Origin of the sequence: Paenibacillus sp. VCA1 (assembly GCF_031583795.1) — a bacterium.
Classification (GTDB): Bacteria; Bacillota; Bacilli; order Paenibacillales; family Paenibacillaceae; genus Paenibacillus_AQ; species Paenibacillus_AQ albilobatus.
Map to the genome: position 1 here is coordinate 1 of NZ_JAVLSX010000020.1, position 57,671 is coordinate 57,671.

Annotated in this window: 51 protein-coding genes and 3 pseudogenes (1 of these 54 running past the window's edge); 39 read left to right on the forward strand and 15 right to left on the reverse strand. The window is 49.2% G+C overall.

Annotated elements, in window-relative coordinates; translation table 11 throughout:
- A partial coding sequence (gene tnpA, locus RJP21_RS28505) for an IS200/IS605 family transposase (RefSeq protein WP_310862228.1) occupies positions 1-283 on the reverse strand: 283 nt, incomplete at its 3' end.
- Positions 284-506: 223 nt separating this feature from the next.
- Here tnpA and RJP21_RS28510 point away from each other — a divergent pair.
- The gene (locus RJP21_RS28510; RefSeq protein WP_310862229.1) at positions 507-728 is read left to right on the forward strand and encodes a hypothetical protein; all 222 of its coding nucleotides are present in this window, start codon (positions 507-509) and stop codon (positions 726-728) included.
- A gap of 204 nt (positions 729-932) precedes the next feature.
- Here the strand turns inward: RJP21_RS28510 and RJP21_RS28515 are convergent, their stop codons facing one another.
- Entirely contained in the window at positions 933-1,856 is a 924-nt protein-coding gene (locus tag RJP21_RS28515) for an aminoglycoside phosphotransferase family protein (protein WP_310862282.1), read from the reverse strand.
- 271 nt (positions 1,857-2,127) lie between these two features.
- Here RJP21_RS28515 and RJP21_RS28520 point away from each other — a divergent pair, with 271 nt between their 5' ends.
- From RJP21_RS28520 to RJP21_RS28550, 7 genes are all read left to right on the forward strand, one after another.
- Complete coding sequence (locus RJP21_RS28520) at positions 2,128-2,643, forward strand: ribonuclease (RefSeq protein ID WP_310862230.1); 516 nt, start codon at positions 2,128-2,130, stop codon at positions 2,641-2,643.
- A gap of 20 nt (positions 2,644-2,663) precedes the next feature.
- On the forward strand, positions 2,664-2,936 hold the full coding sequence (locus RJP21_RS28525) for a barstar family protein (protein WP_310862231.1): 273 nt from the start codon (positions 2,664-2,666) through the stop codon (positions 2,934-2,936).
- A gap of 282 nt (positions 2,937-3,218) precedes the next feature.
- Positions 3,219-3,572 (forward strand): hypothetical protein, encoded by a 354-nt coding sequence (locus tag RJP21_RS28530; protein WP_310862232.1) that lies wholly within the window; start codon positions 3,219-3,221, stop codon positions 3,570-3,572.
- Between the two features lie 92 nt (positions 3,573-3,664).
- Positions 3,665-5,401 carry an ABC transporter ATP-binding protein gene (locus RJP21_RS28535; RefSeq protein WP_310862233.1) on the forward strand — a complete coding sequence of 579 codons (1,737 nt, stop codon included), beginning with the start codon at positions 3,665-3,667 and terminating at the stop codon, positions 5,399-5,401.
- A complete protein-coding gene (locus RJP21_RS28540) occupies positions 5,394-7,244 on the forward strand; it encodes an ABC transporter ATP-binding protein (RefSeq protein WP_310862234.1) in 1,851 nt (616 codons plus the stop codon). Before RJP21_RS28535 ends, RJP21_RS28540 begins: the two co-directional genes overlap by 8 nt.
- 337 nt (positions 7,245-7,581) lie before the next feature.
- A complete protein-coding gene (locus tag RJP21_RS28545) occupies positions 7,582-8,058 on the forward strand; it encodes a DinB family protein (protein ID WP_310862235.1) in 477 nt (158 codons plus the stop codon).
- Positions 8,059-8,278: 220 nt separating this feature from the next.
- Positions 8,279-8,893 (forward strand): nucleotidyltransferase family protein, encoded by a 615-nt coding sequence (locus tag RJP21_RS28550; RefSeq protein WP_310862236.1) that lies wholly within the window; start codon positions 8,279-8,281, stop codon positions 8,891-8,893.
- Positions 8,894-9,233: 340 nt separating this feature from the next.
- Here RJP21_RS28550 and RJP21_RS28555 read toward each other — a convergent pair whose 3' ends face one another.
- Positions 9,234-9,647 carry a hypothetical protein gene (locus RJP21_RS28555; RefSeq protein WP_310862237.1) on the reverse strand — a complete coding sequence of 138 codons (414 nt, stop codon included), beginning with the start codon at positions 9,645-9,647 and terminating at the stop codon, positions 9,234-9,236.
- Positions 9,631-10,104 carry a MerR family transcriptional regulator gene (locus RJP21_RS28560; protein WP_310862238.1) on the reverse strand — a complete coding sequence of 158 codons (474 nt, stop codon included), beginning with the start codon at positions 10,102-10,104 and terminating at the stop codon, positions 9,631-9,633. Before RJP21_RS28560 ends, RJP21_RS28555 begins: the two co-directional genes overlap by 17 nt.
- 460 nt (positions 10,105-10,564) lie before the next feature.
- Between RJP21_RS28560 and RJP21_RS28565 the strand changes: the two genes are divergently transcribed.
- The 14 genes and pseudogenes from RJP21_RS28565 to RJP21_RS28630 form a co-directional block, all read left to right on the forward strand.
- Positions 10,565-12,127: a PucR family transcriptional regulator gene (locus RJP21_RS28565; RefSeq protein ID WP_310862239.1), complete on the forward strand. Its 1,563-nt coding sequence runs from the start codon at positions 10,565-10,567 to the stop codon at positions 12,125-12,127.
- A 217-nt stretch (positions 12,128-12,344) separates the two neighbouring features.
- Positions 12,345-13,610 (forward strand): cytosine permease, encoded by a 1,266-nt coding sequence (locus RJP21_RS28570; protein ID WP_310862240.1) that lies wholly within the window; start codon positions 12,345-12,347, stop codon positions 13,608-13,610.
- Positions 13,611-14,714 (forward strand): S-methyl thiohydantoin desulfurase family protein, encoded by a 1,104-nt coding sequence (locus RJP21_RS28575; RefSeq protein WP_310862241.1) that lies wholly within the window; start codon positions 13,611-13,613, stop codon positions 14,712-14,714.
- Positions 14,707-16,257 carry a hydantoinase/oxoprolinase family protein gene (locus tag RJP21_RS28580; protein WP_310862242.1) on the forward strand — a complete coding sequence of 517 codons (1,551 nt, stop codon included), beginning with the start codon at positions 14,707-14,709 and terminating at the stop codon, positions 16,255-16,257. Before RJP21_RS28575 ends, RJP21_RS28580 begins: the two co-directional genes overlap by 8 nt.
- A 352-nt stretch (positions 16,258-16,609) precedes the next feature.
- Positions 16,610-17,362: a GNAT family N-acetyltransferase gene (locus RJP21_RS28585; protein WP_310862243.1), complete on the forward strand. Its 753-nt coding sequence runs from the start codon at positions 16,610-16,612 to the stop codon at positions 17,360-17,362.
- A gap of 267 nt (positions 17,363-17,629) precedes the next feature.
- Positions 17,630-18,184 carry an AAA family ATPase gene (locus tag RJP21_RS28590; RefSeq protein WP_310862244.1) on the forward strand — a complete coding sequence of 185 codons (555 nt, stop codon included), beginning with the start codon at positions 17,630-17,632 and terminating at the stop codon, positions 18,182-18,184.
- A 531-nt stretch (positions 18,185-18,715) separates the two neighbouring features.
- Positions 18,716-18,943 (forward strand): GNAT family N-acetyltransferase, encoded by a 228-nt coding sequence (locus tag RJP21_RS28595; protein WP_310862245.1) that lies wholly within the window; start codon positions 18,716-18,718, stop codon positions 18,941-18,943.
- A gap of 6 nt (positions 18,944-18,949) precedes the next feature.
- Entirely contained in the window at positions 18,950-19,456 is a 507-nt protein-coding gene (locus tag RJP21_RS28600) for a P-loop nucleotide/nucleoside kinase family protein (RefSeq protein ID WP_310862246.1), read from the forward strand.
- A gap of 237 nt (positions 19,457-19,693) precedes the next feature.
- Entirely contained in the window at positions 19,694-20,266 is a 573-nt protein-coding gene (locus tag RJP21_RS28605) for a CPBP family glutamic-type intramembrane protease (protein WP_310862247.1), read from the forward strand.
- 475 nt (positions 20,267-20,741) lie between these two features.
- Positions 20,742-21,731 carry a hypothetical protein gene (locus tag RJP21_RS28610; RefSeq protein ID WP_310862248.1) on the forward strand — a complete coding sequence of 330 codons (990 nt, stop codon included), beginning with the start codon at positions 20,742-20,744 and terminating at the stop codon, positions 21,729-21,731.
- Between the two features lie 103 nt (positions 21,732-21,834).
- A complete protein-coding gene (locus RJP21_RS28615; RefSeq protein ID WP_310862249.1) occupies positions 21,835-22,497 on the forward strand; it encodes an HAD family hydrolase in 663 nt (220 codons plus the stop codon).
- 80 nt (positions 22,498-22,577) lie between these two features.
- Entirely contained in the window at positions 22,578-23,009 is a 432-nt protein-coding gene (locus RJP21_RS28620; RefSeq protein ID WP_310862250.1) for a DUF1801 domain-containing protein, read from the forward strand.
- A gap of 13 nt (positions 23,010-23,022) precedes the next feature.
- Positions 23,023-23,139: pseudogene (locus RJP21_RS28625) on the forward strand (VOC family protein); the annotation flags it as partial.
- A gap of 221 nt (positions 23,140-23,360) precedes the next feature.
- Positions 23,361-23,540: pseudogene (locus tag RJP21_RS28630) on the forward strand (DNA-directed RNA polymerase subunit alpha C-terminal domain-containing protein); the annotation flags it as partial.
- 36 nt (positions 23,541-23,576) lie between these two features.
- Here RJP21_RS28630 and comA read toward each other — a convergent pair.
- Together comA and RJP21_RS28640 are read right to left on the reverse strand one after the other, a co-directional pair.
- On the reverse strand, positions 23,577-24,449 hold the full coding sequence (gene comA, locus RJP21_RS28635; RefSeq protein ID WP_310862251.1) for a phosphosulfolactate synthase: 873 nt from the start codon (positions 24,447-24,449) through the stop codon (positions 23,577-23,579).
- Positions 24,450-24,560: 111 nt separating this feature from the next.
- Positions 24,561-25,868 carry an MFS transporter gene (locus RJP21_RS28640; RefSeq protein WP_310862252.1) on the reverse strand — a complete coding sequence of 436 codons (1,308 nt, stop codon included), beginning with the start codon at positions 25,866-25,868 and terminating at the stop codon, positions 24,561-24,563.
- Positions 25,869-26,048: 180 nt separating this feature from the next.
- Here RJP21_RS28640 and RJP21_RS28645 point away from each other — a divergent pair, with 180 nt between their 5' ends.
- Complete coding sequence (locus RJP21_RS28645; protein ID WP_310862253.1) at positions 26,049-26,756, forward strand: 2-phosphosulfolactate phosphatase; 708 nt, start codon at positions 26,049-26,051, stop codon at positions 26,754-26,756.
- A gap of 113 nt (positions 26,757-26,869) precedes the next feature.
- On the opposite strand, the gene RJP21_RS28650 is transcribed toward RJP21_RS28645, so the two are convergent.
- Complete coding sequence (locus tag RJP21_RS28650; protein ID WP_310862254.1) at positions 26,870-27,652, reverse strand: TioE family transcriptional regulator; 783 nt, start codon at positions 27,650-27,652, stop codon at positions 26,870-26,872.
- 231 nt (positions 27,653-27,883) lie between these two features.
- Between RJP21_RS28650 and RJP21_RS28655 the strand changes: the two genes are divergently transcribed.
- Both RJP21_RS28655 and RJP21_RS28660 read left to right on the forward strand, forming a co-directional pair.
- Positions 27,884-28,858: an ATP-binding cassette domain-containing protein gene (locus RJP21_RS28655; protein ID WP_310862255.1), complete on the forward strand. Its 975-nt coding sequence runs from the start codon at positions 27,884-27,886 to the stop codon at positions 28,856-28,858.
- A complete protein-coding gene (locus RJP21_RS28660; RefSeq protein ID WP_310862256.1) occupies positions 28,855-29,679 on the forward strand; it encodes an ABC transporter permease in 825 nt (274 codons plus the stop codon). Before RJP21_RS28655 ends, RJP21_RS28660 begins: the two co-directional genes overlap by 4 nt.
- A 156-nt stretch (positions 29,680-29,835) precedes the next feature.
- Here RJP21_RS28660 and RJP21_RS28665 read toward each other — a convergent pair whose 3' ends face one another.
- Positions 29,836-31,041 carry an MFS transporter gene (locus tag RJP21_RS28665; RefSeq protein ID WP_310862257.1) on the reverse strand — a complete coding sequence of 402 codons (1,206 nt, stop codon included), beginning with the start codon at positions 31,039-31,041 and terminating at the stop codon, positions 29,836-29,838.
- A 412-nt stretch (positions 31,042-31,453) separates the two neighbouring features.
- On the opposite strand from RJP21_RS28665, the gene RJP21_RS28670 reads away from it, so the two are divergent.
- Genes RJP21_RS28670 through RJP21_RS28690 form a run of 5 tightly spaced genes read left to right on the forward strand, consistent with a single transcriptional unit; the run spans position 31,454 to position 36,094 of the window.
- Positions 31,454-32,002, forward strand: a complete 549-nt coding sequence (locus RJP21_RS28670; RefSeq protein ID WP_310862258.1) for a MarR family winged helix-turn-helix transcriptional regulator — start codon at positions 31,454-31,456, stop codon at positions 32,000-32,002.
- 49 nt (positions 32,003-32,051) lie between these two features.
- The gene (locus tag RJP21_RS28675; protein ID WP_310862259.1) at positions 32,052-33,506 is read left to right on the forward strand and encodes an aryl-sulfate sulfotransferase; all 1,455 of its coding nucleotides are present in this window, start codon (positions 32,052-32,054) and stop codon (positions 33,504-33,506) included.
- Entirely contained in the window at positions 33,499-34,509 is a 1,011-nt protein-coding gene (locus tag RJP21_RS28680; protein ID WP_310862260.1) for an ABC transporter substrate-binding protein, read from the forward strand. Before RJP21_RS28675 ends, RJP21_RS28680 begins: the two co-directional genes overlap by 8 nt.
- Positions 34,510-34,520: 11 nt before the next feature.
- A complete protein-coding gene (locus RJP21_RS28685; RefSeq protein WP_310862261.1) occupies positions 34,521-35,297 on the forward strand; it encodes an ABC transporter ATP-binding protein in 777 nt (258 codons plus the stop codon).
- A 20-nt stretch (positions 35,298-35,317) separates the two neighbouring features.
- A complete protein-coding gene (locus RJP21_RS28690) occupies positions 35,318-36,094 on the forward strand; it encodes an ABC transporter permease (protein WP_310862262.1) in 777 nt (258 codons plus the stop codon).
- A 107-nt stretch (positions 36,095-36,201) separates the two neighbouring features.
- On the opposite strand, the gene RJP21_RS28695 is transcribed toward RJP21_RS28690, so the two are convergent.
- Positions 36,202-37,185: a CPBP family intramembrane glutamic endopeptidase gene (locus RJP21_RS28695; RefSeq protein WP_310862263.1), complete on the reverse strand. Its 984-nt coding sequence runs from the start codon at positions 37,183-37,185 to the stop codon at positions 36,202-36,204.
- Positions 37,186-37,717: 532 nt separating this feature from the next.
- Between RJP21_RS28695 and RJP21_RS28700 the strand changes: the two genes are divergently transcribed.
- The 3 genes from RJP21_RS28700 to RJP21_RS28710 all read left to right on the forward strand — a co-directional run bounded on the left by RJP21_RS28700 (position 37,718) and on the right by RJP21_RS28710 (position 39,976).
- The gene (locus RJP21_RS28700) at positions 37,718-38,428 is read left to right on the forward strand and encodes an AzlC family ABC transporter permease (RefSeq protein WP_310862283.1); all 711 of its coding nucleotides are present in this window, start codon (positions 37,718-37,720) and stop codon (positions 38,426-38,428) included.
- Positions 38,419-38,745, forward strand: coding sequence for an AzlD domain-containing protein (locus RJP21_RS28705; RefSeq protein WP_310862264.1), 327 nt, complete (start codon positions 38,419-38,421; stop codon positions 38,743-38,745). Before RJP21_RS28700 ends, RJP21_RS28705 begins: the two co-directional genes overlap by 10 nt.
- A 103-nt stretch (positions 38,746-38,848) precedes the next feature.
- On the forward strand, positions 38,849-39,976 hold the full coding sequence (locus RJP21_RS28710; RefSeq protein ID WP_310862265.1) for an NAD(P)/FAD-dependent oxidoreductase: 1,128 nt from the start codon (positions 38,849-38,851) through the stop codon (positions 39,974-39,976).
- 129 nt (positions 39,977-40,105) lie between these two features.
- Here the strand turns inward: RJP21_RS28710 and RJP21_RS28715 are convergent, their stop codons facing one another.
- The 4 genes from RJP21_RS28715 to RJP21_RS28730 form a co-directional block, all read right to left on the reverse strand.
- A complete protein-coding gene (locus RJP21_RS28715) occupies positions 40,106-41,341 on the reverse strand; it encodes a cytochrome P450 (protein WP_310862266.1) in 1,236 nt (411 codons plus the stop codon).
- Positions 41,342-41,609: 268 nt separating this feature from the next.
- Positions 41,610-45,509 (reverse strand): fibronectin type III domain-containing protein, encoded by a 3,900-nt coding sequence (locus tag RJP21_RS28720; RefSeq protein WP_310862267.1) that lies wholly within the window; start codon positions 45,507-45,509, stop codon positions 41,610-41,612.
- Positions 45,510-45,640: 131 nt separating this feature from the next.
- On the reverse strand, positions 45,641-46,750 hold the full coding sequence (locus RJP21_RS28725; protein ID WP_310862268.1) for a BTAD domain-containing putative transcriptional regulator: 1,110 nt from the start codon (positions 46,748-46,750) through the stop codon (positions 45,641-45,643).
- Between the two features lie 3 nt (positions 46,751-46,753).
- Entirely contained in the window at positions 46,754-49,735 is a 2,982-nt protein-coding gene (locus RJP21_RS28730; protein ID WP_310862269.1) for an ATP-binding protein, read from the reverse strand.
- Positions 49,736-50,144: 409 nt separating this feature from the next.
- On the opposite strand from RJP21_RS28730, the gene RJP21_RS28735 reads away from it, so the two are divergent.
- The 3 genes and pseudogenes from RJP21_RS28735 to RJP21_RS28745 form a co-directional block, all read left to right on the forward strand.
- A complete protein-coding gene (locus tag RJP21_RS28735) occupies positions 50,145-50,852 on the forward strand; it encodes a Crp/Fnr family transcriptional regulator (protein ID WP_310862270.1) in 708 nt (235 codons plus the stop codon).
- A gap of 137 nt (positions 50,853-50,989) precedes the next feature.
- Complete coding sequence (locus tag RJP21_RS28740) at positions 50,990-51,319, forward strand: antibiotic biosynthesis monooxygenase family protein (RefSeq protein ID WP_310862271.1); 330 nt, start codon at positions 50,990-50,992, stop codon at positions 51,317-51,319.
- A pseudogene (locus RJP21_RS28745) lies at positions 51,313-51,754 on the forward strand (SDR family oxidoreductase); the annotation flags it as partial. The gene RJP21_RS28740 and the pseudogene RJP21_RS28745, both read left to right, overlap by 7 nt.
- 156 nt (positions 51,755-51,910) lie before the next feature.
- Here RJP21_RS28745 and RJP21_RS28750 read toward each other — a convergent pair.
- Both RJP21_RS28750 and RJP21_RS28755 read right to left on the reverse strand, forming a co-directional pair.
- Positions 51,911-52,771, reverse strand: a complete 861-nt coding sequence (locus RJP21_RS28750) for a hypothetical protein (protein ID WP_310862284.1) — start codon at positions 52,769-52,771, stop codon at positions 51,911-51,913.
- A 105-nt stretch (positions 52,772-52,876) separates the two neighbouring features.
- Positions 52,877-53,803, reverse strand: coding sequence for a LysR substrate-binding domain-containing protein (locus tag RJP21_RS28755; protein WP_310862285.1), 927 nt, complete (start codon positions 53,801-53,803; stop codon positions 52,877-52,879).
- A gap of 318 nt (positions 53,804-54,121) precedes the next feature.
- Between RJP21_RS28755 and RJP21_RS28760 the strand changes: the two genes are divergently transcribed.
- The 3 genes in view from RJP21_RS28760 to RJP21_RS28770 are tightly spaced (at most 40 nt apart) and all read left to right on the forward strand, a layout consistent with a single transcriptional unit that may run on beyond the window.
- Positions 54,122-55,090 carry an ABC transporter ATP-binding protein gene (locus tag RJP21_RS28760; protein ID WP_310862272.1) on the forward strand — a complete coding sequence of 323 codons (969 nt, stop codon included), beginning with the start codon at positions 54,122-54,124 and terminating at the stop codon, positions 55,088-55,090.
- A 40-nt stretch (positions 55,091-55,130) separates the two neighbouring features.
- Positions 55,131-56,189, forward strand: a complete 1,059-nt coding sequence (locus RJP21_RS28765) for an ABC transporter substrate-binding protein (RefSeq protein ID WP_310862273.1) — start codon at positions 55,131-55,133, stop codon at positions 56,187-56,189.
- Position 56,190: 1 nt separating this feature from the next.
- Positions 56,191-57,671: the 5' portion of an ABC transporter permease gene (locus RJP21_RS28770; protein ID WP_310862274.1), read on the forward strand. The gene runs 199 nt beyond the window's last position; the window shows 1,481 of its 1,680 coding nt (coding positions 1-1,481); the start codon lies at positions 56,191-56,193; its stop codon lies beyond the right edge, outside the window.

Sequence of the window (57,671 nt, forward strand, 5' to 3'; positions counted from 1 at the left end):
CAAACTCCTGCCTTAATATTCGAGAGGTCACTCCTTTCACTTTTGCCATAACATCTGATGGAGAATCGGTGGGAAGACCGTTCAGGAACAGATGGACATGATCGGGCATCACTTCCATCGCCACAATCATCCAGTTATTCTGATGGCATATTTCAGCTAATAGCTCCTTGAATCGAATTTCCACTTGTTTTACTAACACTTTTCTTCGGTAACGAGGGCAGAAAACAAAATGATAATTAATGAGAGATACTGTTGTAGCTGTACGTCTATATTCTTGTCCCATAAAACAATGGTATCAGTTTAATCATACAGCTACAACAATTAAACAAAAAGAAAAGCACACACGCACACGTGCTATGTGTTTGCCCTTCCCATCTCATGAAGGGATGTTCTGGCAAAGCCGTCTTTCATCCCACGATTAAAACCGTGGGCTTTCAGTTGGCAATTACTGTAATGACGGAAATAGCGCCACAAGCGAAAGTTCTGCCTGGAGGTCGCTTGATAAAGTGAACGCAACGACATTTGCGCCGGGCGACAAAATTTTGTTTAAAGCCGGGGGAAGCTGGAACGGCAGGCTGTGGCCAAAAGGTTCAGGCGAAAACGGTAATCCGATCGTCATCGACATGTACGGTTCAGGCGGCAAGCCGTTAATCGCCGGCGTGACGTCGGAGCTGGAAGCCGCCTTTTTGAAGAACAGCAGTATTGGGAAATCAACAATCTCGAAGTGACGAACCGTTCGCCGCTGCCTTTCGACAGGGATTGGCAGAATCCGCGGGGCCAGCGGAGAGGCGTCTATATTTTGAATGAGGAAGCAGGCATATTAAATCATATTTATATCAAAAATTTGACGCTGCTTAACCAATAGAAGCTATTTCTCTGAGATTAAATGAAGCGATAGCGCCGGTTTCTGCGGATACTGGCGCTATTCGCATTTAAACAAAATTCAACGCGCATTTGGAATGATACTCGGCCAACTCTTTGGCGAATGTCTGATCCGGAAAACCTCTGTGCAGCAGCTTCAATCCACCTGAGGTTAGCGAGATATGATGGAGGAAGCGGTAGAACCGCATTCGGTCTTCATCGAGCGAATCATTTTTCAAATACCGGTAGAACTCCCCGAACCTGAACGCCATAAAACTATGCTCATGTTCAATATCAAAAAACATCGCCCCCTCGATATCGATCAAGTAGGGTTCCAGTCGGTCATTTACCAAAACATGATCAGGCCCCAGTTCCCCGTGAATAAAACCGTATTCCGTCCGGGGCGTCAGTTTGGATTCGAGCTCATGCATCGTATCGAGCAGTTTGTCATGGTTCGCTCTAATGCTCTCAATATGGCGTGAAGCATAGGATAGTTGTTCTTTGGCATTTTCCATTTGAATTTGCTGACATGCTGCCGTGCTGGCGCCGAAATGATTCAGTTTCCCAAAGGTTTGCCTTTTGTCGGCATGCATGGCGGCAATCATTTCACCCAACCTTTGAAACACTTGATCTTGAACCCGTGAATCTGCATTGCGGAAATAGTCTTCCGCCTTTTTTCCTTCAATATATTCAACCAGTGCATAATCAAAAGGATAACGGTTCCTTTCTTTATTCAAATCATAGAGAGAGGGCGTACGAATGCCTTTTTGCGTCAAATATCGGTTGTTGATTTTAAAAAGATCGCTGCCATAGGATTGTACGCTTGAATTTTTACGTACCGTTTCTTCTTGAAAATAACTCATGGCAAGATCCCACACGTACAAAACGCAGGAAAATCCATTGCTGCAGTCGATTTTGTAGACGACCTTTTGCGCGCCGCCATGCATCCGCGACACGTTGGCAACGACATAGCCGGTACCAAAAACATCGCGTATATAACTCTGTAAATCCGTCTGATTAAGGTGACAAGTCCCATCCATTGAACAACACTCCTAAACAAAAGTTTTTGCCGGCTACCCCATCGTAGATAAAATCCGGCCGAAAATATAGACTTTTTCTTTCCGGGTTGGTATGATGTTGAATAAGGTGTCGATAAAATCAGCCGTTCAAAGCCTCTGGATTTCATTCCTTAGGCTTTTTGTTTGTGCACCTTCCATGGGCGGCGGCCATCATAAGACCATTTCACAAAGAAACGAGGATGAATCATTGAAAGCTTTGAAGTCCGTATTATTTGTTTTGTTCAGTTGTCTGCTGCTTTTGACCGGTTGCGGAGTGAGCGAGATCCAGCAGAGCCAACAACCGGGCCAGCAATCGAACCGCCAATCGAGCCAACAGCCGGCTCAAAAGCCGGCTCAAAAGCCGTCCCAACAGCAAAAGCATCAGCAGCAGTCGGAACGTTTAACGACGTTTGAAGGCGTTGCGGATTACATCAAGGAACACCATAAACTTCCCGATAATTTCATTACGAAAAAAGAAGCGGAAAAGCTCGGCTGGGACGCGCAAGCGGGAAATTTGCAAAAAGTTGCGCCGGGGAAAAGCATTGGCGGCGATATTTTCCGGAACCGAGAAAAGAAATTGCCCGATAAAAAGGGGAGAATCTGGTATGAAGCGGATATCAATTATAAATCCGGGCATCGGGGAAAAGACCGCATTCTATTCTCCAACGACGGTTTAATATACAAGACGGAAGATCACTACAACACGTTTGAACAAATCAAGTAGTCATTGGAGGATCATAAAAAATGCGTACGTTCATTTTAGATGGCGGGAACATCGATAATATCGGTCAACTGCATGCCGTCCTCAAGGAAGGATTGGCATTGCCCGATCTTTACGGCGGCAATTTGGACGCGTTATGGGATTGTCTTACGGGTTGGGTCGACATGCCGCTTACCGTTCGCTGGGTCCGTTTTGAGGAAAGCGAAAAGAAGCTGGGGGAATACGGCCGGTCCCTGCTGCAGTTGTTCCGGGATGCGGAAGAAGAAATCGAAGGTTTTCGACTGGAACTCGAGTAATCTTCGGCAATCCTGTTTAGTTACATACATTTGAAAAGCCTGATCGGTCAGGCTTTTTTATTTCGGCGGAAAGGGCATTTCCGAACCGAATGTTTTTCCCGAACCGCGGTCTCCGCGGTTTTTTTATTTTGGAGACTCGAGCTGTTGTTCGTGGTCGCGTACCGCACTTACAGTCAATGCGGGGATTGATAATGATCTTGACAATGATTATTTTGTCGTATACATTTGTATACAATGAACATGATGTATGCAAAAGTATACAAGTTGAAGGAGGAAACGAAGATGCGTGAAGGCAGACATGAGCATAAAGGACGTCACGGGCATATGGAGCATCGGGAAGGCAGAGGTCACGGACATGAGGACAAAAAGACGCGTTTTCATAGTGCACAGACCTTCCGCCGGGGGAGAGCGGTTGCATTTCTTGAGAGGCTGAACGTGAAACGCTCGACTTTGGCGAGCCAGCTCGAACAGCCGGAATACGAGTCCATCAAGCAGGTAATCAGCGGGGAGCTCAAAGCGACCGATGCGATCATTCAGGAGTTTATCCATACGTTCGAGCTTTTTGAAGTTTTTACTGAAAGCGAAGAAAAAGAGGAGAAACCGGATGGCGAGGAAAAGAAAGATGACAAAAACTGAAGCGGAAAGAAACGTTTGTCCGGGTCCAGACCGAGCAGTTTTTAAGACGGTCTTGACATATCCTGACGCTGCTGAAAGCAGGGGGGAATGGAATGTGGAAGCTTAAAACCTTTTTGAAGCCGTATGGGCTGTGGTGCATTCTCGCGCCGCTGTTGATGGTGGTCGAGGTATTCATGGATTTGCTGCAGCCGACGCTGATGGCGAGCATAGTGGATGAAGGCCTCATGAAAAACGATTTACATCATATCGTTTCGACCGGCCTGATCATGGTTGGCGTGGCGTTGACCGGGGTAATCGGAGGCGTGGGCTGTACCGTGTTTTCAAGCATCGCCTCGCAAAATTTCGGCAACGATTTGCGGATTCGGCTCTTCGAGCATATTCAATCGTTCTCGAATCGGAATTTGGACCGGCTCAAGACGGGATCGCTCATTACCCGGTTAACGAATGATGTCGTGCAGCTTCAGACGTTTGTGCAAATGATTTTACGGTCATTCGTGCGTTCCCCACTGCTCTTGATCGGCAGCTTGATCATGGCGATCCGGATCAGTCCATCGCTCACGTTGATCCTGCTGGTCGCCGTTCCGCTCCTTTTTATCCTTTTGTATGTACTCATCCGGCTCTCTTTTCCTTTGTTCGCGAAAATGCAGTCAAAACTGGATGCCGTCAACGTGGTTCTTCAGGAAAATTTGGCGGGAATCCGCGTGATCAAGGCATTCGTTCGGGCGAGGCAGGAACAGCAGCGTTTTCATGACGCGAACACCGATTATACCCGGACGGCGATCAGGGCGAACCGGCTTATGGCGCTGAATCTACCGCTTATGATGTTGATTCTGAATGCGAGCATCGTTGCCGTCCTTTGGTTTGGGGGAGCGCAGACCTGGAACAACGGGTTTCCCGTCGGGAATTTGGCGGCGTTTATCAATTACGCTACCCAGCTGTTGATGTCGATGATGATGATGAGCAATATGCTTACCTTTGTGTCCCGGGCTAAAGTGTCGGCGGATCGGGTCAACGAAGTGTTCGCTGCGACAAGCGATATTACCGAAGATTCAGACGCCCTACATGACGGCATTCATGCAGGGAGAGTCGAATTCCACAACGTAGCGTTCGCCTATGACAAGGACGACGAAAATCTGGTTTTGGAAAATATCAGCTTTGTTGCCGAACCGGGAAAAACGACGGCCATTCTTGGCGCCACCGGCACGGGCAAGTCCACGCTCGTTAGTCTTATACCGCGGCTGTATGACGTTTCAAGCGGCGCGATTACGATCGACGGCACTGATATTCGCCGGATGAGCCTGGAACATCTTCGCAGCCGGATCGGGTTCGTCATGCAGCACACCATCCTGTTCAGCGGCACCATACGGGACAATATCCGCTTCGGCTGTCCGGACGCCAGCGACGAGGAAGTGGAGAAAGCGGCTATGATCGCAGAGGCTCACGGTTTTATTTCGGAGCTTCCGCAAGGGTATGACACCGTGCTCGGCCAGCGCGGGATCAATCTCTCCGGCGGGCAGAAGCAGCGGCTTGCGATCGCGAGGGCACTGCTCATCCGGCCAACAATTCTTATCATGGACGACAGCACCAGCGCACTGGATGCAGCGACCGAATCCCGGGTCAGGCAGCTGTTGAAAACGGAGATGCGGAGCAGCACCAACCTTTTGATTGCTCAACGCGTGTCATCCGTTATTGACGCCGACCTCATCCTGATTTTGGAAAACGGTCGAATCGTGGCCCAGGGCACCCATGAAGAGCTCATACGGAACAGCGAAATATACCAAGACATTTTGCACTCGCAGCTGAACGGAGAGGAGGCGCCTTATGTCTAGTCTACATAACCGAACGCCGATGCCGATCCCTGGCCGACCAGGCGGTATTGGGGGCGGACCGCCGGGCACAGGGCCTGGACGGGGACAAGTGCCGAAGGTTCGAGCCAAAAACCGCGGCGCTACAATTCGGCGCATCTGGTCGTATTTGAATCGCCAGCGGGCAGGACTTATTACGGTATACGTGTTTACCGTATTAAACGCGGTTGTATCACTAATCGGGCCGTACTTGATCGGAAAAGCGATCGATAAGGCGGTGATTCCCGGCGATTTTAGCGGGCTTGTCCGGTTTTGTCTGCTTCTTCTGGGAATTTATGTGCTTGGAAGCGTGATCGCTTGGGTGCAGGCGTACGTCATGACGGCCGTTTCGCAAAAAACCGTGTTTGAGCTGCGGCGCGACCTGTTCGCCAAATACCATCAGCTGCCCGTGCAGTTTTTTGACACGCATGCAAACGGGGAACTGATGAGCCGGGCAACAAACGACATCGATAATGTCGCAAACACGCTGAATCAAAGCGTAACGCAGCTGATAAACAGCTTGATCACGCTCAGCGGTTCGCTCGTTATTATGCTGATGCTGAACATCCCCCTGACGGTTGTCGCAATGGTGACCGTCCCGCTCGTACTGCTGGCAAGCCGGAAAATTTCCGGATTCAGCCGGGTTTATTTTAAAAACCAGCAGCGGCATTTGGGCGAGCTTAACGGCTTTATCGAAGAGACGGTAAGCGGCTTGAAGGTGGTCAAACAATACCGGAGGGAAAAGACCGAAGCCAAACGGTTCCGCAAACTCAGCGGCGAGCTGAACAAATACGGCATCAAGGCGCAGATCGTTTCCGGGCTTGTCGGCCCGGTCATGAACATGATCAACAACCTCAACTTTGCGCTGATCGCCGGCGTCGGCGGTTGGATGGCATTTCATGGCATGGCCACGGTCGGGGTCATCGTCAGCTTCCTGAACTATTCGAGGCAATTCGGCCGCCCGATTTCCGAGCTTGCCAACCAGTACAATTTGATCCAGTCGGCGATCGCCGGAGCGGAGCGCGTTTTTGAAGTCATGGATATGGGGTCCGAATATGATGATGCACAGAAGCATGTCAAACTTTCGCGGCTACGTGGAGAGGTCGTTTTTCAGGAAGTATCCTTCGGTTATAAGCAGGATTCGCCTATACTTAGGGGTGTGAGCTTCCAAGCGAATCCGGGCGAGAAAATCGCCCTTGTCGGACCAACTGGCGCGGGAAAAACGACGATCGTCAACCTGCTGACCCGGTTTTATGAAATCAGTGAAGGCACGGTGCTAATAGACGGTGTGGACATCCGTGAAATGGACAAAAACGAACTTCGCGGCCAGCTTGGCATGGTGCTTCAAGACGCGCATGTATTTTCCGGGACCATCCGGGAAAATATCCGGTTTGGCCGCCTCGATGCGACCGACCAAGAAGTCGAAGAGGCGGCAAAGCTTGCCAATGCCGACGGGTTCATCGCCAGGCTTTCGCATGGCTATGACACGATGCTCGGCGCGGAAGGCGGCAGTTTAAGCCATGGACAGCGCCAACTGCTAACCATCGCGCGGGCGATCCTCGCCGATCCGGCGATCTTGATCCTGGACGAAGCAACCAGCAGCGTGGACACGCGTACCGAAATGCATATCCAGCAGGCCATGAAAACGCTGATGAAAGGACGCACCAGCTTCGTCATCGCCCATAGGCTCAGCACGATTCAGGACGCGGACCGTATTCTCGTAATCCAAAATGGGCGGATTGCCGAGCAGGGCAGTCATGATGATCTGCTGAAACTGCAGGGCGTATACTATGAGCTGTATAACAGCCAGTTCAAACGGGCGATTTGATGTTACGAGCTGTTTCATTATTAGTTCGACCTGGTTCTCAGTTGAGGTTCTATATAAGCTTTGTAAATTGTCTATACTCTGTACAGCACTAATGATCTAGTATTGGCCGTCCGCTTTAGCGGGCGGTTTTTTGTTGGTTTATGTAATCGTTGATAGTAGTGTGGTTGAAGTTCAAAACGTTGAAAGCGGGTTTTTTAAGTTTGGTCTTTAATAACAATGTTATATATCACGAATATCGCAAAGCTCTTTCATGGAGGAAGTATAGTGAAATTCGTAGAATAAGAGTTATCAGAAATTGGGGAAACGATATAAAAAACAACTTAAAGGAGTAATGTACATGGCGAAGACCTCTTTGGAAATGGTAGAAGAATTCAAATCCTTTATTGATTTTGTACAAGAGTTAAAAACTATAGATGAGGAACATTGGAATAGTCCCATTTCAGAAGGGAAATGGTCATTGAAAGATGTTATAAGTCACATCATGCTTTGGGACAAATATTTTTATGAGGAAGGCATAGAGAAGATCAAGCTTGGTCAATCCGTGACTGTAAGGCATTTGAACTTTGATGAATTCAACGCCAATGCAAGGGAGTATGCAAAGAGTCAAACAAGAGATTCTATCATTAACCAATTCTTTGAATGCAGAAACAAGATCATTGATGATATCACCGGATTACCAGAGGAAGATTATATAAAGGAATATAAAGACGGAGACAGGAAAAAGTTTTCGATTAGGGGATATTTAAGAGGATTTATTTCCCACGATAAACACCATAAAAAACAAATTGAAAAGTACGTAAAGTCAATACAATAAAGTGTAAGCGAATTCAGGGATAGCCCCAACATCTTATAACACTGTGTCCCAGCTTCGCGTCTGTCGCCGTTTGGTCTGCTTGAAGGATTTCAAGGAAGCAGATTCAGGCAGACACATCAATTCAAAGATATAAGAGCTATCTAAGGAGAATCGACGTCAGGAACACAACAACGTTATCAGAAATTCCTTGAAGAGCGATAAAAAAGGAGGATTTGTTTTTATGTCTTGGAAACAAGCTTTAAAGACATTTTATGAACTCTACTCAGAATCTAATCTAACAAATGAATGGATTATTGTCGGATCAGTTGGATCTGTACTGCAGAAAGCGATAATGAACCCAAATGATTTAGATATATATGTTCAGAACATGGATGATGTTAAAGAATTAGCTCAACTACTGAATGAATTCAACTTAAAGACTAAATTTAATCTTTCTTATTTTGATGTAGACTGGCTTTCCTCTAATGAGGAACCATACTTTACCCAAACTTTTCCTTCTGGATTTACTTGGACTAAAGGTAAATGGAAGATTCATGATTTTACTGTGGAAGTGGTTCAAATATCAAATTCAGCTGGAATACCCGATTCGGTTGAAGGTGAAGGGATATGGGAAGGTGGTAAATATATTTGGGAGTTAAAGAAGTACGTTGAATTTGAGAACTATGAAATACCAGTCGTTCCACTTGAGATACAATTGGAATCAAATATTAGAAGAAATAGACAAGATCGAACCGATGCAATTTTGAATGCATTAATATCAAATGGTTATGACAAAGAATTATTGGGAAAAGCATTGTCAAATGCAAATAGAGAAAAGTTTAAAGAATTGTTTTAGCATTTCGAGGAATCTGAATCAGTCTGACAACCCAGCGAAGCTAACCGCGTCGCGGCCACTCCCGTTGGTCGCTTAAGTCGGCGAGGGTTCGTGAATACCGGTACGGTATGTGAAATTCTATCAAGTGCTAATAAAAAACCAAAATAAGATACAATTAAATCAAATTCAATACGTTTGGGGGAATCAAACGTGAAGTGGGATGAAGCAAGAGAAATCTACCCAACGCCACATTAGCGGTTTATCATGAACTAATTTCCCGTTAGCGTATTGAAAATCACTGGCAATGAAACGCAGTTTAGTGCTTCAAACTTTCCTACTGGTTTTGAGATGTTAGATCCCCTTACTTTTCTTTTTTCTTTATTCTTGCGCCCACTATAATGAAGGCGGAATAGATTAAGATGGCAATCGAATCGATTAATGTATTCGTAAGTGCCGAAGCATCATAATTTGCCGTTACACCGAGAATGACCATCAGACGAATGAGTAGAAGCGACACGAAAATCCACGCAGCAAACCGGATCTTCGATTTTTCGCTTTGAAATGACAGGATAATGAATACTATGCCGAAAGCCAGATTCTCAGCGGTGATAATGTGCCAGATATACGTAAATGTTATCCGTGTATTCAAGGCTATATCATTAACCAAGAGCGTCGGCAGTACAACGGATTGCCCGTTCCAAGCGTGCGTAACAGCAAAAAGTATTGCCAGGACGCCAGCAATCAAACAATAATAATTCTTAATTTTGATGTCCATCACAATCCCCCTTAGTTATTTCAGGTTCCTTCTTCTGAAGATCTCGGTAAATCTCCCGAACGAACACTGCCAGCTGCTGGTCGCTTTCATGGTTAAAGTCCCTTAGCGTTTCAATTGCTACGTCGAGTAACCGGCTGACCTTTTCAAGATGTTCGATTTTCTTGAGTGTTTCTGCCTTTTTGGTACCAAGGAATTCAGCGACCTCCTCACAATAAGCAGGATCTACACTCTGCATTCTGTGGAACCGAAACTTCCCCTTGATTTCTTCTAGAGAAAAATCCGCATACTGCATGATTTGAATATTCATCAAATCGACGATGTCGTCCCTAGAATACTTGCGATAAGAATTGTGTCCCCGAGACGGCGTTACGATTCCAATACGGTCATAATACCGCAGTGTATCCTTCGGGATACCAAGCATTCGTGAAACCTCTTTTATAGAATATAGTTTTTCCATATATTCAGATTAGCATTGGAGTCAACTCCAATGTCAATCGTTTTTTGTGTCATTTTTGCATACCGTATTCATGCAACTATAGGCGAAATTATCATCGGAGAAGGGAGGGCACATAAAACAAAAAAACAATATCAATCGTTGAAGATCTGTGGCACGACTACCAATATGCAAACAAGAGCAGTATATTTTAAAGAAGAGATCAATAAGGAGTTCTTATCAAAAAGATACGAAAGAATGGCATTTATATCCGAATTTTTGACTCAGCATCTTAGGGGACCAGGCCGAGTATGCAAAAAATTTCATAGTTGGCAAAGGAACTTACTTGGTTGCTTATCATAGGGAAGGTTATACTTAATATTAATGAAGCCTATCTTAGGCTGCTTGGTTATGCCGGGCATTATAACTTACAGCTTGAATCGAACAAAAAAGTGGTGGTTGAATTGGGGTAACCGTTAAAGATTTGCTGCAGCTGCCTTCATTTAGAGGAGCTCAGGTAGTCACTGGAACAAACAGACTTCATCAGACCGTTTCCTCTTTATCTGTTTTAGAGGTGGCGGACGTCAATTTCTTTTCGCAAATTATTCAGACCGTTCAAGAAGAGTGGTATGCCGAAGAGCTGGTCATCAGCTCTTTTTATTCCATTAGGGATAGCGTGGAGCAGCAATGCAAAACGGTTCAATATCTGCATGACCTGGGTGAAGTGGGACTGATTCTGTACTATGTCGGCATTGTGATGCCGGACATCGCAGATGAAGTGCTCGAGCTGGCCGAATCCCTGAATTTTATTATCATCTGCATGCCGAGAAACGACTACTCTCTCCGGTATAACGAGGTCATCTATGAAGTCATGGAGGCAATCGTCAGCAATCAGAATGTGAATGAGCATTTCGTGAATGAATCATTGGAAAAGGTGTCGCTGCTGCCGGAGCATTTGCGGAGCGTGGAAATTACCCTTAAACTGCTGTCGGACCGGATGAAAGCAAACATCGTGCTGACAAACGGCAACCTGGATATCATCAATCGGGTCATGTGGCCGCGCAACTCATCGCTCGATGTGGCGGATTTGATCCGGTCAATAGCGCCTTCCATTTTGAACGGCAGAATGGGGCAAGGCGAGCTGGATTCGTCCTGCTTTGTTGAATACAAACGTGTTCAGCAAAAAAACGGGGAGATCCTTTACCTGTTTCTCATTAAAGAGAATACGAAGCTGCCTCCGAAGACGATGGATCAAATCAGCGAGGTGGTGCAGGTGGCTATCAATTTGTGGGGAGACAAGCATAACGAGGTCAGCGAATACGCTTTGGTCAAAGCGATCGTGAACGACGAAAGCGAAAAAATGCGCAGATTGGCCCATTTGCTTCACATCGACGTATCCGCCATCCAAATGATGTGGCTTGTTTACATTCAGGATTTGTCGGAGGAAAAAAGGATTAGGGAAGACTTGAAATCCTATCTCTCCCAATATTATAAAACGGCCGTCATTCAAACGATCGATCACTGCGTTGTCGTTTTGTTGGGGAATTGTTCCTATAAATACAATGAGTTTGAAATCGCAGCGGACTACATTGAAAACACGGGTCTCATCGCTGAAATATCAAGCATCGTGTATTCCCCGAGAATGAGGAACACGCAGGACGTACGGCGGATGTATCAACTCGTCAACGGCGTAGAAAAAGAAGTTCACCGCATTTATCATCACCGCAAACTGTATACCTCGGCGGAAATCCGAAACATGAAACGGGCCATAGACCTCAGTAAACAAGGGGAAGAGATCACGGAAGAATGCTTGTCCGTCATGGAGCCAATTATGGACGACCCTGACGCATTGAAAACCCTGATGACCTTTCTTCTGGATGCGAAGGGGAATATGGATGAGTGCAGCAAGCTGTTGTTCGTCCACAAAAATACCGTAAAATATCGCATCAAAAAAATATGCGAGCTGATCGGCTACGATGTCACCGTCAATTCGGAATCGTACGATGTGTATACCGCATGCATGGTTTACCGACTTATCCATACCTGAAAAAATCCCGAGGTTTTGTCGAATCAGACAAAAACATCGGGATTTTTTTTGTTTTCTGAAAAAGACGCTGCCCTGCTTCATCTTTTACAATTACATAGAATGAATTAAAGAAACTACATCTTTCACACGGGAATATCCTGTGAATCAGGGAATGAAAGCTTTATTTCATTCTATAAAAGAAAAATGATTCGAACGAACAAACGTGAGGAGGGGTCACATGAAATCCGCTAAAAAATATCAATCCTGGTTCAGTCTAGGGATCATCTGGGCCGGCGCGGTCATCAGCATCCCGAGTCTGTTGGTGGGAAATACGCTGATTACAGGCATGGGCTTATCGAAAGCGCTGCTCGTCACGTTGGTTGGTTACTCCATCATTGTATTGCTTATGATTTTGCAGGGCATTCAAAGCACGGAGCTGGGGAGACCGACGGTTCAGGTCGCGGGTCAGGTGTTCGGCAAAAAAGGATCGCGGACGATTTTATCGATCATTCTGGCCATTGCGTGCCTCGGATGGTTTGGCATCCAGGCGAATGTGTGCGGTGCGGCCTTGGCCAACCTGCTGGTCGTGACCGGAATGGACATGCCGGTGCCGCTGGCATCCCTCATCTGTGGCCTCGTGATGGTGGTTTCGGCCGTCTATGGGATTAAAGTGCTGCGGGTGATCAGCTATATTGCCGTTCCTTTATTGGTCGGGATCAGCATCTATGGTCTGATCAAAGCTTTGACCGGCGATTCACTGCAGCTGATTCAGCATTATAAACCTGCGGGAGCGATGAGCTTTACGGACGGACTGGCGGTAACGCTGGGCTCGTTTGCCTTGGGCGCGGTTGTTGCGGGGGACTACTCGCAATTTTCGAGAAAACGTTCCGATGTCCTGAAAGCAGCGCTTTTTGGAATCATTCCGGCAGGTTTGCTGATGATCGGCGCAGGAGCTGTCCTGACGATCGCTTACCAGACCAGCGATATTACGGCAACCTTTTTGAGCATTACGACCCCGTTTATTGGCGGCGTGGTTCTGATTCTGGCTACCTGGAAGACGAACCTCGTGAACGCCATTTCAGGCGGAATTGCCTTGATTAATGTATTCAACGTATCGAAGCAAAAAGAAAAATGGGCCGTCGGCATCGCGGGAACCATTGGGACCGTATTGGCCGTCGTCGGCATCCTCAACTATTTTACGCCGATCATGTCCATCCTGTCGGCCATGATTCCGCCGGTCGCAGGCGTGATGATCGCTGCTTACTGGGTGCTTGGCAAAGGGGATAAGAGCCGCTGGCAAGAGGTGGAAGGCGTAAATACGCTGGGCGTCATTTCCTGGCTTGTGGGCGCGGTGATTGCTTGTACCCCTGTCGTGTTATCCTTGTTCCCGGGCTTGCCGCAGCTGCCGAATCAGCCGCTGATCGGGATTGTCATTTCTTTTGCCTCATATTATGCCGGCTATCGTTTAACGTCGCAGAAAACTGTCATATTGGAGGAATCGTAAATGAGATATATAGATCAAGCCGCCGTTGAAAACATCGCCGTCGGGGCTGCATTTCTGGGAACCGGCGGAGGGGGAGACCCTTACATCGGCAAATTGATGGCTCTCTCGGCCATTGATAAATATGGTCCTGTAAAACTATACTCGGTCGACGAAGTTCAGGATGAAGACTTTTTCATTCCCGCGGCGATGATGGGAGCACCTTCCGTATTGGTGGAGAAGTTCCCTAAAGGGGACGAGTTTGTGAAGGTGTTTCAAAAATTAGCGAATTACTTGGGTAAAGAACAGATTGCCGGCACGTTTCCGATGGAAGCGGGGGGCGTCAACTCCATGATTCCCATCGTCGTTGCGGCGCAGCTGGGGTTGCCCTTGATCGACTGCGACGGTATGGGACGGGCGTTCCCGGAGCTGCAAATGGTGACGTTCAACCTGGACGGCATTCCGGCGACGCCGATGGCGATCACGGATGAGAAAGGGAACATCGGCATTTTTGAGACCATCGATAATCAATGGACGGAGCGGCTGGCAAGAGTGGCTACGGTAGAAATGGGAGCCAGTGCTCTAGTCAGCCTGTACCCGGCGACGGGGGCCCAAATCAAGGAAAGCGGCGTTCACCATATCGTGACCCTGTCCGAACAGATCGGAGCAATCATTACATCGAAAAACCGGGATGCCAAGGACAAGCTCCAAGAACTGCTGAAGCTCGTGTCCGGTTATGAGCTTTTCCAAGGGAAAATCGTGGACGTTATCCGCGAAACCAAAGGCGGGTTTAACCTTGGCCGGATGCATCTCGAAGGCATTGAAGCGTTTAAAGGCGGGGAGATGAAGGTTCATTTTCAAAACGAAAACCTGGTTGCTGAGTTGAACGGTCAAGTAGCAGCGATCACTCCCGATTTGATCTGTCTGGTCGATTACGAAACCTTGTTGCCCGTAACTACAGAAAGCCTGAAATACGGGAAACGCGTACGGGTGATCGGACTGCCGGCCCACGAAAAGTGGAGAACGGAAAAAGGGATCCAGACGGCAGGCCCTAGGTATTTCGGATATGATTACGATTATGTTCCGATCGAGGAACTGGTAAAAAAGGCGGTGGCTGAGAATGTATAGAATCGGAATCGATGTAGGCGGCACCAATACGGATGCCATCATCCTGGACGAGAATCATCATTTGATTCATGCGGTGAAATCACCAACAAGCTTGGATATTAAAACGGGCATCGAAACTTCTCTCCGCAAGTTGCTGCAGGAAGCGGACATCGATAAAACCCAAATTACGCATGCCATGTTAGGAACGACGCAGTGTACCAATGCGATTGTGGAGCGTAAAAAGCTGGCCCAAGTCGGCGTCATTCGTCTGGGTTACCCGGCAACGGCTTCCGTAGCCCCGTACACGTCATGGCCAAAGGACATGGTGGAGAAGCTGTCGGGTCGATATGCTCTCGTCCACGGCGGATACGAATACGACGGCCAGGTGCTTGGTGAAGTGGATGAAGCCGAGATCAAAGCACTTTTAGAAAAATGGTGCGGCGGCGTGGAGTCCATCGCGGTGATCGGCGTGTTTTCTTCTATTAAAAACGACCAGGAGCTTCAGATTCGCGATCTCATCCATCGCGTGTATGGACCGGAATTCCCTGTATCCTGTTCTTCATTGATCGGTTCGGTCGGTTTGATCGAACGGGAAAATGCGACCATACTCAATGCGGCATTGTGCAAAGTCATTAAAACGACGACCGAGGGCTTTGTACAAGCGTTGGAAGAAGAAGGCATCTCGGACGCAGCCGTGTTTTTATGCCAAAATGACGGAACCTTAATGTCGATAGATTACGCCAAGCAGTTTCCGATTCTGACCATTGCCTGCGGGCCAACGAACAGTATCCGCGGGGCTTCCTATTTAGCGAAGATCAAGGATACGATGGTTCTCGACGTAGGCGGGACGACATCGGACATCGGGGTATTGCAGGACGGCTTCCCGAGAGAATCCTCGGTTGCGGTCGAGGTTGGCGATATCCGCACCAATTTCCGCATGCCGGATATTATCTCCGTCGGGCTGGGCGGCGGAAGCATTGTGCGCTCGGAGAACGGCAAAATTACGGTTGGCCCTGATAGCGTAGGCTACAAGATTGGACAAGAAGCGCTGGTCTTTGGCGGGAATACGCTGACTACGACAGACATTGCCGTTCGGCTGGGGCTCGCGGATGTCGGGGATAAGAACTTGGTGGCGCATCTGGATGAAGACTTCGCTAAAAACGTGCAAGCTGAAATTGCAACCATCATTGAGCAGGCCATTGATAAAATGAAGACATCGTCGGGAGACGTTGAGCTTGTTTTGGTAGGCGGTGGCAGTGTCGTTATACCGGACACGATTCGCGGGGTATCCCGTATGATTAAGCCCGAGAACGGGGGCGTAGCCAACGCCATTGGCGCGTGTATTGCTCAAATCAGTGGACAATATGAGCAGATATACATCTATTCCACAGAGCCCCGCGAGGAATCGTTAAGAGATGCACGTGAAAAAGCCGTAAACCAGGCGGTGCTGGCCGGCGCTGATCCGGCTACGGTGGAGCTCGTGGAAGTGGAAGAAACCCCACTGGCTTATCATCCGGGAAATGCGACGAGACTGAGAGTGAAAGTCGTAGGAAACATGAAGTAGAAGAGAGGCTTCACATGAGTTTATCACAACTTGTGTGAGGCTTTTTTTGTTATCGGTGAGGTGCAAGGTGATGAGGGGAAAGCATGAGCGGCGAAGCGGATGAAGAGGCGATTTGAATGTTTGATCAATGAACTAAGTTGCAGAGAACAAATATGAGAGATTCCGATGAGGTCATTGACATCAGTTAACATAATATTCACGCTGCGGGGCTTACATCCCTTGGTCGTCGATGTATAATAATGGAAGATAACTTGGAAGACACGCGAGCCGACCAAGATAGGAGTTATACAAGCCAGTTTGCGTCGAGAATACGGATGATTAGGCGGAATTTCGCAAAGAACGGAGTGAATGTATGGTCACGGTAGTAGATGTTACCTCGGAAAATATTGAGGAAAAGGGTTTCTTCTGCATGAGAAGTAAATCGAAGACACAAGGCTATAAAAGAAAGCAATCATGGCTGCTCGATAGATTCCAAGAGGGACTCAGATTGAAAATCATTGAAGATGACGGGTACCCGAGAGGTTTTATCGAATATATACCTATTGAATATACCTGGCGTGGGATACAGGGATCTAATTACATGGCTATACATTGTTTGTGGATTGTCGGGAAAGGAAAAGGGAAGGGATATGGATCTCGCCTATTGTCGGAGTGTATTGCAGATGCACGATCAAGTAACATGTCCGGTGTTGCTATGGTAACCAGTTCGAAAACTTGGCTAACGGATACAGATTTTTTTGTCAGACATGGTTTTGAGTTAGTTGATTCTGCTCCACCACACTTTGAGTTAGTCGTAAAACGTTTTGACGATCAGTCTTGCCCTGTTTTTAATCATGGATGGGATGAAAGAGCAGGTAAATTCAAAGATGGAATTACCATTTTGAAATCTGATCAATGCCCTTACATTTACGATGCTATCAATACGATTATTGAAGTAGCTGAAGAGAGAGGTATAAGATCGCAAGTAGTTGAGTTGAGTAATTCAATGGAAGCACAGTTTGCACCATCCCCCTACGGAGTCTTTAATGTCATCTATAACGGCAAATTACTTACATATCATCCAGTTACCAAACGGGAATTAATTAAAATGCTTGAGGAAGCATAGTCAACGAAATGCGAATCATCACCTAACAATGCATTTACGCATTGCAGCCCTTCAGATTCCAGGTCCGCAAGAGAAATTTCGGGGAAGTGAATTCAAGCGGACAACCCTGCACCGGCTAAGTTCAACGGACCCGGCACATTCGCGCCTTAAGCCAGTGATGGTTCGTGAATACAAGAACGTTATAAGAAATAATCATCGCAAAGGAAAATGATAACTTCTTTATGAATCAATTCAATGGATTGATTGGAAACTTATGGAGGAAGATATTTGAAGAAACGAATACATATTTTTGGAGCCTCTGGTTCGGGTGCCACGACCTTGGGGAAAGAACTCTCATTGCATCTTCCACATCATATTTTGGATGGAGATGATTATTTCTGGATAAAGAAATTTACCCATCAACGCGAGCCTCAATTGAGGTTCCAACTGTTAACAAATGATTTAAAACTTTGTGAACAATGGATCCTAACTGGTGCCGTTTGCGGCTGGGGAGATGAATTAAAGCCTTTATTTGATTTGGTTATTTTCCTTTCAGTACCTAGTGATGTTAGATTACAAAGACTAAAGGAAAGAGAATATGTAAGGTACGGTAAAGAGATATTGCCTAATGGAAATCTATACGAACAATCTAAAGCATTTTTGGAATGGGCTTCTCTTTATGATACAGGAGGATTAAATGTAAGAAGTTACGCCTTACATGAACATTGGATGTCTGACTTGGAATGTCCAATATTAAGAATTGAAGGAAACCATACCGTGAAAGAACGTATAGAAATCGTTCTTGAGTATTTAAAGAATTGCGATAATGATGGGAGAATTTGAATGTAGTCCAAAGAAGGCCATAACATCTTATAACAACTTACTCATGTTGCAGGGCTATCGCCCCTTGGTTGTCAGATGTATAATCGTGGAAGAAGCTCAGACAACAAACGCCCCAGCCTAAGATAAGAGCTATCTAAGGCTGGGGCGTTTCGTGAATACAAGAACATTATAAGAAATCCCCGCAAAATATTTAAAAACAGCAATTATGAGGTACTGGAAAGATGAATAATAAGATACAAAGAGGCTATATGGAATTCACGCAAAGAAATATATTAAAGGAATCAGAAGGAGTATACAATCTATAACACCATTGTTCGTGCATCGGGCATTCGCCCTCGGTCTGGCACGAAGTTAGATGTGGTTTCTGAGAGGCATTTCAGCAGCAGGAAAGCGGAATCAGCCGGACACACCCGCACCACCTAACCGAATCGTGATCACCCTTTCGGGGTTTAAATCGGTGGGATGTCGTGAACACAATAACGTTAGATGAAACCGTTACAATGATAATAAAAACTTAAAGGATCTGCTTGTATGCCACGACTTATTGGTAATCGAGTAATTTTAAGAGAGTATCGCAAGGAAGACTTGAAGTTTATGAGACAATGGTGTAATGATCCGGAAATCGTTGATAATTTATCGGATATATTTTTATTTCAGCATACTGTAAATGGAACAGAACAATATCTAAATTCAATTCTTGAAGGGAATACAGAGCAGAAAGGGTTTGTAATTGCACACAAGGATACTTCAAAGGAGTAGGGTTTAATGCTCTATATATTTAGCGGGTTGCCAGGCACCGGTAAAACCACGTTATCATCTGCTTTAGCTAGAGAACTAAAGGCTGCGTATCTCCGAGTCGATGTCGTTGAGCAGGCTATGCGGGATTCCGGAAAGAGCATTAAAGGACCTGAAGGTTACATCGTTTGTTATGCAATTGCATCGCAGAATCTTCACTTGGGCTTAGACGTTATTGCAGATACGGTCAATCCCATCGAAATAACGCGTCAGGCTTGGCGTAACGTTGCCGATTCTAATGATACTCCATATGTGGAAATTGAAGTGGTCTGCTCTGATGATCGTGAACACAGACATCGAGTCGAAACGCGTGCTGCCGATATTCAAGGCTTTGTTTTACCGACGTGGGAGCAGGTCAGGAATCGACAGTACGATGTTTGGGACCGGGATCATATTGTCATCGACACGGCTCATCAAACCGTGGAAGAAAGCTTACTGACATTACGTAAACAGTTGGAACAGTGGCGTAGAAAATAGTCAGTTAAATTAAAAGGAAATGATAAAAGTATGGAAGCATTTAATTACAGGTGCAAGTGAATCAGGAGAAACTACTATTATCCCTGAACTTCTTAAACAATGTGCTGAATGCATGACACTGGATTTGAACGCAATTATGGTCCGTTAAATGAATGGGCGTTAAACTAAAAATGTTTGGATCCATATAGGCGAAATTCCTGAAAGACATAATTCATAGAACCTTCTTGGAGAGCTATTATGATATATCTTTGCTTATCACTACTGTTAACTTTTTCTTACAAGCTAGTAGAAGTAGCCATTAGAACGACTCCTTGCAGGAGGGGTGGTAAATATACTGTATTATTCTGGGCTTTAATCATAGTAACGATCACCCCACTATTTAATAATAACTATACCTTTAAAATGCCGGTTGTTTATGGTAATGCAATACCACTGTTTGTTATGCTTATCATAATTAATGTGATCGCAGCGCGCTTTTCCGGCTATAATCCAATTGGGAAATACAACATTATAAATTTTGCAATAACATTTCCGGTTATAGAAGAGATAATCTTTAGGGGATTGATATTACCGATCACGGAGTCCTTCATTGTTCCATCTAAAATAATGGATGTTTTATATATGCCAATAACAATTCCAGTAATCATTACTGCCGGTCTGTTCGCAATCTGTCATTTGCAATACTACAAATTATCAGCCGAAAGTATTCGATTTATGATTTTTGCATTTTTAGGAGGGATATTTGTTGGGAGCCATGACAGTGATGATAAAATCTATATTGTTTTCGCTTATATTACATATTATATTTAATTCATTTTCAATTCTCTTTTCAAAAAGAATATTAAAGATATAGATTGTGGTTTGCTCGTCGGGAAAGTATACGATTGGCAATGGAGCCGTCCCATTGTCCGCTAGAAGCTATTGGCAGGGGAGCGAGTCTTGGACAAGCATTGAGGATAAGTGGCAGAGCCCCCCGGTGCCTTCGTCGCCATAAGCTTCCGGAGCCGTAGATCCAAGAACGTTACCGGAAATCATTTCGCGTAATAGTTTTGATGAGTTGGTTAGAGTTCTGTATTTCACAAATGATAAGTAAGCTTAGATGAATAACTTTTTAATACATAACGGTTATCAAAAGGCAGCAGAGCACTGTAGAAAGAAAGCCGAAACGGCAGGGGGAGTTGCGAAATGTTTCGAGCCCCGGAATCCTTCCGAGAAGATCAATTACGCTCGCTTTGGGTTTTAGTTAGATTAAACTCTTTGTTCAAGTGAGGTGGATTTGAAAATTATGAAGGCCAATCTAGATCAGCGTATTCCCTATGCCGTTTTCGAGAATGAAATTCAATTACCGATCCTCGATATTACTCATCCTCTTTTCAAAGCAAGCATTGATGAACAGGCTTACCATTTGAGCTGTCTCAAATCAGCCCGGAGCATTGAATCATTAAAGAAGATGCCTGGCTTTATCCGGAACATTTTTGTGAAAATGTCGAACGTTGACAATTCCTATCTAGGCGGCATGCGTACGTTGCTGTACAAACTTGGTCCTGACTTAAGCCGGGGCATAAAATTAGGATTCCGGGACAAGTGGGCGGTGAAGCAAACCTCTTTCATGGGACTTCGGATCAGGTTGAGGGATCTTTGCCGGATCCAGTCGAAAATTTTGCTGGCCCAACTCAAGGATTTCCCCGAACGGAACCTTTGTTTCTACAATATTGCCGGGGGGCCCGCTCCCGACAGTATCAACACTCTAATTCTAATTCAGGAATCGGACCCGGAATTGCTCAAGGGACGGAAGATTGAAATCAACATTTTAGATATCGATACCTACGGCCCCAATTTCGCAAAACGGTGCATCGATGTTTTGAAGCAGCCGGGGGAACGGTTTCATGGCCTGGACATTACCCTCAACATGATTCATTATGACTGGAGCGGGCCGGAGGCACTACTGCAAATGAGTTTGGAACGATCCGGCTGGATTCAACTCTGTTCATCGGAGGGCGGGCTTTTTGAGTACGGTTCGGACTCGGACATCATTGAAAATTTAAACCATTTCTATACCAACTCCCCGGCGGACGCCCGTGTGACAGGCTCCTTAATTTTTGATCGGGCGCATGTCAATCCCGGCTACCTGGGTTTTACGGAGTTTATTGGAGTGCAAATCCGCTATCTTGGGCTGGAGGGGTTGCAGCGAATCTTAACCCAAACCTCGTGGGTTTTAGAAGAATTCCATGAAATTGATACGATCTATATTCTGTTTTCATTGAAGAAAGCGTGATTGAAGTCAAGAATAATATTGACCAACATGGCTGTCATTGTATGAGAAGCATACAAAATCATTCCGGGCCTCGTAAAAATCAAATTTCAGGAGAGTGGCCTCGATGAAAATTAATGCAGTGTTGTTTGATTTTGATGGAACGCTGGCCGACACACTTCCCATTTGTTTTTATTCATTCCAAAAAGTATTTAATAAATATGATCATAGAGACTTATCCGTACAAGAAATCATTTCGATGTTTGGCCCATCAGAGACAGGAATAATTCAACAAAACCTAAAAAGTAAAGATCGAATAAACGAAGCAATGGAGGATTATTACTTTTACTATGAGAATGAACATAAGAACTTTGTAAGCAAGAACCACGAAGTCGATGAATTAATTCATCGATTACATAGTAAAGGGATTAAGACAGGAATCGTTACAGGCAAGGCACGAAGAAGTTATGAAATATCGATAAAGCATCTTTTTTCAAAAGATTTATTTAAGGTCTCAATAACCGGCGATGATGTAGTTGACCCAAAACCGCATCCAGAGGGTATTTTAAAAGCCATGAATGCATTGGGCTGCTCACCAGCGGAAACTTTGTTTGTGGGGGATAGTAACGCAGATATCGAAGCCGGAAAAAGAGCAAACGTACAAACCGTAGGAGTAAACTGGTTGAAGAATTCACATGGAAGCGAATTTTTAATCAAACCGGATTACGTATACGCACACATACATGATTTTGTGAAGAAGTTATTCGTAGATGACGGGGCGATCATATAAGGGGGGCGTCGTGAATACAAGAACGTTAGCTGAAATCTGACGGAACAATTATTTAAATCATTTTTTAGGAGGAGGAAAAAATGAAAGCCAAAAAGGATAACAATATAACTAAAAAACTGACTGGACAAGAACAAGTAGAAAAATTTCTAAGCGAACTTAATCATCCATTAAAGCCTGAAATTGAATATGTAAGAAGCATCATTCGAGAAGCTAATGACCAGCTGTCAGAACACATTAAGTGGAATGCGCCGAGCTATTTTATTCATGGTGACGATCGGATAACTTTTAACTTGCATGGCAAAGAAGGGTTTCGGCTCATTTTTCATTGTGGTTCGAAAGTTACCGAGCATGCTAAAGGAAAACCTCTCTTTGAAGACTCAACAGAGCTCTTGGAATGGTTGGCCGGGGATCGGGCTGCAATTAGATTCAGGTCATTAGATGAAATAGAACTAAAAAAGGAAAGCCTAAAGCAAGTTGTAAATAAGTGGATTGATGTGACGAAAGACATTTAGGATGCAGCACATCAGAGTGCCCAAAGAACAGCCGTATGGAATGGTTGCTGTGTTTAAAAACCTATATGGAAACCTATGGGATTTGTTGCAGTTGAACGAAGACCATCCAGTCCGGCAACGAATGAAATAAAATCGGTTCATTGAAAATAAATACGATTCCGCCGCAACATGTCATCCGCATGAAGAATAGGCTGCCCGTAAAGCAGCCTTTTTTCTATGATCAAGAAAATGAAGCATATCATTTTTTTTGAATCAGATAGGATTTGCCGAAGCATTCAACGAATGTATACAAAATAATAAATCTACCCAAAGGGAAGGGGAAAATGGATCATGTCGACATCAAAAGGAGATTTTCTTTCGGTTCTATCTGCACCGGCAAGAAGGGCGCTCGAAAATAATGGAATCACCTCATTGAAAAAATTGTCTGAATACAGCGAAAAAGAAATTTTGAAGTTTCACGGCATGGGGCCGGCATCGATGCCTAAACTTCGGGCTGCATTGGCGGAAGAGGGGCTTTCATTCAAAAACTGACGTGAACCGCGAAGCCGGTAGGTATGGGGTAGTTAATTAAATCATGTAAAAAAACTCTTCGGCAGTGGCAGCCTTCTCTTTGACCCCTAATTCAAACGTATCCTGGCGAAGGCCGCGGCGCATCGCTTCCAGGGCAAAAACTTCGCCGGGCGGGATATTCCCCAAATGCACGTTGGATCCGAATTTACGGAGGAACATCGCTTGTTGCTGCTTGAGCGGCGCTTCCCAAATCAGCCGGTTTGGTTCCGGCACAAACTCCATGATATCGTCGATCACTTTTTCCTTGCAATCGCCATTATTGTCGAACACGCCGACGCCGACGCCCGATTCGCGGGCTTCCACCGTCAAAAATTCGGCGCCTGCAGCCAAATCGGATTCCATCGTTTCCGCAAGTCTGGCGGCATCGATCAGGGAGCCGGACAACTTTTTCCCATATTCCGTCAATACCCGAAGACCGAGCTGTTTTCCTTCCTTGATCAGCTCCGTACGTTTATTGCGGGGAAGCTCGATCGTCCCGTCGGACACTTCGACGGCGTTGAAGCCGAGGCTGCATATCGTTTTGAAAAAGCCCGAAACCTGATCCTGCTGCACGGCCGTTTCAAGCAGAGTTCCGCCCGGCATGACCATGATTCCGTTTTGCTTGGCCAGATGGATCTTGTGCATCAAAATTTCCGTTTTATAAAGCGGGGCCGTTCCAAAACCGAATTTAATGCAGCTGATGTAATCCGAGGCGGTTTCGATCAGGTCGGAAAACGCGTTTCTGCCCAAACCTTTGTCAATGACCATCGTGATGCCGTGGTTTGCGTCCCCTACATTTTCCCGGCTACTTCTCTCCGTTTCGGAATGTTCGCGCAGCCCGCTCGGGTCGCATAACTCCATGGGCCAAACTGCACGCAGGGAATTGTTCATTCAGGATCTCCTCAATTCTGTTGGAATTGTCGTTTCATCGAAATGACACTGGTATATTATGCGCATGAAGGACGGCAGGTGCCCATCCCAATCCATGAATGAACAGCCGGATCAGCCGACCTTCCGGGGAGGTTTAATCAAGAAGAACACGCATCCCAAAGTAATCAAAGAGAGAGAAGACACCGTAATAAACACCACTTTATCGGATTTGTCCATCATCCACCCGAATAATGGAGGGCCAATGGCTACCCCTAAAAACCGCAAGCTGTTGTAAAGGGACGTGATCATGCCGCGCTCGCTTTTTTCGACTGCGCCGGTAATGATCGTATTCAAGCAAGGAAGGAGTAAGCCTGTCCCAATGCTGCTGATCGTCAGCAAGCCGATGAACACGTAAATGTTTTTCAGGAAAAAGAGGGTAGCGGCCAGTGAAACGGTCATCGCCAGCAACCCGATATTCATCAGCAAGCGGATCAGCAGGCCTTTTTTCTTGATCACGCTGCCGGTCGTGTAGGAGGTAATAACCATCCCCAGCAGCGGAATGGCCAGAATCAACCCCTTTAAGACGCCGTCGATATGGTATGGCTTGTCTTCGAGGATGTTGGATAAATAAAAAAGCACGCCGAATAAAATAAAAAGCCCCAGCGAGCCGGCAAAAAAAGAAGTGACGAGCCACCGGCCTTTTTCTTTGAAAATGTCCTTGATTTTGCCGAGGTACTGCTTCAATTCCTGTTTCTGGCTGCGCTTTCGTTCCTTGATCAAAAAAATGACTGCAACCAGCGATAACGCGCAGAACACGGGAAACGCGAAAAATGAGGCGTACCAAACAATCAACATCAGCAATGAACCGATAATCGGGCTGAGTACTTTGCCTGCGCCGTTGGATGCTTCGATGAGGCCAAGCGCCTTGCTTTCCGTCCCGCCTTCATACAAATCGCCGACGAGTGCCATGGCTATGGGAGCGGTTCCGGCAGCGGCAAAACCTTGAATCGCTCTTGCGATGATAATAACGGTATAGGAGTCCCAAATCGCACCGAAACCGGCGAGGATACCGGCTGCACCGTAGATGATCAGCGCAGGAATGATGACGACCTTGCGTCCGAACCGATCCGACAAATACCCGATCAGCGGGATGAACAAACCTGCCGCCAAGGAAAAAATGGAAATGATCAAGCTGCTTTGAAATTTGCTGATGCCAAGCTCCTTTTGCATTTGGGGAAGCCCCGGAACCAGCATGGAGTTGCCGAAAACGAGCACGATCGGAATGGTGGCAAGCGCGATGAACTCCCATATTTGCCCCTTGGAGCCGCCGGCTTGGGATTGCTTCGCTTCCGATTTTTCGTTTTCGATGCTCTCATCTAAAGACAAGTCGATATCGCTTTCGAAGCTGATGTTCAGTTTGCGTGATTTTGTCTTTTCCATGATTCCGCTCCTCGGACCGTATTTTCACAAAAGCTCGCGCCATCCCGGTTAGTATTGCCGCATGCGAATATTAACATTCCATGCAAGGATGCGGCCAAAAATAAATCACCTCTTCTCCATAGGCAAATATACTGGTTGTATTAAGACACTTCGGTACAGTTTGGTGAAAGGGGATGTCACATGCCTATTCGGATTGTTCAAGGACACAAGCATGCCCTGGAAGCTTCGCATATCAATGTTGTCATTGACGTGATCCGGGCTTTTACCGTGGCGCACTACGCGTTTCGGCGCGGTCTAAGGGGAATCGTGCTGGCAGGTACGGTAGACGAGGCTCTCCTCCTGAAAAAACGCAATCCCGCGTTTCTGTTGGCCGGAGAGATCCGGGGATTGCCGATCCCGGGGTTCGAGCTCGACAATTCGCCGGCACGATTGCAAACTTTCGATTTCGAAGGAAAATATATGATCCAAAAGACGACAAACGGCGTCGCCGCGACTTTAAACGCATTACATGCGGAGCATGTTTTCGTTACGGGTTTTACCAATGCCAGAACGACGGCGGAGTTCATCAAGCGGAACCTACGGAAATATGATGACATGACGATCCATTTGATCGCCTCGCATCCGACGGGAGATGACGATTTGGCTTGCGCGCAGTATATATCGGGGATTCTGGAAGGTGCAAACCCGATATCCGCAGAGTGCACGATAAAACGGATCCGCGGGTCGGAAGCGGCGCAGAAATTTTATGATCGGGAGCAGCCGGAATTTTTAAAAGAAGACATCTCCTGTTGCGTTCAGGAACTGCCTTCGGATTTCGTCATGAAAGTACGGGTGGTCGGCGGCGCGCCCATTATCGAAAAGGTCCCGGCCGGGGGTGGCGGGATATAAGGAAGCCCGAACTCGGGCTTTTTGCATTTTCGGCAGCCGGAGGGATTCTTATTTTTTATGGCAAAACAAAACGTTATTCCGGCGCGGAGGAAATGGGCTTTGTCATTCGGGCTTTAACTTTCGCTTACGGGAGAATCCTGTTCCGTTTTGTTGTAATAATCGTACCAAATATTTTTTTGATATTCCTTCGGATCGATCAGGCCGACTTCGATGCAAAGTTCGACCAGCAGATGGACGCCGTAAAATTGCTTCCGGTTGCGGTCATGGATGCTCGATAACGCCTCCAGCGTTACTTTTTTCGCTTTTTCGAGGCTTTGATGCTCGACGGCATGCACGATTTCCTTCATGTTCTCCAAGAAATAGACCGTCTTCCGCAAGGTTCGTATCAATAAAATTTGCCTGATATGCACGGGGGTGAACAGCCTGTAGCCATTTTCCGGGTCACGCACGGGCGTGATCAGCCCTTCCTTTTCCCAGTGCCGGATGGCTGAAGGCTGCACGCCGGTAAGCGCCGCGGCTTCGCCGATCGTCATGCGGTTTTTTAATTTGCCGTTAGGGACAAGCGGAAGATCGGGGTTTTGCAGCAAGTCGAGCGTCTGCTCCGCAACCGATTTTTCGTGCTGCAGCCGCGCCTGTTCCTCATTGACAAGCCAGAAGGCTTCATTCATGTCGCCTGACTGAATCAGCCGCAGGACTTTGCAGGTGATGCCCACGCCAAATCCGTAAAACATCGACCGCAGGCACCGAAAATAAGCCAAGTGGACCTGTGTGTAAAGGCGGTAACCGTGTTTCGAACGTTCGGGAGCGGGTACAACCCCCCAGGATTCATAATGCCGCAGAGCGCTTGTACTGATGAATAGCTCCCTGGCAATTTCGATCGGCTTGTAATAGCGCATTCCCCATCCCTCCCATGAATTGGATTTATACTACCAAATGGATTCCGGAAAAGCAAACTCTTCACCAAAACCTTCAAGCGACATGTCAAACTTTGTTGATCAAATATGCTTGAATGCAAAAGATAATAACATAAACCTTCGCATTTGCATGAGTGTTATAAAATTTGGTTGTAAGTCGGATTTTCAGTAAAAAGCAACAAAAACACAACCAAAAAGAAAGCGGGTGGAACGATGGCAAAAAGGGAATACGCCATTGAAGTGCAAGGTTTAAGAAAAGCATATGGAACGCGGGAAGTGTTGAAAGGTTTGGATCTAAGCGTGGAGCGGGGAACGGTATACGGCATTCTTGGTCCGAACGGGGCCGGGAAAACGACGCTGGTTCATATTTTGTCCACGCTTCTGCGTCCGGACGCGGGAACCGTACGAATCTTCGGGCTTGATGTCGTTCGTGAAGCCGATGCCGTTCGTCGAAGGATCGGGTTAACCGGCCAATTCGCCGCGGTGGATGAGGAGCTTAGCGGGCGCGACAATCTTGTGCTGTTCGCAAGGCTTGCGGGGTATGGAGCCAAAGCGGCCCGGGCCCGGGCCGAAGAACTGCTGGACGGTTTCGGCTTGCGCGAGGCTGCCGGCAGAGAAGCCGGCAAATACTCGGGAGGCATGCGGCGAAGGCTGGATATCGCTGCAGCCATGCTTGTGGCGCCGGATCTGCTGTTTTTGGATGAACCGACGACCGGATTGGATCCGCGAAGCCGAAACGACGTGTGGGAAATTGTCCGGATTCTGGTGAAACGGGGGACGACGGTGCTGCTCACAACCCAGTATCTCGAGGAAGCCGACCAGCTTGCCGACCGTCTAGCGGTCATCGACGGGGGAACGGTCATCGCGGAAGGGAGTCCGGGTGAACTGAAAGCTTCAATCGGATCGGGAACGATTCAGGTCCGGCTCAGCCATTCGGAGCAGCGGGCGGACGCCGAACAAGCAATGAACCGTGTACTCGGAACGGCTGTCCATATCCATGACGATCCCGCCTTGATTACGGCGTCCGTCTCGAACCCGGAACTGGCGGCATTGGCGCTTGCCGAACTGTCCGGGAAAGGCATCGGAACGGTTCAATTTTCGCTTGGCCAACCCAGCCTTGATGAAGTTTTCCTGGCTTTGACCGGCAAGGCTGTCCAAGAAGAAGCGGCAGAGGAGGGGATTCGATGAACCGGATGCCATCCAGGGTTTTAACGACCATGAACGTGGATGAACGCCCGAAAAGAGCAAGCGCGATGCATGCCGTGTCGACCTTCATCTGGCGCTCCTGGCGAAAAACGATCGGTAGAATTCATTTTTTAGCGATCGATTCGGTTGTTTTTCCGGCGATTTTTTTGTTGATTTTTACTTATCTGTTCGGCGGGGCCATCTCCGGATCGCCGGGCGATTACCTGCAATTTCTGCTTCCGGGGATGCTGGTCTATACGGTCACCACGATGACGGTTTATATCGGAATCGGGATCAAAACCGATATCGAACGGGGCGTGTTCAACCGGTTCAGGACCCTTCCTTTCTGGCAGCCGGCGGCGATGATTGGCACGATGGCCATCCATCTGCTGTCGTTTGCGGCGGCCATCCTTACGACGTTCGGGCTCGGCCTGCTGCTCGGTTTTCGACCGGAGGCCGGCATAGCCGGATTTCTTCTCGCGTTTGCCCTGGTCATGTTTTACGCATTCAGCTTAAGCTGGATTTTTGCCTGCATCGGAATCGTCGTCAAAAAAACAGAAACCCTTACCACGATGTCATACATTGCGCTGTACCCGCTCATGTTCACCAGCAACGTGTTTGCGGATACGTCCACCATGCCGGATTGGCTGGGCCGGATCGTCGCTTACAACCCTGTCAGCTTGGCGTCCGCAGCCGCCCGGGGACTGATGCACGGCACGTCGAAAGTTTCAGTGCTGATCACCTCGCTAGCCGTGCTCGGATTGATCATGTTCGTATTCATGACCTTGGCATTTTGGCTTTACCGTCGAAAAACGAATGAATAAAAAGAGTGCGGTTCGTTAGGTTGCCTCAGTCTAAGCTTCGCATATAGGAACGGCACGCCGCAAACATAAGCCCCCTTTATACATGATTCCAAAAAAAGCGCCGTGACCGGAATGTTCCGGTCGCAGCGCTTTGAAGGTTCGAATTGGCTCGGATACTCATGTCGGCCGGACGGAAGAAACGGCGGCGAATCCCGACTCCTCCTGGTCCAGCTGATGGCAGCGGGAGGTTACGGCAAAAGCGCCGATGGCGAACGCAAGCGCCGCCCACGGCAAATACGCGAGACCAATTCGGTCCACGACAAAACTTCCGAGCAGCGAGCCCATGGCAATACCCAAATTGGATGCCACAGGCATCAGCGTAGAAGCGAAGTCCTTCGAGCCGCCTCCCGCCGCATCCGCCAAATCGATCAGGTAGAGCTGGACGGCCGCGCTTAGCGCATACGAAAACAGGGCGACAAGCATGACGCAGAGCAGAGCAAGCCAAGTCAAACGAAGCGTCAGGCCCAGCGCCAGCATAAGGCCGCTTTGAATCAGAAAAATCGCTTTTAATTTGACCCTCGAATGGCCTTGCGCGACTTTGGCGCCGATCCAGTTGCTCAAGATCGTTAAGCCGCCGTATCCCAGCAGTACCGCGCTTGTCCATGCTTGCGGAATGCCCAGCACGTTTTCCAAAAGAGGAGTGATGTACGTATACACGATAAAAACGGAGCCGACACCTAATACCGGTATAAAAAAGGCAAGACGAATCCGCCGATTGTTGAACAAAGCGAATTGCTGTTTCATCGAGCTGACGCTGCGGGTGTCGCTTTTGGGCAGCACGAAAGCGATCAGGATGAACGGAATGACGCCGACGACGGAAGTGACGATAAAAGCCGACTGCCAGCCCAGCATTTGCCCGACGAAGGTTCCAAGCGGGACGCCAAGAACGTTGGCGATGGAAAATCCTCCGATAATCCAAGCGACCGCGCCGGCCCGGCGCGAACCGCCGATGTGTTCGCTGGCCGCGGCGATCGACAAGGATAACGTCAACCCGCACAAAATGGCCGTCACGACCCGTATCACGAACATCAAAGCGAATGATCCCGCCAAAACGGTTAATGCATTAAAAAAGAGCAGTACGGCATAGGCCGACAAAATCGTGATATGGCGAGGAACGCGGCCCAGAAAACTGACGGCAAACGGCGTTCCTGCCGCATAAGCGATCGCGAAGCTGGAGACGAGAATGCCTGCAGCGGCAACCGAAATGCCAAGGGACAAGCTGATGTCCTTCAACAACCCGACAATGACATACTCGGTTGTGCCGAGGATGAAAGCGGCAAAAGTGAAGGCGAAAATAAGGATGGTTTCTTTTTTTCTGGTCATGGTTTCTTCTCCTGGTTGTCTATGTATATTCTTTTTGATCTTACAGGATGAAAGGCTTTTCAAGTCAACAGAAATTTGTCGAATCTTGTTATGATGGGAGAGCCTTCAAGTAAGCGGACTCGAAAAAATCAAAATCGTCTAATAACCCACTTGACAGGTGTGAATAATTGGATTAATCTTACGTCAAGCCCAACAGGTTATTGTTCATTGAATGAACGCTCGTTATTTCAACATTAAACAAAATCATCAGCCGATTGGTCCACCAAAGGCTCCTGCGATCGAAACCGGAAAAATGCCGGTTGAGACCGGGGGGCCTTTTCTGTTTCCCGGCAAACGTTCGCGACAACGGGTCAGGGAAGGTCATTTTTAAAAATCAGACAAAAGAAAGGTCGATCACACCGAAAGGAGAGGCATGAACGACAAAGAAAAAGACTGGGCGCGAATGGAAGAAGCGGATTGGCATTTTCGTAAATTGGTCCGAAGGTTCGTGAAAGAGCGCGACAAAATCACGATTGAAGGCGTACCCCTTCCCGGCATGCTCATCCTTAACACGATTATGCGAGACGGGGAACAAAGGCTTGGCGACTTGGGGGAACAGCTTGATTTTACGTCGGGCGCCGTTACCGCGATCTGCGACAAGCTGGAGGGACTCGGATTTGCCGTGCGGAAACGGAGCGAATCGGACCGGAGAGCGGTGTCTCTGGACATCACCGAACAAGGGAAAGAAATGCTCGAACGCCACAAGGAGGCAGGTACCTACATGATCGATACGCTTTTTGGTTCATTTTCACCCGCCGAACTGGATCATTTAAGTTCTTTGTTCGGGCGGCTGCATGCGCGGTTGGATGGCTTTGCCGATGCGGTCATACGAACAACGAAGCCGTCTGAGAAAGACAAAACCTTTGAAGCGGAGGGTCATGCGAAGAGCGGCAAGCGATCCAACAGGTTTGTTTCCTATTGAGAATGGAGAAGAAAAAACTTTTAGGGTAGAGGGAAAGGAGAAACATGTTATGGGACATCCGACGATTTATCCGACCGGAACGACGGTTTATCGGCCAGGCAAAGCCTGGAGCGGGTACACGATTTATCAGGCGGCCGACACCGGCGCGCTCCTGATCGACATGAACGGCAGGGAGGTTCGGCTATGGAAAGGCTTGCGGGGCTTTCCGAACAAAATTTTTCCCGGCGGTTACGTGCTGGGCAGCACGTCGGAACGCGATCCGAAATACGGTTTTCAGGACGAGGCCAATCTGGTGCAGGTGGACTGGGATGGGAATATCGTTTGGAAATTCGACCGTTACGCATGGATCGAAGATCCGGGACATCCCGCGCAGTGGATGGCGCGCCAGCATCATGACTATCAGCGGGAAGGCAACCCGGTCGGCTATTATGCCCCGGGGCTGACGCCCAAGGTTGACGGAGGGAACACGATCATTCTTGCGCATAAAAACGTGAATCGGCCCGACATTTCGGACACCGAACTGTTGGACGATACGATCATCGAAGTGGACTGGGAAGGAAACGTCGTTTGGGAATGGGCGGTCAGCGACCATTTCGACGAGTTGGGATTCGACGATGCCGCCAAGCAGGCTTTGTTCCGCGATCCCAATACACGGGCGTTCGGTACGCACTCGGGAGACTGGATGCATATCAACTCCGTATCGGTCCTTGGCCCGAACAAACATTACGATGCGGGCGACGAGCGTTTCCATCCCGACAATCTGATATGGGACGCCCGCGAATCCAATATTATCGCCATTATCGATAAACAATCCGGAAAGATCGTGTGGAGGCTTGGCCCGGACTACTCGTCCAAAGAAACGGAGCATATCGGCTGGATTATCGGCCAGCACCATGCTCATCTCATTCCTCAAGGATTGCCCGGAGAAGGAAACATCCTCGTATTCGACAACGGCGGCTGGGGCGGCTACGGCAGTCCGAACCCCGAAGCTCCGGATGGGCTAAAGGTGGCGCGCCGCGACCATTCACGCATTTTGGAGATCAATCCGGTGACGCTGGATATCGAATGGCAGTATACGCCGACGGAGGCTGGTTTCCAGGCGCCGCTTGACTCATACCGTTTCTATAGCCCTTATATCAGTTCCGCGCAGCGTCTTCCGAACGGCAATACGCTCATTACGGAAGGAGCCGACGGAAGGATCTTCGAAGTGACGCCCGAGCATGAACTCGTATGGGAATACATTTCCCCGTACAAAAACAAACGAAATTCCAACATGGTTTACCGCGCTTACCGGGTTCCATACGAATGGATCCCGCAGCTGGAGAAGCCGGTCGAAACGGAAATCGCCTCCATCGATGTCGCCGACTTCCGTCTGCCGGGGGCTGCTGCCAGAGGAGCCTTAACGGCTGTAGAAGTTGAAGGGACGGTATCCTACGGGGAAGGTGCCTTCTGCGTCGCCACGACGGACGAAGAAGTCAGGAAGGAGAGCGGCCGCGATGAATAAGCTGCATATCCGGCGCTTCAGCCTCATCGTCTTGGCCATGCTGCTGTCGGCTTTGCTCCTTGCGGCTTGCGGAACGGCAGCGGGATCAAACCATGGCGGCAAATTAAAGCTTAAGATCGCCGATATTTCGACCAATACGGTTTTCCGCGTCGCCAAGAAAAAGGGCTTTTTCGAAAAACACGGCATCGATGCCGAGCTGGTAAACTTCGCGACTCCCGCCGAAGGGGTAAATTCCTTGTTCATCAAGCAGGTAGACGTGGCTTTTGGGGCCGATTTCCCGCTGCTTAACGCGGTCAGCAAAGGAGATTATTCGATTTTTGCCTCTTCCGGCACGGCCACCGATGTGAGCGCAAGCGAATGGAAACTGTTTGTTCGCAAGGAAATCGCCGGCGCGTCGGAGCTCAAAGGGAAGAAGCTGAGCTTTTCGAGAGGGACGTTTATCCCGTACCTTTGGGACGTTTACCTGCAGCAAAACGGTGTCTCTCTGTCCGACGTAACGCTTGTAGGGCAAGGAGGTTTTGATGAAACGTACGTCGCGCTCAAAAAAGGCGAAATTGATGCGGCATGGGTATATGGAGCGGTGCTCAACCAAAAATTCGCCGCGCTGGAGGAAGCCTATGAGCTGTCGGATATGTCCAAAACGCCGGTGCGGCTCGGCACGGGACTGATTGCTTCCAATCAAATCATCAAGGAAAACAAGGAAGGGATTGTGGAGCTGCTGAAAGCGTTGGACGAAGCCTCGGCGTACGCGCAGGCCCACCCGGAAGAGACGGCGGATATCATGTACGACGAAGTAAAGCAGCCCCGGGAGGCGACGTTAAAGGATCTTCCGAAAAATCCGTGGAATATCGGCTTCACGGAAAAAGCATACGAGGGATTGATCGGTCAGAAGAAATACATGGTCGAGAACAAGATCATCGAAAAGGATTTTGACCTGAAAAAGAAACTGAATCTGGACCCGGTACGCCAAGCGTTTCCGGACCGCGTCATCGAATTGAAATAGGAGGGAAGCCGATGAGCGCATTGCCAAGGCCTAACGAAATTCATATTGAACGGCTGAATAAGAGCTACGCACCGCAGGGTGCCGGAAATCTCCATTACATTATTCAAGACGTGGATTTGGTCGTTAAGGGAGGGGAGTTTTTCGTCCTGCTCGGGCCGAGCGGCTGCGGAAAATCCACTCTGCTCAGCTTGATCGCCGGATTCGTGTCCAAAACCTCGGGACAGGTCCGGGTTGGCGAAAAAGAGGTGGATCGGCCGGGACAGGACCGCGCGGTAGTATTTCAGCAGGCGGATTCATCGCTTTTTCCATGGTTGACGGTCAGGGAGAACGTGGAGTTCGGCTTGCGCATGAAACGTATCCCTGCCGCGAAACGGAAGGAGGTATCGGATCGATTCATCGATCTTGTAGGGCTCCGTGGGCATGAGAACAAATTCCCTCGCGAGTTGTCCGGCGGCATGAAACAGCGGGTCCAATTGGCAAGGGTGCTCGCGAACGACCCGGGGATTCTGCTGATGGATGAACCGTTCGGAGCCCTCGACGCGATGACCCGGCGAACGATGCAAAGGGAACTGGTGAACATTTGGAAGGATACCGACAAAACGGTCATCTTCGTGACGCATGATATCCAGGAAGCTCTTCTGCTCGGCGGCCGCATCGGCATCATGTCGGCGGGGCCTTCGTCCAAAATTACGCATGTATACGATGTGCCGCTGGCTTATCCGCGCGACATGTCAGCGCCCGAGTTCCACGCATTGTACAACCGGATCCAGTCGCATTTTGAAGAGTAGGGGAGGAACGGAGGGACGTCATGAACGCAAAAATCAAAAAAACGCCGCTGAATATGATCTTCTGGATTGTCATCTTGGTTCTATGGCAGCTCATATCGCTGGTCTATGGACCGGAAATCCTTCCGGGACCGCTGTATACGGCAAAAGGCGGTTATGAGCTGCTTGCGGACGGCACGCTGCTGCAATATATCGGCATTAGCGCATACCGCGTGCTGGTCGGTTGGACGCTCGGCAGCCTGATCGCCGTGCCCGCCGGCATCGTCATCGGAAAAGTAGGGGCGATTCGGGCATTTGCGGAGCCGTTCCTCAATTTTATCCGGTTTATACCGCCGATCGCTTTCATTACCTTGTTTCTCGTGTGGTTCGGCATCGGGGAAACGTCCAAAGTGATGCTGATTATGTACGCCACATTTTTTATCGTTATCCTGAATACGTTAACCGGCGTCTTATCCGTCGAAGAGGACAAAATCAGGTCCGCCCGCAGCATGGGCGCATCGGAATGGCAGATCGTCATCCACGTCATCATACCGTCGACGGTTCCTTACATCTTTACGGGCATCCGCCTTGCGATGGGAACGTCGTTCATGGCGATCATCGGCGCGGAGATGATCGCTTCCAACGAAGGCGTCGGTTATTTGATCTGGAATTCGCGGTTGTTTTTTCGCACCGACTGGATTTTCGTTGGATTGATCTGCCTGGGGCTGATGGGATTTCTCACGGACCGGGCGGTCGGGCTGCTCGGGCGGAAGCTGCTGTCCAGGTACGGCGTGGTCAGCACGACGTCACTGAGACGTTAAGCTGTTTAAATGGATAAGGCACCCGATGGCGTTAAATCGGGTGCCTTTTACGATTTTGGACAGCGGATCGTACAAAGTGAACATGCGGATATTCGAGCTAGCGTTGCCTACCAGCCAGTACTTCGGAAAGACGTCAGATGTTGGAATTCGGACCGATGATCAGGTTCAATCCGGTTCCAACCCACCTTTTTTCGAAGCGACCAGACAAAGAGTACGATGACGCCAAGCACCACGGTTCCGATATTCACCAGGTAGCCGGCAAGCGGAGAAATATACTCCACTTCGACGATCGCGGACGGAGAAGGGACGACGACATACCGGACCATCTCGAGCCATGCCAAATGGAAACCGATATTCATCCAAAGGTTGCCCGAAAGGATGCGGCATAGCTGCAACATCGTGCCGAAGGCGACCAGATTGATCATATAGTCCACCGTAATTTGATCCCAGGTCGCAATGCCGGCAAGAACCATCAACGCGGTTAGCGCCACTGGTGCAAGCACGAACAGGACGACCTGAATGATCAGGGCAAGCCAGCGCGGGAGCCTCGTGTTCAGGTTCCGATACAAATAACCGCGGAAGGCCATCTCTTCGGGAAACGCTTCATAGAAAAAAGCGATCGCCGAGTTGATCAAGACGAGGAAGAGGGTCGTTACGGGCAAATGAAAAGCCACGACACGCAGCCACCCAAGCGCGCTGCCGATGAGGAGAGTCGCCGTCGTCAGCAAAGCAAGAAGACCCATCCCGAGCAGAAAATAAGGCAGACCTTTCGGAGGCGAACTCAAGCCCAAGCCGCTCCAAGGACGCCTGTCGGCATAACGCCGCAATACATAAATCAACGGTACGCTAACGCCGGTTGTGACGACCGCTAAAATGAGCTGAAGTGCCAGGGTGGGGAACCCGTATGAACCGGCGGCGGTGGCGGCGGCTACGCCGAGCCCAAGCCCGGCCACGAACGCCAGCCAACCCAGCAGAATGCGCCAGAAGAGCTGGATTTTTCCTTCATTGTCGAAGAATACGCGAGACCCTTTCCGGTTGCGGGACATCATGGATAAAGGGGAAATATGAAACCCTCCTTTCCGAAATTTCATGGCATTCGCCAGATTCGGTTTCTATCTGACATAACTATATATAGTAAGTTTTCGTATAATGTGTGACTGATAGAGTGCCCGATTTCCGTGAGGAGGAGTCAAAAGTTTACGGACCGCTAAATGTGCCTGCGGTCTGTTTGATGGATATTTATCTCCGGAAAAATTCCCGCGGAAAATAGCCGACCACGTGCCCGTGACCTCCTTGTTTTATCCACCGTCCCACGGCGTTGTACCGCATGAATACCAAATTCAGCTAGATACGCCGGAGGCTGCGGAATGTTTTGATACAACCTTATCCTTCTTGCGTAAACATGTGCAGGATTGAAATCGGAGCCGCCGCTACGCCATGGTTCCTCCGAATCAACGTGACTAAAACTATTCTATTCTTGGTATTTCGTATGATATAATGCACAATAGAATTGTTATAACGCACATTTAGCTTATCGCATCGTCCACATATATTATCCAAGTTAACATCTGAGAATATGGAAAAGAATAGAGGATAAATAACGTGTCTGAGAAAGTTCAAAGCATGAATCGGGAACTGGATGCCGGCGAAGACGGCTTTATCCAGGGCGTCAAAGATTGCATTCCAACGCTGCTCGGTTACTTAAGCATCGGTTTTGCCGCGGGCGTCGTCGGGAAAACATCCGGCCTATCCATCATGGAAATTACCCTGATGTCCTCGATGATTTATGCCGGATCGGCGCAATTTATTATGGCGGGGATGATTGCGTCGCATGGATCGGCTGCAGCCATCATTCTTACCGTTTTTATCGTGAACCTTCGCCACCTTTTGCTTAGCGCCGCCATCTCGCCGTATTTTCGCCGTCTTACTTCTTTTAAAACGATGCTGATCGGCACGCTGCTTACGGACGAAACGTTCGGGGTAGCGATGAACAAGGCGACGAATCGAACCTCCCTTAGCGAAAGATGGATGCATGGATTAAACGTAACGGCGTATCTCAATTGGATTATCGCCACCATTGCCGGGGCTTTTTTTGGTCAGTGGATCACCGATCCCGAAAAATCCGGCTTGGATTTTGCGCTGACGGGCATGTTTATCGGTCTGCTTGTTTTGCAGATGGTGAGCAGAAAAAAAGTCCTGAAGGACTTGGTTGTCGCCCTGAGCGCCGTCGCGATCATGGTTGGAGCCAGCTATTTCTTATCCACGAGCATGGCGGTCATCGCAGCCACAGTCGTTGCAGCAACGATCGGAATGGTGGTGGAAAAATGGAAATAAGATGGCATATCCTGTTGGCGATTATGGGGGCATCGATTGTAACGCTCCTGCCAAGGGTGCTTCCGCTGATGGTGCTTAGCCGGATGCAATTGCCGGAATGGGCGATGAGATGGCTGAACTACGTGCCCGTCGCGGTGATGGCCGCTTTGATTGGACAGGAATTGTTTATGGCTGACGGGAAGTTTGAAATATCCCGAAATTACATCGAAATATTGGCGGCGTTGCCGACTTTTGCGACGGCCATCCTCACGCGAAGCTTGTTGGGGACGGTCGTGGTAGGCATCCTCACGGTGATGGTTTTGCGGCTTATCCTATAAAAAGCTAAAAAGCTAAAAAGTTAAAAAGTTAAAAAGCGTTTGGCAACATCGGTTTTACGTATTATTGAAATAGCGACCTCATGATTTGGAAAGGATTGGAGTCATGAAGAAAGTCATCGTCATCGGATCCGGGATTCTTGGGGCATCTACCGCTTATCAGCTGGCAAAAATGGGAGCGGATGTCCTTATCATCGACCGCAAAGATCACGGCCAAGCGACGGATGCCGCTGCCGGCATCATCTGTCCTTGGTTGTCGCAGCGCCGCAATCAGGCTTGGTACCGGTTGGCAAAGGCCGGAGCGCGCTTTTATCCCGGATTGATCGGGGATCTTACAAAAGAGGGCGAAACGGAAACCGGGTACGCTCAAGTAGGTGCCCTGAGCATCCATCATGATCCGGAAAAAATCCGGAAGATGGAGGAGCGGGCCCTGCTGCGCAAAGAGGATGCCCCGGAAATCGGAGACATTGCCCGGCTGAATGAGCAGGAGACCCATGACCGTTTTCCATTGCTCGGAGAAGGATATCATTCGGTGCGGATCAGCGGTGCCGCCCGCGTCGACGGACGTGCGCTGCGCGATGCGCTGATCCGGTCGGCGCAAAGGCATGGTGCCGTTTTTATGCAGGGTGACGCCGTCCTAACGTATCAGTCGAACCGTGTAACAGGCGCCCAGGTTGGCGGGGAATACTTCCCAGCCGACCAAACGGTGGTATGCGCCGGCGCATGGGCGGGTCAGCTGCTGCAGCCGTTAGGCATTCGATTTAACGTGCGCTTTCAAAAGGCGCAAATTATGCACCTGCAGGTCCAGCATGAAGAGGACACCGGCGAGTGGCCTGTCATCATGCCGCCTTCGGATCAATACCTGCTCGCTTTCGGGGAGCAAAAAATCGTGATCGGGGCGACCCACGAAAACGAAGTGGACGGCTATGATACGAGAATCACGGCAGGGGGGATGCAGGAAGTTCTCAACAAAGGACTGGAACTCGCTCCCGGTTTGGCGGACAGCACGTTTCAGGAGGTACGGGTCGGGTTCCGGCCTTTTACGCCAGGCTTCCTGCCGGTGATTGGCGCAATTCCGGGTTGGGACAACCTCTATGCGGCGAACGGGCTCGGAGCGTCCGGACTGACCGTGGGCCCGTTCATGGGCAGTCAGCTGGCAAAGCTGGCGCTGGGGATGGATTTGGATATCGATATCGAAGATTATGACATTCGACTGGCAATGGAAGAAAACTGAATCAACAAGTGGATAAAAGCCTGAATTCATTCGACTTGGTGCTTTGAGCTTAGAAACCCTCGCTAAAAAGCCCCTTCCGTTTGGAAGAGGCTTTTTGTGTTGCATGGGAACTTTCGGCAAAAAAGGGGTCTACCTGCGATGAACGCGTACCGGAAGGGAAGCCAGCGTTTGTCCGGCGGCGGAGGGCGTCAGATGCTCCTCAAGCTTGAAACCGGGTACGGGTTCGATGCGCTTAAAATGATCCATAAACAGTCCCAGGCCGATGTTGGCCTCCAGCCGTGCAAGCGGGGCTCCCAGGCAAAAATGCGGCCCGCTGCCGAAGGTGAGATGCTTTTTGTTGTTGGGCCGGTGAATGTTCAGAGTGAAGGGGTCCTCGAACACCTCTTTGTCCATATTGGCGGCGCTCATCCAGGCAACGACGACATCGCCTTTTTTTAACGGAACGCCGAGCACGTCGTTGTCCGTTTTTACCGTCCGATCCATTTTGGCGATATGAAAACGGTAGCGGAGCATTTCTTCTACGGTATTCGGCAGCAGCTCGCGGTTCGACTGCACCTCATTATAAATCCGTTCGTTATCGTATAAAAACGAATAAAAGGTGCAGGCCAGCAGGTGGCTTGTCGTTTCGATGCCGGCTCCCAGGATAAACATGGTCATCCGGACGATTTCATCATCCGTCAGACGTTCACCGTCCACTTCCGCTTGAATCAAATCCGAGATGATATCGTCGGCAAGGTTCGTTCTTTTATGGACGACATGAGGGTAGAGATAGCTATAGTAGTTTTTGGCCGCCTGCCGTTTCAGCTCCTGAACGTCTTCGAGGTTTTCTTTGGGAAGCGGAAGGAACAAATGGTCGACCCATTCTTTGAATAAAAAACGGTCCTTCGACGGAACGCCAAGCAGGTCTGCGATCACGATGGTAGGCAGCGCGCCGGAAAACGTTTTGACGATGTCGATGACCGGTTCGTCGCCCATGTCCTTGATCAACTGGTTGACCACCTCATGGATGCGCGGCTCCCATAGCTTCAGGCTTCTTGGCGTAAAAGCGGCGGAAAGGAGACTGCGGCTTTTCCGGTGCTCGGGAGGATCCGAATTCAAATTGATGCGGCCGGAAGAATGTTGGCCTTCCTCATTGTCCGCGCCGACGCTGATGGTGGTCCGGGCTCTGACGCTGGAGAAATATTCATGGTCGCTCAGCACTCTTTTAACGTCTTCATAGCGGAAAACGTTCCACGAATCCGTTGCTTCGTTGTAGCTGATCGGTTCCTGTTCCAATTTGCGTTTGTACCAATCAAAAGGAGCAAACTCTTCGGCGGCGGATTGAAACTGCGTGATTTCTGCTAAGGAGATGATTTCTTTCTGCATTTGTTTCCCTCCCGGTTTGTAAAATGGGGACATCGACAATAATTCCAATATATGTTAATCATAACATGCCGGGGATCAAGGGGCCACTTTCGAACGACCCATGCCAAAAGGTCTGTTTTACCGATGGGAATGCATGCATTTTTAGTCGTTTATTTGAACATTTTGAAAAAAGAGAACAAGTCCCATGACGATAAAAAGGGTTATCCGAAACAGAACGCAGTGAGCTGATCTGTATCGGGATAACCCTTTCTCTATATGGATTTACGTATTATATCAGGTCGGACTTTTGCAGCAGCCGCTCTACGACCGCGGCTACTTCTGCTCTTGTGATGAATGATGCTGGAGCAAGCCGGGTACTGCTTCGGCCTGTCACGATACCGGCCTGCAGGCAATCTGCGATGCTTTGCTGTGCCCAGCGTGCGGCATGCGCAGCATCCGTATACGGCGCTAGCGTTTTTTCTGCCGATTGTTGATTAAGCTTCGCTGCAAGGCCCGTAAGCTTCATCGCTTTAGCGACGATCGCCATAGCCTGCTCACGGGTAATCTTATCGTTCGGACGGAAGGTGCCGTCCTCGAAACCTTGGATCAGCCGATAAGCGGATGCTGTTTCGATTGCTCCGCTGTACCAATCCGATGTCTTCACATCCTGGTATGGCGCTGCTCCTTCTTCAGGCTTCAGCCCTAGGCCACGCACGACGATAGCGGCGAACTCGGCGCGGGTAATGTCGCGGTCCGGACCGAACCGGCCGTCTCCCATGCCTTCGATAACCATGCGCGATCCCATTTCATTAACGGAGGCTTTAGCCCAGTGGTTTGCTGCATCGCCGAATTCGAGCGGATGCCAGACGACCGAATACACGTCATTGGTTAAGCTGTTGATTTTGGCATAATACTTTCCGTCGATCACTGTAATTTTGGTCGGTACATGGCGGACCGTTCCATCCGGATCAACAGCCACGCCTGTCGTAATTTTGCTTGGGTCGACGCCGTCCGGAATCGCGATCATACGCTCCACGTAGGCGTTGAATTTCGACACTTCAATCACTTTATCCCCGTAAATGCCCCGAATTGTAAATTCAACCGGAGGTGCAACAAGGGTGAACGATCCATCGGCAGCGGCTTTGTCTAAGGCTTTTACTTTGTCCGGAGCAGGAGTCGCCATTTCGATTCGTACCTTGATGTCCTGCAAAGCTACCGATTTGCCGATCTGGTTGGAGATCGAGTCGATGTCTATTTGCTGTGCGGGAAGGGTAAACGTCGCCCGGTTTGTTTTGATTTCCAAGACGGCCTGCTTAGTCTCCATACTTTTAACCATCTGACCGTTTAATTCGGAGGCAAACGTATCGGAATCCGCGGTCACGGGAATCGTAACAACCGCATGCTGCCCCGCTGCTTGGAGCATATCTTCCAGCTTTTTCGGATCGAGAGCTACCGTAGTAACGGTTTGGCCATCGCGCTTGGAAGTTGTGATGTTTCCAGCCTTTTCCGAGTTGCCATTGACCAGTATAGCTGTGCTCGTATCGGCTTTTGGCGGAGCCGCAGGAGCCGTCGGCACGGTTGTTGTTGGCGGTACTGGTGTCGGTGCCGGCGTATTGGAATCGTCCCCGCTCGATGGCTGTTTTGGTATAACAGGATTCGATTCTGCCGAAGATTCGCCGCTGCCGGCACTGCTTATCGCTTTAACCGTAAATGTATAACTCGCGCCGTTGGTTAACCCGGTAACCGTAATTGGACTGGCTGCTCCAGTGACGATCATGCCGCCTGGCTGGGCTGTCACTTCATACCCCGTAATCGGTCTGCCGCCATTGTCCGCGGGAGGGGTGAACGTAATCGTCGCTTCACCGTTGCCTGCGACGGCCTTCACATTCGTCGGGGCGGCGGGAGTGGTTACCGGCGTTGCGCTTACAGGCAGGGAGGCAGGGCTGTCTTCGCCCAGATTCGTTGCCTTCACGGCAAAATAATAAGTCGTGCCGTTAGTCAGGCCGGTCGCCAAATAGTTGTACACGGAGCCGGTGACGGTCGCTACTTCGGTATCAATCGCGTCAGGATTTTCACTTTGGAAAATTTTATATCCGGTTGCTTCGTCTACGGGGTCCCAGGCAAGCGCCACTTGACCATTGCCGGCAACAGGCGGCTTCATGACCGGAGCACCCGGCGCAGGCGGCACCGGGGTAACTGCGCCCGACGATGCCGAAGCTGCCGAATCGCCTGCACGATTCGTCGCGATCACTGTAAAGGTGTAGGGAGTCCCGTTATCTAATCCGGTTACCTTAATCGGGCTGGCGCTACCGGTAACGGTCTTGCCTCCCGGACTTACGATAACCGTATACTGAGTAATCGGGCTCCCGCCGTTACGATCCGGTTCTTTAAAGCTGATCGTGGCTTCTCCGTCTCCGGCAATGGCCTTTACGTCGGTCGGGGCACTCGGCTTGTCCGCGACATGAACCGCTGCTGTATCTTTAAAGCTTCCGTCGGTCGTTTCCACCGTAATCGTTGCATTTCCGGGACCTACCGGCGTCACGACTCCGTTCCGATCCACGGTAGCCACCGTTTCATCGCTGGATTTCCAGGTGACGCTCCGATCCGCCGCATCTGCGGGTTCCACGGTCGCAATCAATGTTTGGGTTGCCCCGCCTACGGTAAGTTCCAAGTTTTTTGAATCGAGGGTAACGCCTGTAACGAGAACGTCCCCGGTATTGTTCACGTTGAGTGTAAAGGAATACGTTGTGCTTACGCTTCCGTCATTCAGAGTCACGGTGATGACAGATTGACCATAAGCATTGGCGGCAGGAGTCATCGTTAACGTTCGTTCGTCGCCGCTGCCTGTAATGACGAGGTTCTGATCAGCGATCAATGATGGATTGGAAGAACGGGCCGATACTTGAATCTGGTCCCCTTCGTCAGGATCGAGTGCTTTAAACGTTCTCGCCACCGACTTGTTTTTATCCATGATCGTACTTCCTACAAAGCCCGTATTTTGCGCCCAGGCAGCGTTACTGATCGTACCGTTGTTTCGTGGTCCTCCCGTATTCACTGCAATATTGCCGCTGCTGCGGTCGTTTAATTTATAATTGGCAACCAGATCAGCTTCGGAACCTGTCAAATCATCGTTCATCCCGCGAATAATTTCGTCTTGGCTCTTCGCTTTGCTCCAGAATCTTACATCCTTCATGCCGCCATTAAAATCGCCATCCTGTGCCCATGTGCTTTTGCCAAGCCAGTTGTTTGGTCTGGGCTTGTTACCGATTACGCTTAAATCCATTGGCCCCCGAGCCTTTAGCGCGCCGTCCCAGTAAATGCTTCCGGTCTTTTGGGTTTGGTCATAGACAATCGCCACATGAACCCATTGGGAGAGCGGGAAGTTTTCTTGTGTCGTAATATTGCCGCCGGCCCCTGGATATTGGCCTGTGTAGGAGGAGAAATTCATTTTGGTTCTGTCGAAGCCAACAAACACATTATAGTTGTTCATGCCAATCGAAGAATCGAAAAATCGCATCCATGTTTGAAAGGCATTCACTTTCAGGTATCCTTCTACGGTAAAGGAGTTCCCGTACATCCCAAAATCCGGAAAGGTCACGTAATCCCCGTTGCCATCGAAGCTGAGGTAGTCTCCTCCGCTGATTTCGGTCAGATAGGGCGGGTCGTTCACGGGCAGAACATGAATGCTGGCCGATCCCAAATCTGAACTGAATCCCGAATAACTCGTCGAGTCCACATAACTGTACTTCTGGAGGCTGTTTGCTGAAGCATCCCATAGCTTATACCTTACTGAAGTGTCTCCATTCCAATCCCTTGCAGGGACGAATCTGATTGAATCCGTGCTTTTTAGCAATAAGACGTGATTGTCCGAAGTCGGTTCGATATTATACCAAAGACCGATGCTGGCATTATAATACTGCCAATTACCATGGGCATTATCCAAGTTCGTAATCGCGACTCCTACATTCATCGGGTCCGAAACTTTCCCTGACAGAAGATCGGATATGCGCGCTCCTGCGCTGTTCGCATCGTCTTCATTGATGGACGGCAGTGCTGCCGGACTGTTGTCAATCCATACTAAGCTTGACCCGGTCTGTGCCAATACAGAATGGACCGGGCCGACACCAGATACGGCGAGCCCCAATGACAACGTAGAGCAAATAGCTATTTTTGTGAATGATTGCTTCATGTTCAGATCCCCTCTTATTAAGTCTGTTTTTTCTGCGACAAAAATCGGGATCATTATACATGAGCGCGATAAACAAAAAATAAACAAGAAAGAGCCCCCGAATGCAGTCGATTCGAAGACTCTTTGTTCAGCTAATTCGTATGCAGCAGTTTCTCGATATGCTCTTTAAGATGCGGTTCCGGCCTCGTACCAAGCTCCTGCAGAAGGGTTTCCTCTAGCAGGCGGTACTGCTGTAGCGCTTCGTTCTTTCTCCCAAGCCGAGCATAAAGCCGGATCATCTCATCATGGATATCTTCCCGGAGAGATTCCCGCTTCACGATTTCTCCAAAGTAATACAGCGATTTGGCGGGATCATTGCACTGGAGATAGTGTCTTGCGGCTGCCTCCAACATTTCTAAATACTTTTGTTCGAGACGGTGAATGATGCTGCCTGCCCACTCATAAGATTTGCCTTGCAATAAAGGTCCCGTGTACAGGGAGAGGGCTCTCTCCAGCAGATGCTCATGTTGCGACGGGTTCATTCTAATCTGCTTCGCCACGTTTTCAAACTCGTATAAATCACAATACACGCTGCCCTCGTGAATACGGATGTCATTCCGGCCTGCCTCGATGCACTGCCCCGCCTTATTGTCATGAATCGCTTTGCGAATATAGTAGAGGGTCTGGTTCAGGTTTTTCCATGCCTTTTGAGGCTCCAGGCCGTTCCATAACGTGTCGATGATTTCTTCCTTGCTTACCGTACCCTTGCACAGCAGAAAGGCAAACAATTCCTCCGTTTTAGGGCTTCTCAGTTTTAGCTGGGCGTGAGGTTGTCCGCGCTGCATGATTTTAAATCCGTTAAATAGATGAACGGCTATGCCTGATTCGGCAGGTGCATACCCGCGTCTTTTTCCGATCTTATTCAGCGTCTTACGAATTCGTTCCGAAGTGACTGGTTTCAGCACATAATCGAGGGCATTGACTTCGAAAGCTTGCAAGGCATACTCGTCATACCCTGTGACAAACACCAAATCTATGGAATCATCGAGCTCAGCCAGCAGGCTGGAAAGCTTCATACCATTCATTTCCGGCATTGAAATATCCAAAAAGACGACGTCTATCGGACTAGTCCTCACATATTCATAGGCTTCCAACGGATCCAAAAAAGCTGCGCATATTTCAACGGTTCCGCTCTCGGACAAAATTCTTCTCAAACGTTTCTGTGATAATTCTTCATCATCTACGATCATAGCTCGCAGCATACCTTAACCTCCAGTCGGCTTGATCGGCTCCGCGGGAATGGAGAAGGAAACCTTCGTTCCTGTTCCTTCCACGCTTTCAATAATTAGATTCGTCCCGTAAAGAAGCTTGATGCGCTGGCTTATATTCCATAGTCCCACACCTTTTGATCCGGCCCCCGGCGTCAGCAGCGCCTGCAGCTTCTGATCCCCGATGCCGCTGCCATCGTCTTCGACTGTAAAATTGACCCACGACTCCGTCGCCTTCTTGATGGATAGCTTTACGGTACCTCCGCGAAAATTGGACATCAGTCCATGCCGGATGGCGTTTTCCACAATAGGCTGCAGAACAAGCGGAGGAATACCGATCTCCAGATTGGCGTCCACGTCGTATTCCACATGCAACCTGGGGCCGAACCGAGCCTTTTCGATATGGAGGTAAGCTTCCACGAGTTCCAGCTCTTTCCTCAGCGTTGTAAGGGAATCAAGCTGTTTGAAATCGAAGCTGCCTCTTAAATACTGCGAAAGCTGAAGGGTCAGCTCCTCTGCCTGCTCGGGATCATCCATGCATAATTCGGCAATGGAATTTAGAGCATTGAACAGAAAATGCGGATTGATTTGGGACCGCAAAAAAGCGATTTCCGCATCCCTGGCATTTTTCACCGAAGCCTTTAATTTGGTTAGGCTCCGTACGCGTGCCATTAACTCCTCAGCTGCAAACGGCTTCCCGACAAAGTCGTTAGCCCCGTTTTCCATGCATAATTTTATATCGGCAGCCCGGTTTCTGGCCGTTAGCATCAATACCGGCAGCTCGAAGGAGGTGAATCTTTCTCTGATTTGCTTCAGCACCTCGTACCCGGACATATCGGGCATCGTCATGTCCAGAATGACCAGAAAGAAATGGGAGCTTCGGGATAGCTCATGAAGCGCCAGTTGTCCACGGTTGACGACCACAATGGAATGCCCTTCCAGTTTGAACAGGTTGATCATGGATTGAAGATTGGCATAATCGTCGTCCACTACGAGAATCGGCTCGTCGATTTTACCTGGAATATAAAGAGGATATTCCATATTCGGCATGTGCAGATCCGTTGGCTGCGTCTCCTTTGCTTGCGGGCTAACGTTCTGATTCGAAGCTCGCCCCGCCAAAGGAAGAGTAAAGCTGAACCTGGACCCAACCCCCGGGCTGGAACTCACAACGATTTCTCCTCCGTGAAGTTCTACCAGTTTCTTGGTAATGCTGAGTCCAAGCCCGGTTCCTCCGTCTGGATTGGTATCAGAAGCTGCGGCAGCTTGCTCATAGGCATCGAATATCCGGTCCTGAAGATGAGCCGGGATGCCGATCCCGGTATCCCTGACATGAACCTCTACCCGCTGGCCCAGCACCGCGGCGCTTACTTCCACGACGCCTTGATCGGAATATTTAACCGCATTGCCGATCAGATTATGCAGGATTTGTATCAACCGGTTGCTGTCCGCATACACCGAAGGAACTCCTGCAGGAATGTGATTTACAAGGGAAATTTGTTTACCCCCCAGCAAATACTGATGAACCCGGATCACCGAATCCACGGACGCCTTCAGATCTACGCTGCTCATAACAAGCGTAATATCTCCATATTTCATTTTGGAGTAATCGAGCAATTCGTTGACAAGATGAGTCAATCTTCTTCCGCTGCCTGTCACAATAGCCAGGTTTTGCGCCTGCTTCTCGTTCACAGGCCCTTCGACGCCCTTCAGTAAGGAATCCGTAATATTCACGATCGCATTTAAAGGCGTTTTTAATTCATGCGACGTGTTGGAGAGAAAGTCGTCTTTAATTTTATCCAGCTGGAGCAGCCGGTCTTTCATCGCATCAATGGTGTGATAGGCTTCAAAGAAACGAAGGACGATCAGAAAAATCATAATAATGTTAAATACGATAATGTATAACTGTCCGAGCAACAAGTTCTCATTGACCGACAAGGCGAACAGAATCGTGTCGAGCGAGTACAGGTTAATCGTCAGAATTGACATGAACAGAAGCAGCGATTTGAAACGGCTGGTATCGGGGCTTCGGACATAAAGAATGGCGGCTTTCAACAGCAGCCACACGAGCATCAATTCATAAAAAACGATGATATAAGAGTGGATCTGGGTGTAAACATGGATGGATAGAAACGGCACCATCACCAGAAAGCTTCCCAGCACAACGGTTACAGCCAGAGTCAGCTTGAAGGAAATCATATTTTTATGTACCTGATAGAAAAAGAGGGCTACGACAATAAAGGCGGCAATCGAGCTCATGTCCTTAATCTTATACAGCACTTCGAAGGGAATTCCGGACAAAAAATAAAGCAGCGGCCGTTCCCCAATCAAACCGTGGTAAAGCGAAAAGAGCAAACAGATGATCCCCGAAAGCAGAAGGGTATAGTCCTTCATGTTGTAGATAATCGTCGTGGCAAAGCAGATAAAATATATAAAAGACAGGATGGAGAGAATGGCGAGGATGCTGAATTCTCGGGCCATACTCTTTTGCTGGTCGGCGATCATGGTCGCCTGATCCCCGAAATAGATGGAGATCGGAATGCCCGCGTTAATATAATCATAATTGGCTACCTGCACGATAATTTCAATATCGTTTTGATCCGAGGCGAAGAGTCCGGTTTGCGGAACGTTTCCCGGCCGGTAAGCCGCAGCGTTCGTGGAAGGCTGTCCATCCTCAAAGAGCTTATGTCCGGCGACATAGACCGAGCTCGAAAAGCGGATATTCGTCTTTTTCAGGGCAAAAATACCGTGGATCGGTACGTTTCTCAGCACCATGCGATAAGTGGCCGAACCGTGCGCAGGTAGACGTTTGCCGTTTATTGCTTTCCCGTTCCAGCGGGAGGGCACCTGCATATAAGTCGAGGGTACAGGCTTTGCTGCTTTAAAGTCTTCCGGGGTAAGGAGCTGATTCCAATAAAATTGCCATTCTCCGTCCAGCTTTATTCTTTTGTTCTGTTTGAAATCCCAAGCGGATAGATCCATGACGCCGGCCCGAACCTGTAACCCGTCCGATCGTTGATGATCACGCTCTATGAGGAGTGATAAAGGGATAGAAGAAAAAACAATCAGGCTTATCATACAAATAACGACGATCCTCTTGAGCACTAGGTCCGCTCCTCTTCCATTTTGAATGGTTCGATTTTGAATGAATCCATTCGACAATATATGATAGATTCCTTCAAAATGCAATAATCCTAGCGGCTGCTATGATTTTCGCCGTACACCATTGCCCTTGGCATGCAGCGAAAAGATTTGTAATCTGGATTACAGAAGAGGAAATGATGGTGGTTTATGATGAATGTAACACTCCGCTACAGGTTATGTTACGCGAGGAACGAATATCGCGGAGAGCGGAGCGGTGGTCGTTGGCAATATTGAAAGGAGGGGCAAAATGTTGTTTGATGAGGCGATGGAAAACATAACATCATTTTTGCCAAAAATAAAGATATTTGAATCGCTTCCGGCAGAAATTATCCGTGAAATCGAACGATTGGTAACAAGATCAAATACGTATAAGCTTTCAAAAAACTCTATTCTTCAAACGCCCGGTGATGAAAGGAACGGCTTGTTTTTCGTCATCGCCGGTAAACTTCGCTTATACAAAACCAATTCGGCCGGCAAACAGCATACGGTCTGCATCCTAAGCGAAGGCGGCATGTTTGGCGAGGTTGAAACGTTTTCGTTGGGCACAAGAGGGACTTATGTGGAGACGATGGAAGACTCGATTGTTTTTTCGATTCCGGCTGAACAATTCGAACCGCTTTTAGCCAAGTATTCTGAATTGTCTTTGCGATTTTTATCGGAAATGAGCAAACGCCTGCGAGATCAGGATGAATTAGTGGAAAAATTGGTTTTTAGGGATCTGCGCGGTAAAGTGCTTTACTTTCTCAATCGACTATCTAAAAAGTTCGGCGTAGAGGAAAATGGATACCGAAAAATCGATATTCCCCTGACCCATCAAGAATTGGCCAATATGATCGGTGCTACAAGAGAAGCGGTATCGCTTACCTTACAGGAACTATCCAATGAAGGTATTATCGTGACCAGCCGTAGAATGGTCATGATTCATATCGAAAAAGCGATGAAAGAACTGGCTTGATTCCATGACCCTTATGAATTTCCTTCGAATGTATGCTTTCGACGTAATCTAAATTACTGTCGAATTCTTCATCTAGCGTTATGATGAAAGCCGTAACGGAATCACTGCAAAATATGAAGCTTACAGGAGGAGTCGACATGTCCAATCAACAAGTTCAACTGAATATTCGATTCAAAGCTAAACCAGGGAAAAAAGAAGAATTCCGCAAGGAGCTGTATTCCCTTATTGAGGAGATGTCATCCGAAAAGGCATTCATTAGCGTCATTGTTTCGGACGATCTGGATCAGCCGGATGACTTGATCATTTATGAAACATGGCAAGGCACGAGAGATAGCTGGCTTGCGGAAGAATTTATTAAACCATACCGCAAGAATTACGAAAAAACACTAGGCGATTTCATTGTGGATCGAAGCGTCAGCTGGTTGCAGCCGAAGGGCGAATGGGGAAGTCATATAACGCGGCAGTAAAATTGATCGGTGACCGGGTTACCGGCGTTCAGGGCGACATTTCGAATTTGAAGGACTTGGACAAACTGTTTGATACGGTAAAGCAGGAGAAAGGACATCTGGATATTCTATTCGCAAACGCCGGACTTGGCAGCATTCTTCCTTTGGGGCAAATTACGGAAGAGCAGTACGACACGACTTTCAACGTGAACGTAAAAGGTACTTTGTTCACCGTCCAAAAGGCTTTGCCGCTGTTTCCCAATATGAGGGGAACCATCATCATAACCGGCTCGACGGCGGGTACTGTTGGCGACGCAGGGTTTAGTGTCTACGGAGCCAGCAAGGCGGCTCTCCGTCAGATGGCGAGAAGCTGGATAATGGATTTGAAAGGCACAGGGATACGACTTAATGTACTGAGCCTCTGCGGGGTCCCACGCGCCAGCTTATGATGATATGTGAAGTTACCGCACAGCCTTTTTCTAGGTCGCTTTTGGTGCAGCAGCCAGCCAATACCCGCAAGGTGCCGTTCAATACTTGATTGCCGCCAATTTGATAAACAATAACCCGCAGCCTGAACGTTGAAGTCCATGCTGCGGGTTATTTTTACATTTTTTAATAACGCTCGAGTACCAGATTCGTCTTAAGCGAGTCGGCAGGCACAAGCCAGCCTTTGCCTTCCAGCAGATTTAGCAGCTTCGTCCGGCTGGATGCAGCCGTCGTGTAATCATCGGTCTTGAAGGAGATTTCAATGATGTTTTCCGTTCCGTTACCGTCCGCGCTGACGATCGGCCAAAGCTCGATATCCGTTTTCAAGCCGTCAAACGTTCCCGAGTATTTGCTGACCGAAACCGGGCCATGCGCGTAGGATTTTTTTAACACAGCCGTTCCCCAGCCCGACCCGTTTGTCTTATCGAGTTTGCCCGGGATGTTGTTTACGAGGATTTCAAGCGCGTCTTTTTCGCTTGGCAGCATCAACCCTTTGGCAGCCGAAACCTCTTTATCATTTGAGAAACTAAGCGTTTGCTTGCCGTAACCCCAATCGATCTCCGCATCGTAATTCGTGTCCGCCGCGCTGAAGCCGTCGCGGTTCGCCTGGTCCAAAGCGGCGTTGATGTCGCCGTTGACGATGGCATACCGTTTTTTGTAGGTCATCTCGTACTTTTTCTTATCCTCTTTTTTGCGGAAGCGCACATTCCATCCCGAGCCGTTCAGGTCAAGAGATCCCGTATCAAAATACTCCACCAGCATCCTTGCGGCAGGCTCTTCGATCCGAAAAGTCTCCTTCACCTGATCCTGCAGCGTTTGATCTTGATTCAGCACCCGATCGGCGTTCAACAAAAATTTGACTTCATAGGACGGCACCGCGTTGGCTGCGGCTTCGGCTTTGCCGGCAGGCTGCCAGCCGGTAAGCATGATTACCGCGCTCAAAGCGGCTATGACGATGGATTTCGTTGTTTTGGCCTTACGTTTCATCATTTCATCTCCCTTGATTGGATGTATGGTTCGTAACCTACTGTAAAGGGGTATTGTCAAACCTTCATCAAGGAAATGAAGCATTCAGGTAAAAAATAGAAACATTTAATCTTGGCCTTCCAAGAGCGGCTCTTGGGAAGATTGCCGCCACTGTTCCAACAGCTCGATGAAACGACTGCTCGTCACCGACAAATAACGGTCCTTATTGGTCATGACGTAAACTTGTCGTTCGACCGGAAGATCCGGAATCGGCCACATCCGGAGCAGGCCTCCGGCCGCTTCGGATTGAACCGCCATACGCGAGACGAAGGAGATATGCTCGCCAAGGATGACGGCCTGCTTGATCGCCTCCAAGGAGTCGAGCTCCAGACTGGAGAAGGGGCGGATGCCCTGCCGGTCCAGCCATTGATCGGTGATGCTTCGGGTGTTGGATGCCTTGCCGTGCAGCACGAAAGACGAAGCGGCAATCAGCTCCGGCGTCCATTCCGCGGCGTCCGCGAACGGATGGGAAGGAGAGCAGATCAGTACCAGCTCGTCCTTACAAAGGGCCTGCGCCTTCAGCGGCGATTTGTGAAAAGGGTCGGTGGACAGGATGCCGATATCAATCTGGTGGGCGTGCAGCATCTGCATGATGGCCGGAGCGGTTTTGACGGACAACGTCACACGGATTCCAGGAAACGACTTGGTAAAAGAATCGAGAATCGCCGGTAAAATATACGTCGCAGGCACGTAGCTTGCCCCAATGGATAACGTACCCTGCTTGAGCGTATCAAAATCATTGACGACCCGCTGCGCTTCCGATGCGAGCGCATTGATTTTGGAGGCGTAATGAAGCAGGGCGTAACCGGCGTCCGTCAAAATAATTCTCCCCATGCGGGCATCGAACAATTTCACCCCGAATTCGCGTTCGAGATTTTTCATATGAAAGGTGACCGTCGGCTGCTTGAGGCCCAGGAGGTCGGCAACCGTGGTAATTTTATGGTGCTTCTCCAGCAGCTCGACAATCTGCAATTTCAACAAATTGAGATTCATCATCTTCGATATCCCTACCTTCTTATAAGCTTATCCCCTATCTATAGATTAAATCTATGAATGTTAACGGAGTTCATTGAAAGAATTAATTGTCATTTTACATTCCGGTAATACTGTCTTTCATTCCTGCAGGTAGACTGGTTATGTGAGGATATTGCGAAGAGCGGCTTTCCATCGGCAATATATTGAGCGAAACGGTTCGGTTCGCCTATATATTGGACCAGGGAGCGGCCGGAATCGAATTTTGCAAAATCCTGATGCAGGAACGAAGGAATCAACAAACGTACCCAATGCTAAAGCAAGGAAGGGAATCAACAGATGGATTTGAACATACGCGGCGTCGGCAAAAGCTTTGGCGGAAATGTCGCACTGCATCCAACCGATCTCATAATCCGCCATGGAAAGTTCACGACGCTGCTCGGACCTTCGGGATGCGGGAAGACCACCCTGCTGCGTTTAGTCGCGGGTCTGGAACGGCCTGACACGGGGAGCATCAGCGTCGGGGAAGACATCTTGTCTAGCGAATCGAAAGCCGTACCGCCTGAACGACGCGGTTTCGGCATGGTGTTTCAGGATTTTGCGCTTTGGCCGCATATGACCGTCTTCGAAAACGTGGCCTTCGGGCTCCGGGCCACCGGACGCAAGGAAGGGATTCGGGACAAAGTTATGGAGGCTTTGGACAAGGTGAAGCTGACCGGCATGGAGCTGCGGTATCCGCATCAGCTGTCTGGGGGCCAGCAGCAGCGGGTCGCATTTGCCAGAGCGGTCGTGACGCGTCCGCGGCTGGTACTTTTCGACGAGCCGCTAAGCGCGCTCGATGCGGTACTCCGTGACGAGATGCGCCTGGAAATGATGTACCTGGTTCGTGAAATGGGGTTAACCGCCCTATATGTAACGCATGATCAGGTCGAAGCGATGTCGATGTCGGACGAGGTCATTGTGATGCATGGGGGAAAGGTGCTGCAAAAAGGGGAGCCCGAAGAAATTTACAATCAGCCGCAACATCCGTTTGTCGCGCGGTTTATCGGAAAGTCCAACTGGTTGGCCGATGGACGCTCCATGTTTAGGCCGGAACAGATCCGGTTCGAGCCGGGCGGGCAAGAGACTTTATCCTTTACAGCGGTTGTCGCGCATGTGAGCTATGTCGGCGACCGGTATGAGGTCAGGCTGAAGTCGGACGAGGCTGCCGAGCCTTGGCTCGCCTACTATCCAAGGCGGATGAGCGAGGGGACGGAAGTTACGATTTATCTGCCGCCTCAATGCATTCAGCGGTTGAATGAGAATTAAAAATTTCGGAATTCAAAATCAATTCAAGGGGGAAACGACGATGTTTAACATGACACGGAATAAATGGAAGAAAGGAAGCGCTCTGATTCTGGCACTGACGCTTGGAGCGGCACTTGCCGGCTGCGGAAGCAACAAAGCCGCCGAAGATACGGCCGCGGCTGCGGGAGAGGGCAAACCGGCCGAGACGGCGGATAAGACGCTTACGGTATATACGGCGGGCCCTGAGGGATTGGCAAACAATCTTATCAAGGAGTTCGAATCCCAATCCGGTATCAAGGTCGAGACGTTCCAAGGGACGACAGGGAAAATTCTGGCCCGCTTGGAGGCTGAAAAATCCAATCCGGTAGCCGATGTGGTTATTCTTGCCTCGCTGCCATCCGCCCAAGGCCTGAAAAAAGAAGGATTGACGCTCGCTTATCCGGAAGCGAAAAACGCCGACAAGCTGAACAAGGATTGGTCCGACCCGGAAGGCAACTACTTCAGCACCAGCGCATCGGCGCTTGGCATCGCCTATAACACCAAGCTGGTCACGACGCCGCCGACATCGTGGAGCGACTTGGCCAAACCGGAATACAAGGATCAAATTAATATCCCGGATCCGTCGCTGTCCGGCTCGGCCCTTGATTTCATCACAGGCTATCTCAGCGACAAAGGCGATGGAGGATGGTCGCTGTTCGAGAGCTACAAGGCTAACGGCGTTGCCATGGCCGGCGCCAACCAAGAAGCGCTGGATCCCGTCATTACCGGCGCCAAAAGCATGGTTGCGGGCGCGGTCGATTACATGACTTATAAAGCCAAGGCCAAAGGCGAGCCGATCGATATCGTCTATCCGCAGGAGGGCACCGTAATCAGCCCGCGGCCTGCGGCGATCCTGAAATCCACCAAACACGAAGAGAACGCGAAAGCATTTATTGACTATCTGCTCTCCGACTCGGCCCAGAAGCTGGTCTCCGATGCTGCGCTGCTGCCGGGCCGCACGGACGTTAAAGCCGAGAACCGCGCCAATCTGGGCAACATTCCGCTGCTGAAGACGGACTGGACCTGGATGGGCGAGCACGGCACCGAAGTAACCGACAAATTCACAAAGCTGTTGAAATAACATGAACCATACTTTGCTTCAACGTCAAATCAAAATCTGGTCAATGGTATTTGCATTCCTGGTCCTGATCTTACTCATCGCCTTGCCTTTGGCCGAAATTTTCATTCAAAGCGTATACCGGGATGGGGAGCTGCGGTGGTCAGCCCCATTCCGTACTTTGGCGGATTCCGATATGATGGTCGTGCTATTGTCTTCCATCTGGCTTGGGGTATGCGTCATTCTTGGTACGACAGTGATCGCCCTGCCGCTCGCGTGGGTAATGGTGAATACAAGGTTCGGCCGGTGGCGCTGGCTGGAGATCGTGTTCCTGATTCCCTTCATGACGCCGCCTTACATCGGCTCGATGGGATGGATTTTATTCATGCAAAAAAACGGGTACCTGGAGCAGCTGGCTCCAGGCCTTTCCGGGCTTGGCGGCGCGTTTTTCTCCTTTGGGGGCATGGTTGCGATCATGAGTCTGCATCTCTATCCGTTCCTCTATTTGCTGCTGCGCGGGGCATTGGAGAGAATCGGAGGGAATATGGAGGAAGCGGCCGCCGTGATGGGCGCGCCGTTCACGTACCGCTTTCGCCGGGTGATTGCCCCGCTGCTGCTGTCCGCCTTTGGCATGGGAGCGATGCTTATCTTTGTCAAAACGATCGCGGAATTCGGCACGCCGGTTACGTTTGGGAAACGTATCGGATATGAAGTGATGACATCCGAGATTCATAAGTATATTTCCAGCTGGCCGATCGATTTCGGCAAGGCCACTTCACTGTCGTCCGTGCTTCTGGCGAGCTGCCTGCTGGTCTGGTACATCCAGTCCGTCGTGAACCGAAAATACACTTTCGGACTGGTCGGAGGAAAAGGCGTTCGCCGTTCCTCCATACGCGGCACCGGCTGGCTGCAATGGCTGGCGGGAATCTACGTGGTTCTTCTTCTGATCGTTTCGATTGGCATCCCTTATTTCTCCGTCGTGGCGGCTTCCACGATGAAGCTGCGGGGGATCGGGCTGGCTTGGAACAACTTTACGCTCGATTTTTATAAAGAGCTGCTCCGCTGGAATTCTCCCAGCATGAAGGCACTGATGAACAGCCTGTGGCTCTCTTTGGCGGCGTCGACCATCGCTTTGATTCTGGGCACCTGGTTCGCCGTTGCGATCGGCAGGTCCAAAACCCGGGGGCAGCGAACGATCGATCTGCTCAGCCTGCTTCCGAACACGGTGCCGGGGATCGTGTTAGTCGTGGGATTAATTTTGTTGTGGAACTCCCCATGGATGCAGGTTCCGCTTTATAACACCTACGGCATGGTCATTCTCACGTATGTCGTATTATTTGTTCCATACACGGTGCAGTACGTTAAAAGCGCCTTTACCCAGATCGATCCCAAACTGTTCCAGGCAGGTCAAGTGTTTGGCGCAAAACCGGTTTACGTGTTCCGCAGGGTGCTGCTGCCGCTGATTGCTCCGGGAATGCTGGCCGGATGGATGATGACTTTTACGAT

Coding starts and splice junctions, on each gene's coding strand:
- RJP21_RS28525 (WP_310862231.1), top strand. CDS start 2,664: ATGCGTACGTTCATTTTAGATGGCGGGAACATCGATAATATCGGTCAA.
- RJP21_RS28530 (WP_310862232.1), top strand. CDS start 3,219: ATGCGTGAAGGCAGACATGAGCATAAAGGACGTCACGGGCATATGGAG.
- RJP21_RS28535 (WP_310862233.1), top strand. CDS start 3,665: ATGTGGAAGCTTAAAACCTTTTTGAAGCCGTATGGGCTGTGGTGCATT.
- RJP21_RS28540 (WP_310862234.1), top strand. CDS start 5,394: ATGTCTAGTCTACATAACCGAACGCCGATGCCGATCCCTGGCCGACCA.
- RJP21_RS28545 (WP_310862235.1), top strand. CDS start 7,582: ATGGCGAAGACCTCTTTGGAAATGGTAGAAGAATTCAAATCCTTTATT.
- RJP21_RS28550 (WP_310862236.1), top strand. CDS start 8,279: ATGTCTTGGAAACAAGCTTTAAAGACATTTTATGAACTCTACTCAGAA.
- RJP21_RS28555 (WP_310862237.1), bottom strand. CDS start 9,647: ATGGACATCAAAATTAAGAATTATTATTGTTTGATTGCTGGCGTCCTG.
- RJP21_RS28560 (WP_310862238.1), bottom strand. CDS start 10,104: ATGGAAAAACTATATTCTATAAAAGAGGTTTCACGAATGCTTGGTATC.
- RJP21_RS28570 (WP_310862240.1), top strand. CDS start 12,345: ATGAAATCCGCTAAAAAATATCAATCCTGGTTCAGTCTAGGGATCATC.
- RJP21_RS28575 (WP_310862241.1), top strand. CDS start 13,611: ATGAGATATATAGATCAAGCCGCCGTTGAAAACATCGCCGTCGGGGCT.
- RJP21_RS28580 (WP_310862242.1), top strand. CDS start 14,707: ATGTATAGAATCGGAATCGATGTAGGCGGCACCAATACGGATGCCATC.
- RJP21_RS28585 (WP_310862243.1), top strand. CDS start 16,610: ATGGTCACGGTAGTAGATGTTACCTCGGAAAATATTGAGGAAAAGGGT.
- RJP21_RS28595 (WP_310862245.1), top strand. CDS start 18,716: ATGCCACGACTTATTGGTAATCGAGTAATTTTAAGAGAGTATCGCAAG.
- RJP21_RS28600 (WP_310862246.1), top strand. CDS start 18,950: ATGCTCTATATATTTAGCGGGTTGCCAGGCACCGGTAAAACCACGTTA.
- RJP21_RS28605 (WP_310862247.1), top strand. CDS start 19,694: ATGATATATCTTTGCTTATCACTACTGTTAACTTTTTCTTACAAGCTA.
- RJP21_RS28610 (WP_310862248.1), top strand. CDS start 20,742: ATGAAGGCCAATCTAGATCAGCGTATTCCCTATGCCGTTTTCGAGAAT.
- RJP21_RS28615 (WP_310862249.1), top strand. CDS start 21,835: ATGAAAATTAATGCAGTGTTGTTTGATTTTGATGGAACGCTGGCCGAC.
- RJP21_RS28620 (WP_310862250.1), top strand. CDS start 22,578: ATGAAAGCCAAAAAGGATAACAATATAACTAAAAAACTGACTGGACAA.
- comA (WP_310862251.1), bottom strand. CDS start 24,449: ATGAACAATTCCCTGCGTGCAGTTTGGCCCATGGAGTTATGCGACCCG.
- RJP21_RS28640 (WP_310862252.1), bottom strand. CDS start 25,868: ATGGAAAAGACAAAATCACGCAAACTGAACATCAGCTTCGAAAGCGAT.
- RJP21_RS28645 (WP_310862253.1), top strand. CDS start 26,049: ATGCCTATTCGGATTGTTCAAGGACACAAGCATGCCCTGGAAGCTTCG.
- RJP21_RS28650 (WP_310862254.1), bottom strand. CDS start 27,652: ATGCGCTATTACAAGCCGATCGAAATTGCCAGGGAGCTATTCATCAGT.
- RJP21_RS28655 (WP_310862255.1), top strand. CDS start 27,884: ATGGCAAAAAGGGAATACGCCATTGAAGTGCAAGGTTTAAGAAAAGCA.
- RJP21_RS28660 (WP_310862256.1), top strand. CDS start 28,855: ATGAACCGGATGCCATCCAGGGTTTTAACGACCATGAACGTGGATGAA.
- RJP21_RS28665 (WP_310862257.1), bottom strand. CDS start 31,041: ATGACCAGAAAAAAAGAAACCATCCTTATTTTCGCCTTCACTTTTGCC.
- RJP21_RS28670 (WP_310862258.1), top strand. CDS start 31,454: ATGAACGACAAAGAAAAAGACTGGGCGCGAATGGAAGAAGCGGATTGG.
- RJP21_RS28675 (WP_310862259.1), top strand. CDS start 32,052: ATGGGACATCCGACGATTTATCCGACCGGAACGACGGTTTATCGGCCA.
- RJP21_RS28680 (WP_310862260.1), top strand. CDS start 33,499: ATGAATAAGCTGCATATCCGGCGCTTCAGCCTCATCGTCTTGGCCATG.
- RJP21_RS28685 (WP_310862261.1), top strand. CDS start 34,521: ATGAGCGCATTGCCAAGGCCTAACGAAATTCATATTGAACGGCTGAAT.
- RJP21_RS28690 (WP_310862262.1), top strand. CDS start 35,318: ATGAACGCAAAAATCAAAAAAACGCCGCTGAATATGATCTTCTGGATT.
- RJP21_RS28695 (WP_310862263.1), bottom strand. CDS start 37,185: ATGAAATTTCGGAAAGGAGGGTTTCATATTTCCCCTTTATCCATGATG.
- RJP21_RS28700 (WP_310862283.1), top strand. CDS start 37,718: ATGAATCGGGAACTGGATGCCGGCGAAGACGGCTTTATCCAGGGCGTC.
- RJP21_RS28705 (WP_310862264.1), top strand. CDS start 38,419: ATGGAAATAAGATGGCATATCCTGTTGGCGATTATGGGGGCATCGATT.
- RJP21_RS28710 (WP_310862265.1), top strand. CDS start 38,849: ATGAAGAAAGTCATCGTCATCGGATCCGGGATTCTTGGGGCATCTACC.
- RJP21_RS28715 (WP_310862266.1), bottom strand. CDS start 41,341: ATGCAGAAAGAAATCATCTCCTTAGCAGAAATCACGCAGTTTCAATCC.
- RJP21_RS28720 (WP_310862267.1), bottom strand. CDS start 45,509: ATGAAGCAATCATTCACAAAAATAGCTATTTGCTCTACGTTGTCATTG.
- RJP21_RS28725 (WP_310862268.1), bottom strand. CDS start 46,750: ATGCTGCGAGCTATGATCGTAGATGATGAAGAATTATCACAGAAACGT.
- RJP21_RS28730 (WP_310862269.1), bottom strand. CDS start 49,735: ATGGATCTATCCGCTTGGGATTTCAAACAGAACAAAAGAATAAAGCTG.
- RJP21_RS28735 (WP_310862270.1), top strand. CDS start 50,145: ATGTTGTTTGATGAGGCGATGGAAAACATAACATCATTTTTGCCAAAA.
- RJP21_RS28740 (WP_310862271.1), top strand. CDS start 50,990: ATGTCCAATCAACAAGTTCAACTGAATATTCGATTCAAAGCTAAACCA.
- RJP21_RS28750 (WP_310862284.1), bottom strand. CDS start 52,771: ATGAAACGTAAGGCCAAAACAACGAAATCCATCGTCATAGCCGCTTTG.
- RJP21_RS28755 (WP_310862285.1), bottom strand. CDS start 53,803: ATGAATCTCAATTTGTTGAAATTGCAGATTGTCGAGCTGCTGGAGAAG.
- RJP21_RS28760 (WP_310862272.1), top strand. CDS start 54,122: ATGGATTTGAACATACGCGGCGTCGGCAAAAGCTTTGGCGGAAATGTC.
- RJP21_RS28765 (WP_310862273.1), top strand. CDS start 55,131: ATGTTTAACATGACACGGAATAAATGGAAGAAAGGAAGCGCTCTGATT.